This is a genomic window from Candidatus Blastococcus massiliensis AP3 (genome assembly GCF_000582785.1).
GTDB classification, from domain to species: Bacteria; Actinomycetota; Actinomycetes; order Mycobacteriales; family Geodermatophilaceae; genus Blastococcus; species Blastococcus massiliensis.
Genome location: NZ_HG931175.1, coordinates 800,027 through 857,697 on the forward strand (window position 1 = coordinate 800,027; position 57,671 = coordinate 857,697).

General features: G+C 73.0%; 41 protein-coding genes (2 of these 41 running past the window's edge). 21 read left to right on the plus strand and 20 right to left on the minus strand.

The window, feature by feature from the left end; genetic code table 11:
* The 3 genes from BN344_RS19270 to BN344_RS17950 all read right to left on the minus strand — a co-directional run.
* Positions 1-207, minus strand: the 5' end (the start) of a protein-coding gene (locus tag BN344_RS19270; RefSeq protein ID WP_155858943.1) for a GGDEF domain-containing protein. It extends 774 nt beyond the left edge of the window; 207 of the gene's 981 nt are visible here — the first part of the coding sequence; the start codon lies at positions 205-207; its stop codon lies beyond the left edge, outside the window.
* A gap of 120 nt (positions 208-327) precedes the next feature.
* Complete coding sequence (locus tag BN344_RS17945; protein ID WP_040339806.1) at positions 328-1,983, minus strand: NAD(P)/FAD-dependent oxidoreductase; 1,656 nt, start codon at positions 1,981-1,983, stop codon at positions 328-330.
* 119 nt (positions 1,984-2,102) lie between these two features.
* A complete protein-coding gene (locus tag BN344_RS17950) occupies positions 2,103-3,782 on the minus strand; it encodes a CocE/NonD family hydrolase (RefSeq protein WP_197022370.1) in 1,680 nt (559 codons plus the stop codon).
* A 131-nt stretch (positions 3,783-3,913) separates the two neighbouring features.
* On the opposite strand from BN344_RS17950, the gene BN344_RS17955 reads away from it, so the two are divergent.
* Positions 3,914-4,942 (plus strand): NAD(P)-dependent alcohol dehydrogenase, encoded by a 1,029-nt coding sequence (locus BN344_RS17955; RefSeq protein ID WP_040339807.1) that lies wholly within the window; start codon positions 3,914-3,916, stop codon positions 4,940-4,942.
* Positions 4,943-5,117: 175 nt separating this feature from the next.
* Here the strand turns inward: BN344_RS17955 and BN344_RS20000 are convergent, their stop codons facing one another.
* A complete protein-coding gene (locus BN344_RS20000; protein WP_155858944.1) occupies positions 5,118-5,258 on the minus strand; it encodes a hypothetical protein in 141 nt (46 codons plus the stop codon).
* A gap of 74 nt (positions 5,259-5,332) precedes the next feature.
* Here BN344_RS20000 and BN344_RS17960 point away from each other — a divergent pair, with 74 nt between their 5' ends.
* On the plus strand, positions 5,333-7,093 hold the full coding sequence (locus BN344_RS17960; protein WP_231487008.1) for an ADP-ribosylglycohydrolase family protein: 1,761 nt from the start codon (positions 5,333-5,335) through the stop codon (positions 7,091-7,093).
* Between the two features lie 436 nt (positions 7,094-7,529).
* On the opposite strand, the gene BN344_RS17965 is transcribed toward BN344_RS17960, so the two are convergent.
* Together BN344_RS17965 and BN344_RS17970 are read right to left on the minus strand one after the other, a co-directional pair.
* Entirely contained in the window at positions 7,530-8,486 is a 957-nt protein-coding gene (locus BN344_RS17965; RefSeq protein WP_208091996.1) for a GIY-YIG nuclease family protein, read from the minus strand.
* 71 nt (positions 8,487-8,557) lie between these two features.
* Complete coding sequence (locus tag BN344_RS17970; protein ID WP_040339809.1) at positions 8,558-13,351, minus strand: DEAD/DEAH box helicase; 4,794 nt, start codon at positions 13,349-13,351, stop codon at positions 8,558-8,560.
* 701 nt (positions 13,352-14,052) lie between these two features.
* On the opposite strand from BN344_RS17970, the gene BN344_RS17975 reads away from it, so the two are divergent.
* Complete coding sequence (locus BN344_RS17975) at positions 14,053-14,688, plus strand: hypothetical protein (protein WP_040339810.1); 636 nt, start codon at positions 14,053-14,055, stop codon at positions 14,686-14,688.
* Positions 14,689-14,720: 32 nt separating this feature from the next.
* Here BN344_RS17975 and BN344_RS17980 read toward each other — a convergent pair whose 3' ends face one another.
* Positions 14,721-15,467: an enoyl-CoA hydratase/isomerase family protein gene (locus BN344_RS17980; RefSeq protein ID WP_040339811.1), complete on the minus strand. Its 747-nt coding sequence runs from the start codon at positions 15,465-15,467 to the stop codon at positions 14,721-14,723.
* Positions 15,468-15,805: 338 nt separating this feature from the next.
* Between BN344_RS17980 and BN344_RS17985 the strand changes: the two genes are divergently transcribed.
* The 5 genes from BN344_RS17985 to BN344_RS18005 are packed head-to-tail and all read left to right on the plus strand — an operon-like array spanning position 15,806 to position 25,218.
* Entirely contained in the window at positions 15,806-17,188 is a 1,383-nt protein-coding gene (locus BN344_RS17985; protein ID WP_040339812.1) for a Fic family protein, read from the plus strand.
* The gene (locus tag BN344_RS17990; RefSeq protein WP_051516085.1) at positions 17,185-18,678 is read left to right on the plus strand and encodes a DUF2397 domain-containing protein; all 1,494 of its coding nucleotides are present in this window, start codon (positions 17,185-17,187) and stop codon (positions 18,676-18,678) included. Before BN344_RS17985 ends, BN344_RS17990 begins: the two co-directional genes overlap by 4 nt.
* Positions 18,675-19,901: a TIGR02678 family protein gene (locus BN344_RS17995; RefSeq protein ID WP_051516086.1), complete on the plus strand. Its 1,227-nt coding sequence runs from the start codon at positions 18,675-18,677 to the stop codon at positions 19,899-19,901. The genes BN344_RS17990 and BN344_RS17995 overlap by 4 nt, the downstream gene beginning before the upstream one ends.
* Positions 19,902-19,912: 11 nt before the next feature.
* Positions 19,913-23,989 carry an SbcC/MukB-like Walker B domain-containing protein gene (locus BN344_RS18000; protein WP_051516087.1) on the plus strand — a complete coding sequence of 1,359 codons (4,077 nt, stop codon included), beginning with the start codon at positions 19,913-19,915 and terminating at the stop codon, positions 23,987-23,989.
* Positions 23,986-25,218, plus strand: a complete 1,233-nt coding sequence (locus BN344_RS18005) for a TIGR02679 family protein (protein ID WP_040339813.1) — start codon at positions 23,986-23,988, stop codon at positions 25,216-25,218. Before BN344_RS18000 ends, BN344_RS18005 begins: the two co-directional genes overlap by 4 nt.
* 3 nt (positions 25,219-25,221) lie before the next feature.
* Here the strand turns inward: BN344_RS18005 and BN344_RS18010 are convergent, their stop codons facing one another.
* Together BN344_RS18010 and BN344_RS19275 are read right to left on the minus strand one after the other, a co-directional pair.
* Positions 25,222-28,506: a TM0106 family RecB-like putative nuclease gene (locus BN344_RS18010; protein ID WP_040339814.1), complete on the minus strand. Its 3,285-nt coding sequence runs from the start codon at positions 28,504-28,506 to the stop codon at positions 25,222-25,224.
* 147 nt (positions 28,507-28,653) lie between these two features.
* The gene (locus BN344_RS19275; RefSeq protein WP_051516088.1) at positions 28,654-29,349 is read right to left on the minus strand and encodes an excalibur calcium-binding domain-containing protein; all 696 of its coding nucleotides are present in this window, start codon (positions 29,347-29,349) and stop codon (positions 28,654-28,656) included.
* Positions 29,350-29,579: 230 nt separating this feature from the next.
* On the opposite strand from BN344_RS19275, the gene BN344_RS18020 reads away from it, so the two are divergent.
* The 4 genes from BN344_RS18020 to BN344_RS18035 all read left to right on the plus strand — a co-directional run bounded on the left by BN344_RS18020 (position 29,580) and on the right by BN344_RS18035 (position 38,500).
* Positions 29,580-34,100, plus strand: coding sequence for a cation-translocating P-type ATPase (locus BN344_RS18020; RefSeq protein ID WP_040339815.1), 4,521 nt, complete (start codon positions 29,580-29,582; stop codon positions 34,098-34,100).
* A gap of 116 nt (positions 34,101-34,216) precedes the next feature.
* On the plus strand, positions 34,217-35,935 hold the full coding sequence (locus BN344_RS18025) for a putative bifunctional diguanylate cyclase/phosphodiesterase (protein ID WP_051516089.1): 1,719 nt from the start codon (positions 34,217-34,219) through the stop codon (positions 35,933-35,935).
* Between the two features lie 101 nt (positions 35,936-36,036).
* Complete coding sequence (locus BN344_RS18030) at positions 36,037-36,660, plus strand: antibiotic biosynthesis monooxygenase (protein ID WP_040339816.1); 624 nt, start codon at positions 36,037-36,039, stop codon at positions 36,658-36,660.
* A 100-nt stretch (positions 36,661-36,760) separates the two neighbouring features.
* Complete coding sequence (locus BN344_RS18035) at positions 36,761-38,500, plus strand: putative bifunctional diguanylate cyclase/phosphodiesterase (protein ID WP_051516090.1); 1,740 nt, start codon at positions 36,761-36,763, stop codon at positions 38,498-38,500.
* Between the two features lie 86 nt (positions 38,501-38,586).
* Here the strand turns inward: BN344_RS18035 and BN344_RS18040 are convergent, their stop codons facing one another.
* The 4 genes from BN344_RS18040 to BN344_RS18055 all read right to left on the minus strand — a co-directional run bounded on the left by BN344_RS18040 (position 38,587) and on the right by BN344_RS18055 (position 41,918).
* Positions 38,587-39,033, minus strand: coding sequence for a hypothetical protein (locus BN344_RS18040; protein ID WP_040339817.1), 447 nt, complete (start codon positions 39,031-39,033; stop codon positions 38,587-38,589).
* Between the two features lie 103 nt (positions 39,034-39,136).
* Positions 39,137-39,373 (minus strand): hypothetical protein, encoded by a 237-nt coding sequence (locus tag BN344_RS18045; protein WP_040339818.1) that lies wholly within the window; start codon positions 39,371-39,373, stop codon positions 39,137-39,139.
* Positions 39,374-39,858: 485 nt separating this feature from the next.
* The gene (locus BN344_RS18050) at positions 39,859-41,259 is read right to left on the minus strand and encodes a DUF4407 domain-containing protein (RefSeq protein ID WP_040340154.1); all 1,401 of its coding nucleotides are present in this window, start codon (positions 41,257-41,259) and stop codon (positions 39,859-39,861) included.
* A gap of 128 nt (positions 41,260-41,387) precedes the next feature.
* A complete protein-coding gene (locus tag BN344_RS18055) occupies positions 41,388-41,918 on the minus strand; it encodes an NUDIX hydrolase family protein (protein ID WP_040339819.1) in 531 nt (176 codons plus the stop codon).
* Between the two features lie 115 nt (positions 41,919-42,033).
* On the opposite strand from BN344_RS18055, the gene BN344_RS18060 reads away from it, so the two are divergent.
* Complete coding sequence (locus BN344_RS18060) at positions 42,034-42,777, plus strand: hypothetical protein (RefSeq protein WP_040339820.1); 744 nt, start codon at positions 42,034-42,036, stop codon at positions 42,775-42,777.
* Positions 42,778-42,834: 57 nt separating this feature from the next.
* Positions 42,835-43,527, plus strand: coding sequence for a DNA alkylation repair protein (locus tag BN344_RS18065; protein ID WP_040339821.1), 693 nt, complete (start codon positions 42,835-42,837; stop codon positions 43,525-43,527).
* On the opposite strand, the gene BN344_RS18070 is transcribed toward BN344_RS18065, so the two are convergent.
* Together BN344_RS18070 and BN344_RS18075 are read right to left on the minus strand one after the other, a co-directional pair.
* Entirely contained in the window at positions 43,528-44,106 is a 579-nt protein-coding gene (locus BN344_RS18070; protein WP_040339822.1) for a TIGR03086 family metal-binding protein, read from the minus strand. It lies immediately after the preceding gene.
* Positions 44,107-44,111: 5 nt separating this feature from the next.
* Positions 44,112-46,118, minus strand: a complete 2,007-nt coding sequence (locus tag BN344_RS18075; RefSeq protein WP_155858945.1) for a hypothetical protein — start codon at positions 46,116-46,118, stop codon at positions 44,112-44,114.
* Between the two features lie 73 nt (positions 46,119-46,191).
* Between BN344_RS18075 and BN344_RS18080 the strand changes: the two genes are divergently transcribed.
* Positions 46,192-46,611, plus strand: coding sequence for a DUF1810 domain-containing protein (locus BN344_RS18080; protein ID WP_040339824.1), 420 nt, complete (start codon positions 46,192-46,194; stop codon positions 46,609-46,611).
* A 10-nt stretch (positions 46,612-46,621) separates the two neighbouring features.
* Positions 46,622-47,179 carry a hypothetical protein gene (locus BN344_RS19280; RefSeq protein ID WP_051516092.1) on the plus strand — a complete coding sequence of 186 codons (558 nt, stop codon included), beginning with the start codon at positions 46,622-46,624 and terminating at the stop codon, positions 47,177-47,179.
* On the opposite strand, the gene BN344_RS18090 is transcribed toward BN344_RS19280, so the two are convergent.
* A complete protein-coding gene (locus BN344_RS18090) occupies positions 47,180-48,691 on the minus strand; it encodes a class I adenylate-forming enzyme family protein (protein ID WP_231487011.1) in 1,512 nt (503 codons plus the stop codon).
* 143 nt (positions 48,692-48,834) lie between these two features.
* Here BN344_RS18090 and BN344_RS18095 point away from each other — a divergent pair, with 143 nt between their 5' ends.
* Positions 48,835-49,872, plus strand: a complete 1,038-nt coding sequence (locus BN344_RS18095) for a glutathione S-transferase family protein (protein ID WP_081788755.1) — start codon at positions 48,835-48,837, stop codon at positions 49,870-49,872.
* 2 nt (positions 49,873-49,874) lie between these two features.
* On the opposite strand, the gene BN344_RS18100 is transcribed toward BN344_RS18095, so the two are convergent.
* Entirely contained in the window at positions 49,875-50,729 is an 855-nt protein-coding gene (locus tag BN344_RS18100; RefSeq protein ID WP_081788756.1) for an SGNH/GDSL hydrolase family protein, read from the minus strand.
* Positions 50,730-50,902: 173 nt separating this feature from the next.
* Here BN344_RS18100 and BN344_RS18105 point away from each other — a divergent pair, with 173 nt between their 5' ends.
* The 4 genes from BN344_RS18105 to BN344_RS18120 all read left to right on the plus strand — a co-directional run bounded on the left by BN344_RS18105 (position 50,903) and on the right by BN344_RS18120 (position 54,166).
* Positions 50,903-51,640 carry an acyl-CoA thioesterase domain-containing protein gene (locus BN344_RS18105; RefSeq protein ID WP_051516095.1) on the plus strand — a complete coding sequence of 246 codons (738 nt, stop codon included), beginning with the start codon at positions 50,903-50,905 and terminating at the stop codon, positions 51,638-51,640.
* Complete coding sequence (locus BN344_RS18110) at positions 51,637-52,383, plus strand: acyl-CoA thioesterase domain-containing protein (RefSeq protein ID WP_040339825.1); 747 nt, start codon at positions 51,637-51,639, stop codon at positions 52,381-52,383. Before BN344_RS18105 ends, BN344_RS18110 begins: the two co-directional genes overlap by 4 nt.
* A gap of 99 nt (positions 52,384-52,482) precedes the next feature.
* Positions 52,483-53,103 (plus strand): hypothetical protein, encoded by a 621-nt coding sequence (locus tag BN344_RS18115; protein WP_040339826.1) that lies wholly within the window; start codon positions 52,483-52,485, stop codon positions 53,101-53,103.
* Positions 53,104-53,134: 31 nt separating this feature from the next.
* The gene (locus tag BN344_RS18120) at positions 53,135-54,166 is read left to right on the plus strand and encodes a hypothetical protein (protein ID WP_040339827.1); all 1,032 of its coding nucleotides are present in this window, start codon (positions 53,135-53,137) and stop codon (positions 54,164-54,166) included.
* Positions 54,167-54,193: 27 nt separating this feature from the next.
* Here BN344_RS18120 and BN344_RS18125 read toward each other — a convergent pair whose 3' ends face one another.
* The 3 genes from BN344_RS18125 to BN344_RS18135 all read right to left on the minus strand — a co-directional run.
* Positions 54,194-55,246, minus strand: a complete 1,053-nt coding sequence (locus BN344_RS18125) for an acyl-CoA dehydrogenase family protein (RefSeq protein WP_040339828.1) — start codon at positions 55,244-55,246, stop codon at positions 54,194-54,196.
* Positions 55,246-56,406 carry an acyl-CoA dehydrogenase family protein gene (locus tag BN344_RS18130; protein WP_040339829.1) on the minus strand — a complete coding sequence of 387 codons (1,161 nt, stop codon included), beginning with the start codon at positions 56,404-56,406 and terminating at the stop codon, positions 55,246-55,248. The genes BN344_RS18125 and BN344_RS18130 overlap by 1 nt, the downstream gene beginning before the upstream one ends.
* A gap of 136 nt (positions 56,407-56,542) precedes the next feature.
* A protein-coding gene (locus BN344_RS18135) for a SpoIIE family protein phosphatase (protein WP_040340160.1) crosses the window boundary here: on the minus strand, positions 56,543-57,671 show its 3' portion. It continues 1,130 nt past the right edge of the window; the window shows 1,129 of its 2,259 coding nt (coding positions 1,131-2,259); its start codon lies beyond the right edge, outside the window — the gene reads right to left on this strand; the stop codon is at positions 56,543-56,545.

The window sequence follows — 57,671 nt, forward strand, 5'->3', positions numbered from 1 at the left end:
GCCGACCGCAGCGTGGAAGAACCACCGCGGGCCGCGGGCCCCCCACCGGGCGACGGCGGCGGCGGTCACCAGGGCGGCGCAGCAGAAGACGGCCAGGACCGTGCGGCGACCGCCGGGTTCGATGTCGGCGACCATGAGCAGTCCGGCGGCGCCCCCGAAGGCGTAGAAGGTGGCCAGCGTGCGCGCCATGACGCGCGTCGTCGCCACCTCGGGTGCTGCCGACCTGCTCACCCCTCGGATGTCGGCTGTTCGGGCGGACAGCTTGAGTGCCTCGGCGGCGGAAGAAGTACTCGTCGGGGTGACGTGGTGGGTCGGATGAGTTGACGGTCACACGGCGAGCAGCCGGTGGACGGACTGGATCGCGATCGAGCCCTCCCCGACGGCGGACGCGACCCGCTTGATCGACCCGTGCCGGACGTCGCCGGCGGCGAGCACGCCCGCGATGCTGGTCTCCTGCACCATCGGTCGCCGGCCGAACGTCCCGACGGCGTCGTCGCCCAGTTCCGAGCCGGTGACGACGAACCCCGCGGCGTCCCGTTCGACGGTCGGTGGCAGCCACTGCGTGTGCGGCTGGGCGCCGATCATGAGGAACAGCCCGTAGGCGCCGACCTTCTCCAGCTCGCCGCTGGAGCGGTCGCGCAGCACGAGGTGGTCCAGCCAGCCGTCGCCTCCGCCGCCCACCACCTCGGTGCCGGTGCGCACCTCGATGTTCGGCGTCCCCTCGACCTGGTGGACGAGGTAGCTGGACATCCCCGCCTCGAGCGAGGCGGCCCGGATGACGACGGTGACGCGCTCGGCGTACGCGGCCAGGTGGACGGCGGCCTGCCCGGCGGAGTTGGCGCCGCCGACGATGACGACCTCCTTGCCGGCCACGAGCGGCGCCTCCGAGGCGGCGGCACCGTAGAAGACACCGGCGCCGTGCAGCGCCTCGAGGGAGTCCACGCCGAGCCGGCGGTAGCTGGCTCCCGTGGCCAGGACGACGGCGCCGGCCACCACCACTCCCCCGGTGTCCAGGCCGACGACGATGCCGTCGTCCTCGCGCGAGAGGTGGGTGACCTGCTGCATGAACGCGAAGCGGGCGCCGAACACCCAGGCCTGCTGGAAGGCGCGGCGGGCGAGCTCCGCGCCGGTGATGCCGCGCTGGAAGCCGAGGTAGTTGCGGATCGAGGAGCTCGACGTCGCCTGCCCGCCGATGCTTCCCGAGTCGATGACCACCGTGCGCAGTCCTTCGGAGGCGCCGTAGACCGCGGCGGAGAGGCCGGCGGGGCCGCAGCCGACGATGACCAGGTCGTAGCGGTCGCCGGACGGGTCGAGCTCCTTGCCGGCCGAGCGGGCGATGTCGGTGTTGCTCGGGTCCTCCATGACCGCGCCGGTGGGCATGACGATGAGCGGCAGCTTGCGGGGACCGGTGCCGGCGAGCACGGCCTGGCCCTCCTCGGACCCGGCGAGGTGGAAGCGGTGCGGCATCGCGCAGCGGCCCAGCACCTCCCGCAGCTCGTAGGCGCGGCCCGACCACGTCTCGCCGACGACCTCGATGGTGTGCGACGCGCGGCGGCGGGCCTCGGCCCAGGCGAGGAGGAAGGACGACAGCGCCTGGTGGAACTGCTCGTCCGGCGGTGGCGCGGGGCGGACGACGTAGTGGTCGATGCGGCCCTGGGCGATCGCCTCGAAGATGGCGTCCCCGGTCTCGGGCACACCGAGGTTCTCCCAGCCGATGAGCAGCGCGCGCTGGGCGTGCGGGCAGAAGCGGGCCACCTCGCCGAGGAACTCCGAGCCGGGGGCGCCGGCGAGTTCTTCCGCCGCGAGGACGAGGGCGACGTCCTCGCCGGCCTGGGTCCGCTGCTCGAGGAGGTCGAGCGCGTCGGCCGGAGTGCTCAGGCAGCAGATGCCGTAGTCGGGGGCGTACCGGGTGCGCAGCTCCCGCTCGACGGCGGCGAGCAAGGCGGGGTCGTCGTCGACGGCGAGGATCAGCGGCAGGCTCATGACGGTTCCTCCGCGTGCGCGGTCGGCCCCCGTGCGCGCGCCATCGTAGGAACGGGCGCCACGCGGGGACAGGGCCCGCTGCGCGCCGCGTTCTGCTGCGGGCGCTCCGGCGCCCGCCGTCAGGCGGTCGGCAGGGTGAGGCTCGACGGCGTTGGACCGCCGAGGCAGATCCGGTGGGCGACCGGGACGCCGCGGGTGGCCTCACCGGGCGGTTCGCCGGTGCCGAGGTTGCGGGCGTAGCGGGGGTGGGCACCGCCGGAGACCTGCAGCCGGATGCGGTGCCCGGCCCGGAAGCGGTGCGCGGTCTCGGGCATCGTCGTCTCGACCGTCCGCTGCCCCGAGTGCGGCTCCTCCCCCGGCGCCGGGTCGAGCCGGACCAGCCGGTCGGTGATGTTGATGGACTTCCCGTTCGGCTCGACGTCGCACAGCCGCACGAAGACGTCGGCGTACGGGTTGTCCGACTCGATCTGCAGACGGACGCGCACTCCGCCGTGCACCTCGACGGGCTTGCGCAGGGCTCCGGTGGTGAAGGTGCGGACGTCGTCGCGCGCCTCGAGTTCGCGGTTGTCCCGTTGCCCCGCGCTGCCGGCCAGGATGCGGCCGCCCACGGACGGGGTCGGGTCCATCGGGTCGTAGCGGAACGACGTCTCGGCGGTCTGCGCGGGTGCGTCGTCGTCGAGCCGGCCGCCGTCGGCCAGGTACCAGGTGCGGTCGGTGGTGGGTGACGGCCAGTCGGGGAGGTCGCGCCAGGTGCGGGCGCCGGTGACGTGCACCTGCACGCGGGCGGGCCGCTCCGGGGCAGGCGGGGCGCCCTTCACGGGCAGGTGGGTGTTGAGCCAGGCGAGGCTCTCCGGCGTCGTCACCGCCGGGTCGATGCCGAGATGGGCCCAGGGGCCGACGGTGAGGGCGACGTCGACGCCGCGGTCGCGCAGGACGGCGTACTGGTAGAGCGTCTGCTCGACGAACCAGTCCTGCCAGCCGCCGACGAGCAGGGTCGGGACGGTGCTCGAGTGGACTGCGGGCGTGGCGCGGTAGCGCTCCCAGTAGGGGTCGTCGAGGTCGGGGTGGGCCAGCCACTCGTCGAACCACGGGGCCGGGTTGCCGCCGAACCGTTCGCCGAGGCCCTGCAGCGGCAGCTCGCCGAGGAACGGGGTGAGCCGCCGCTCCGCCGTCATCAGCCGGACGATCCCGCGCAGGAAGCCGACCCGCTCCTGATGGGCGACCAGCTCCGTCCAGATGGAGAGGTTGGTGAGCTGGAAGGCGCCGTCGATCATCCCGGCCTCGGCCAGGTCGTGCGGGCCGATGTGCAGCACCATCGCCTGGAGCTCGGGCGGCGGGTCGAGCGCCAGCGCCCACTGCGTGTAGGCGAGGTAGCTGGGGCCGAGGGTGCCGAGCCGGCCGTCGAACCACGGCTGCTCGCGCAGCCAGGCGACGGTGTCCTGGCCGTCGTGCTCCTCGTGGACGACGGGGGTGAACTCGCCGCTGGAGCCGAAGGTGCCGCGGACGCTCTGCAGCACGACGGCGTAGCCGCGCTCGGCGTACGGGATGGCCATCGTGCCGAAGCCGGGGCCGCGGCCGTACGGGGAGCGCAGCAGCACGGTGGGGTGCGGGCCCGGCGTCGTGGGGAGGTAGACGTCCGCGCGGAGGGTGGCGCCGTCGCGCATGGGAACGGCTTCGTCGCGTCGGACCTGGACCGCGTTCAGCGGCGCGGGCAGCTTCCACCGGCGGCCGAGAGCCTTCGCGGCGAGGCGGGCCGGCCGCGGGAGCGGACGCGGAACGGTCGGGTCGGGCCGGGGCACAAGTCCTCCTTGTCGCATGGCCTCCCTGGTCGAGGCGGCGAGCGACCGCGACCCTAGCGGTGGGTTCCGACCGTCCGCCGGTCGACGGCGGGCCCTAGGGTCGGGCCAGGTCGACGTCTCGAGGAGCTGGCATGCGCGCGGTGCAGTACCGGACCATCGGAGCCGAGCCCGAGGTGGTCGAGGTCCCCACCCCCGAACCGGGGCCGGGCCAGGTGCGGCTGAAGGTGACCGCCGCGGGGCTGTGCCACTCCGACCAGTTCGTGATGAGCCTGCCGGAGGGCGCGTTCCCGCTGCCACTGACGCTGGGGCACGAGGGCGCGGGTGTGGTCGACGCGCTGGGCGACGGCGCCACCGGGGTCTCGGTCGGTGACTCGGTTCTGGTGTACGGCGCATGGGGCTGCGGGCTCTGCCACGCGTGCGCCCAGGGGGCGGAGAACTACTGCCCGCGGGCGGGTTCCCTCGGCATCCAGCCGCCGGGGCTGGGTGCGCCCGGGGCGCTGGCCGAGTACCTGATCGTCGACGACGTCCGGCACCTGGTGCCGCTGGGCGACCTGGACCCGGTGGCCTCGGTGTCGCTGACCGACGCGGGGCTCACGCCGTACCACGCGATCGTGTCGTCGCTGCCTGCTCTGCCGGCGGGTTCGACGGCGGTGGTGATCGGCGTGGGCGGGCTCGGGCACGTGGCCGTCCAGATCCTGCGGGCGATCACCGGCGCGACCGTGATCGCGCTGGACATCAGCGACGACAAGCTGAAGCTGGCCCGCGAGGTAGGGGCGCACCGGGCGCTGCATTCCGACGAGCACGCGGTGGAGTCGATCCGCTCGATCACCGGCGGGGTGGGCGCGCAGGCGGTGTTCGACATGGTCGGCTCGACGCCCACGCTGGAGATCGCCCGGCAGTCGGTCGCGATGAACGGCGTCATCCAAATCGTCGGGATCGGCGGCGCGGTGCTGCCGACCGGCTTCTTCTCGACGCCATACGGCGCGACGGTGCGGGCGCCGTACTGGGGCACGCGGTCGGAGCTGATCGAGGTGCTCGACCTGGCGCGCAGCGGCGCGATCCACGTGGAGACGGAGCGGTACACGCTCGACCAGGCGCCGGAGGCCTACCGCAAGATGCACGAGGGGACGATCCGCGGCCGCGCCGTCGTCGTCCCCTGAGTTCAGGTCGTCCGGTTCAGGCCGCCGGGTCCGTCCGGGCGCCGTAGTGCGCCCGTGCTCGTTCGCGGGCGACGACCGGTTCGTCCGGGCCGATGTGGCGGCAACCGGGTGACGGCTCCCCCGTCCTGGCGGAGACGACGAAGCAGGTGACGTTCGGCCGGCCGGCGACGGCGCATTAGGTCCCGATGTCGTCCAGGACCCGGGGGGCGGCGAGCGGAGCCAGCCCCGGCTGCAGCTGCTCCGCGAACTCGGCGTAGGTCACCTGCCGGTCGCCGGTGCGGGCGAGCTCCTGCAGCAGGCGAAGACCGTCGACCATCCGGCGCGACCGTCCGTCCGGCCAGGCCCTCTCCTCGAGGTACCGCGAGAGGACGGCGTCCGTGGTGGAGAGCGGTGCCGGTGGAGGACCGGTCAGCGGGTCCCGATTTCCCCGTTGGGCAGCGGCCGGCGCGGCTGCCAGTCGGACAGCGGCTCCATCCGCTGGGTGACCTCGAGTTCGCCGGTGTCCGGGGACGCGTGCCGCCCGAGGCGGGGCATCGTGAACTCAGCTGTCTCGTCGAGCAGGCGCTTGGCCACGATGCCATCTTTCCCTGGGATGCGCTTGCCGTACGGACAAACCGCCTTCCGGTGTTCTGCTTCCGGAGAAGTCCCACGTCGTCGGTGGCGATCGGGACTGGTCTGGCGAGAAGGGCTCCGACTCGGTGTCTCGCCGCGTCGGGGATGCTGTGGCTGGGTCCGATCCGTCAGCGAGGAGCGCTCGTGTCGCCGTCCATGCACCGCAGCCACCGCGTCGCCGGGGCACTCGTCGGCTCGGCGGTAGGCGACGCACTCGGCGCACCCTTCGAGTTCGGCCCGCCCGGGCAGTTCACTGCCCGCTTCCCCGTGCCCGCTCGGGGCGCCAAGACCGAGATGTGCGGCGGCGGATCTTTGGGCTGGGAGCCAGGCGAGTTCACCGACGACACCCAGATGGCGCTGCTGCTGGCTACGTCTCTCGTCGACAACGACGGGCTGGACCTGGCGGACGTGTTCGCGCGGTTCTCGCAGTGGGCGGCGGCCGGGCCCCCGGACATCGGCAACCAGACGCGGGCAGTGCTCGGGTCGGGTCGTCCGTGGGATGTCGCGGCTGAGGAGCACTTCGCGCGGTCGGGCCACGCGGCAGGCAACGGCTCGATGATGCGGACCACGCCGGCGGCGATCTGGTTCGCGCGGTTCGGGCCCGCCACGACGACGGAGGCGGCGCGGCGGATCTCGACACTGACGCACGGCGACCCATCGGCCGGCGAGGGCTGCGCAATCTTCCACGAGCTGATGCGGGTGGCGCTCGACGGCGGTCACCCGCTGGCAGCAGTGCCCGCGGCGCTGGACGTGGTGGCCGAGGAGCACCGGGAGCGGTGGGCGACGATGCTGGCACCGTCGTGGACACCGGCGGACGCGACCGAGTCAAACGGTGCGGTGTGGCCGACGCTTGGGCAGGCCATGTGGGCACTGCGGCACGGGCGCGACTTCGCCGAGGTGCTACGCCTGGTGATCGACCTGGGCGGGGACACCGACACGGTGGCGTGCGTCGCCGGCGGGCTCGCGGGTGCCGTGTACGGGATGGGCGGGATCCCGAGCCGGTGGGCCTCGGTGGTGCACGGCCGGGTGCCGGGCCATGGCGATCGCGTGTGGCGACTGGCGGACCTGCAGCAGCTCGCGGCAGCGCTGGACACCGGGGTGCAGCAGAGCTACGACCCGGGCGTGATCCCGAGGATCGGGCCGACGGAGGTGCTGCCGGGTATCTGGGCGGCCAACCTGGATGGCGCGCGGTACAGCGAGAAGGACTTCGCGGTGATCTCGCTGTGCCGGCTGGGCGAGCCGTTCGAGCACGAGCTGCAGCGGATGGCCTACGTCGCCGACAACGAGCACAACAGCGACCTGGGCGTCGTGCTGGCCGACGTCCTGGAGGACATGGCGGCGCTGCGCGCCGAGGGGCACCGTCTGCTGGTGCACTGCCACGGCGGTGCGTCACGGACCGGCCTGGTGCTGCGGGCCTGGCTGATGCGCACCGAGGGGATGACGGCGGACGAAGCGACGGCGCACGTCGCCGAGCACTGGCCACACCTCGGCCTCTGGAACGCCAGCTTCACCGCTGCGCTGGATTGCCTCGATCGTTGACGCCAGCGCCGCTGGCTGCGCACGGTCCGTCCGCCCTGCCGGCCGCGACGCGTCAAGCTCCGTCACGCCGGCCGGATCGGCGACCTCGGGCACCGAGCGCTCGAAGGAGGCGAGCCGATCCGTTCAAACTTCAGGCGCACCCGATCTCCGTGCTCCTGGCGCCGCAGCGCCTGGCAGGCACCCTCTTCAGCGACGGGCAGCAGCGGCAAACCTAGGTGGCGGGGCAGGCCCTCGTGGAACGACTGCGGTCGGTGTCAGCAGCGGGGACGCTCCGTTGAGCAGGCAACGAGAGTCGGCGCAAACCGCTACAGCCGATGCAACCGCCGGAAGCCGTGGGTGACGAGGTCACCCGAGTAAGCGAGCACGCGAACGGACAGCCACGACAGCGCCGCCACTCGGACAGCGCTATTGATCAGCAATGCTCGACACAGAAGAACTAGCTCTTGTTACCAATTCCAGCAAAAAGTTGCTCCTCTTGCCATTCGCCGTACTCCTGCCCCGTCGCCTCGAGGGTCCAGACTCGACGGCCATTGGCATTGCGCCCCACCGAGACGGCTGCAGCCGCGCTAGGGCTAGCGAACACATAGTCCTTGGGATACATCATCGTCTTGTTATCGGCCGATGGAACCAAGACCATTTCCAGCTCCAGCCGCTGGCGCAATCGCTTATAGCTGCCGTCGTTCCCCGTCCACGCGCGGACGGCCAACGACCCGGCGCGCACAGTGAACTCACCATCGACTTCCTGAGCGTAGGCGCGCACGCCCGACTTCTTGTGCTCCATGACGAACATGGGAGACATCTTGGCGTCGGTGTCCAAAGACGCAGGAGCACCCGTGGATGAGTCGTCCCCCACAGGACGCGTGCCGGCGGCCGGACTTGACGACGTCACTCTAAGCGTGTTGATGCCCAACACAGGCAAGATGATCTTCGCCTGGCTGATGAAGTACTCCATGTCCGACCGGTCGGCCTCGGGCAACGCAACCGGCTCCGGCGACGTGGCATTGTGCAGACGCGAGCGGCCCGCTTGCATTGCGAGTGCGATGAATCGGGACTCCAAGTAGCGCGCATGCGCTTTGGTCAAGTTCAAGTCCTTATTCGTCAGGACGACTGCTCTATCCCAGAAGCTCTTGGATTCATCCCGCGCATGCTGATACAAGCGCTTGCTGACGTCGTCGCCTTCGCCGATGTAGACGAGCTGCCGGCCGGGGGATTCCGGGTCATCCCCTAACAGCAGATAGATGCCGGTCCGCTTAACCTCCGATCGGAGCAGCAAGGAAGACAGGTCGGACCGTGGCGCCGCCACGACAAAGCCAGTCCAATTCATGATCTCGGCGGTGAGCAGCCCACCCGGGGTCCCGTCCGCGAGAAACAACCGAATCTGCTTGCCGTTCAACATCTTCCCCTTCGCCGGCCACGCCTCTCACGGCCACCCGAGCACAGGCGGTGTCCGCGGCATACCTGTGTCTAAGGGTGGGCCGGGCTCGCATGGTCGGGAGCCTCGTGAATGCTCAATGCGGGAAGGTCGTCGACGATGCGCATCGTCTCCAGCGAGACGGTGACAATGCGGGCAAGGAGGTCGAGGATGTAGCGGGGGTCGCCGACCTCACGGGACCAGCCGTTGGGGTCGTTGACGATGCCCGACGCCTTGTCGATCTTGACCCAGTAGCGGTCAATGATCCACTCGGTGGCCGATCGGCTTCCCAACGTGTACCGGTACGCCTCTTCCGGGATGCCGCGCAGGGTGATCCGCTCGTTGTAGTGGATCACCGACCGGTCGTGTCGCAGCCCGGCAGCCTTCTGCTCCGCGCTCGGCTTGCCGAAGGCCATCTTCTTGTCCCGGACGGCGAAGAACCCGTAGTCCGCGTCACCACCGGGACCGGAGACGTCAAGCCCCTCCAGCGGGTACGGCTGGACGGACTCGTACCCCAGGTGTAGCTCGGCCAGCCGCTTGCCCGCGTCGGCGAAGGCGCGGAAGTCCTTGGCGAACGGGATGCGCGGCAGCATCTTCTTCAAGTCCGCGGCATAGGTCTCCCGGTACTCCGGCGAGTGCAGCAGTCCGTAGACGTAGTCGAAGATGTCGTCCTTGCTGATCGACTCGCCCGGGTAGGCGGCGGTGAATGCGGCCAGTCCCTCGTCGGTGATGTTGTCAACCCGACGGTATCCGGCGATCACTTCCCCTTGCTCGACATCGAACATCTCCGAGCCGTCAACCCGCTCGTACCGCCATCGCGGGAGGACTGAGGAGCTGCTCAGTGTGTGGAAGTTCGGCACGTCACCCACGAGAAGCGAGCCGAAGTCTCCAGTCGTACCTGGCCCTGCGAGGAGAAGGACTCGATTCTCGCAATCGTCCGGGAAATACCGCAAGGCTCCTGGTCGCTCAATGAGCCCGTCTGTAGCGTTCAGACGAACATGACAGAACGGGCGATAGGTCGCACGCCGGATAGTCGACACTTCCGCCGCAATCTGCCTTCCCGCGCTGAGTGAAGCGCGCAGACCATCGCTCCAGCTGATCAACGTCGAGTCGGTCGGAAGGGGGGCTTCAGGGTCTCCTCTTCGCGCTGCGAGCACCTCTCGATAAGTGCGCAGCATGCGCTCCACTTGGTCCCGGGCGGTCCTCGCCGAGTACGAGTACACCCATGCATCGCGCGCGGTTGACACGCCAGGCGCTCGGCTTCCGAATATGCCTTCATCAACGGGTAAGAAGCTCTCGAAATCGTCACTCCGACTGGAAAGCCAGTCGCCGTGACGGTTGGGAGTCAGCGCAACCGACGCCAGGCCGCTCATGCTGCCGGCCTGAGAGATGCGCTGAAGCTTTTCCTCGCGGGTTAGGTAGTCCCCCACGTCAGTGTAATGAATGGTTGCGGGCCCACTCTTCCCCGGCTTCTTTACGAATAGGGTGATGGCAACGGTGGCGCGGCTGCCAGCGTCAAAGATTTTGCCGCCCTCCGCCTTCCAGTTTGAACTGCGCTGGTTGCCGCGGAGATTGAAGACGTAGATTGCACTAAACTCGTCTCCGAGCACTCGGCGCATCCCGTCCGCGTTGTTCGCATCCAGGAAGCCGCCGTTCGTCACGTAAGCAACGATTCCCTGCGACTGGACTCTCAGGGTTGCCCACTTGATGGCACGGATGTACGAGTCGTACATATTGCGCTTCAGTTTCGCGGTTGATTGCGCAACGTACGACCGGCGAATCTCGTCATCGAGGGTTGGGTACTTCTCGTTCGCGTTGTCGTCGTTGGCACTGTCCTGCCCCACGGAGTAGGGGGGGTTGCCAACGATTACCTGGATGGGCAGCTGCTTCTGGCGTTCCAGCCGATCGTTGTTCTCGGGCATGACGTCGATGTCCTGCTGGTCGTCGTCCTCCCACGACTGGAAGCTGTCGGTGAGCACGAGGCCGGGGAACGGGGTCGGCGTCCCCTCCAGCTCCTCGTACGTCGTTTCGATGTTGGCCGCGGCGATGTAGTAGGCCAGCAGCAGGATTTCGTTGGCGTGCAGTTCGTTCGCGTACTTGCGGGCCAGGTCGTGCGGCTCGATCAGCCCGCTCTGCAGCAGCCGCACCAGGAAGGTGCCGGTGCCGGTGAACGGGTCGAGCACGTGCACGCCCTCGTCGGTCAACCCCTGTCCGAACTCGGCGCGCAGCACCTCGTCGGCCGAGCGCAGGATGAAGTCGACGATCTCCACCGGCGTGTAGACGATGCCGAGCTTCGCCACCGTCTTCGGGAATGCGGTGGCGAAGAACTTGTCGTACAGCTCGACCAGCACCCGCTGCTTGCCGGCCGCGTTGTCCACCCCGGCCACCCGCTTGCGCACAGTCTCGTAGAAGCCCTCGAGCGTCTCGTTCTCCGCGCCCACAGCGTGGGCATCGAGCACCGCGAGCATGTTCTCCATCGTCCGAGCCACCGGGTTGCCGGCCAGGAAGCTGGAGTGAGCGAACAGCGCCTCGAACACCGGCCGGGTGATGAGGTGCTGGGCCAGCATGTCGATCGCGGCGTCGTCGGTGATCGAGTCGTTCAGGTTTCCGCGCAGGCCAGCGACGAAGTGCTCGAACTCGTCGGCCGCCGGTCCGGGAGTGGCGAGCAGCCCCTTGATCCGGGTGACGTGTGCGGCGGCGATGTCGGCGATGTCCTTCGCCCAGGATTCCCAATACCGGCGCTCGCCGACCTTGGCCACGATCCGCGCGTACATCGCGTCCCGGAATTCGTCGGCCGGGAACTCCATGAGCAACTGCTCGGTGGACTTCTGCGCCGGCTGATCCGGGTCGGGCACGGCCACGCCGTCGCCGTCCGTCGGACCGGTGATGGAGACGATCTCGATGGTGTCCGGCTTGCGCTTGTTCAACTCGATCTGGTTGACCATCGCGTGGAAGCGGTCATCGTGGCTGCGCAGCGCCTGCAGCACCTGCCAGACCACCTTGTACCGCTCGTTGTCCCGCAGCGCCTCCTCCGGCGCGACGCCGCTGGGCACCACCACCGGCAGCACGATGTAGCCCAGCTCCTTGCCCGGCGCCTTGCGCATCACCCGGCCGACGGACTGCACCACGTCGACCTGCGAGCCGCGGGGGGTGAGGAACAGGACGGCGTCCAGCGAGGGCACGTCCACCCCCTCGGACAGGCAGCGGGCATTGGTGAGCACGCGGCACACGCCGTCGGGGGCGGGCTCCTTGAGCCAGGCGAGATGGGTGTTGCGTTCGTGCACGCCCATCGTGCCGTCCACGTGCGCCGCCTGAACCCGCAGCCGGGGGCGGTCCTCTGGGGCGTCGATCTGCGCTCGGTCGGCCAGGTCCGGGAACGCCGCGGCCGCCGTCTTGGACGCCTTGATGTGTTGCGCGAAGGCCACCGCCGTCCGCATCGGCGCCCTGCCGACGACCGACGGCTGGCCATCGGTCGCCGACGGGCCAAAGTTCTTCGCCAGGCCGTTCCAGCAGCCGATCAGCTTCGCGGCCTGGTCGAGCTGGATCTCACCGGAGTTCGCCATGGCCTGCTGGAAGTTCTCCGCCACGTACTTCTCGTCGACGGCCAGCACCAGCACCTTGTAGTCGGTCAGCAGGTCGGCCTCGACCGCCTGCCCGAAGCCGAGCCGGTGCAGCTCCGGACCGAAAGTGTCCTGGTCGCCCATGTCGGCCAGCACCGCATCGGCGTCCGTGGCCTTGCGACGGACCTCCTCGCCGAACACCTTGGGCGTCGCGGTCATGTACAGCCGCTTGGCCGCCTTCAGGGCATCGGCGTCGTGCACCCGCACGAACGCGGACTCGTCTCCCTCGGCGAGGGTGACGCCGGTCGTCCGGTGCGCCTCGTCGCAGATGACCAGATCGAACCCGGGCAGGCCGAGCTCCTGGGCGCGGGTGACCACGTCGATCGACTGGTAGGTGGAGAACACCACCCGCATTTGGCCGTCGGCGTTCGTGTTCGCCTCGAACCGGCTCAGCAGCGTCTGCGGGTCGGTCGAGGCCGGCTCGGTCAGGTCGATCGGGAGCTGGTCGGCGTCGTCGGACGGCGTGCGCCGTCCGACCCGGACATCCGAGCAGACCGCGTACGGCGCGATGTCCACCTCAGCGTTGGCCATCCACTCCCGCAGGCTCTGGCTCAGCAGCTGGATGCTCGGCACCAGGAACAACACCGTGCCGCCGGCGCCGACCAGCTCCTCGGCGATACGCAGGCTGGTGAAAGTCTTCCCGGTGCCGCAGGCCATCACCAGCTGGCCCCGATCGTGCTCGGCGAGCCCGGCGCGGACGTCGTCCAGCGCCTTCTGCTGGTGCGGGCGCAGCGCCTTCTTGCCCGTCGGGACGACGACCTCCGGCGTCGTCCAGGAGAACTGCGTCCAGTCGATCGCGGCGTCAGCGAGGTAGCCGATGTCGACCCGCTGGGCCACACCGTCGGCGAGCGTGTCCTCTGCGTTGGCCGACCAGCCGGCGGCGGTGTCGAAGACGATCCGCCGGGTGAACTGGGAGTGCGCGGAGGCGGAGACGAACGAGTCGATGTCGGCCTTGGCGACCATGCGACCGGGTGCGTAGAACTTGCACTGGATCGCGGTCAGCCCGTCGTCGTCCGTGTTGGTGGCGACCAGATCGATCCCAGTGTCGGGCCGGCCCTGCCGCCCCGGCCACTCCGACCACAGCCACACGTCGGAGAACCGCGCCGTCCACTCCGGGTCGGTCCGCAGGTAGGCCCGGATGAGCTGCTCGAACTTGCTGCCCTTGTCCCGCTCGTCCAGTGCCTCGTCGCGCAGCCGGTCCAGAACAGCGTGAATCGTCCCCGTCACGCTCAGCAGTCTGCCTGATATCCGATCTCAGGCACCCCTGCGACGGCGTGTCTGCCGACTTAGATCCAGTGCTGCAACCAGCAACGCGGCCGACACGGTGCTCGACCTGCACAGCCCGGGCTACCCGACCTCCTGACTTCGTTGCGGTTCCGGACCGCGCTGTCGCGTTGTGACCGCACCAACATCCCGGATGCGCGGATCAATCGATGCGCGTCCGCGGCCGAGGATGGGAGACTCCCGCCTCGCCCTCGCCGCAGGGAGTCTGGCCGCGCGAGCACATCGGGCGTTCAGATGCACAGACTCGTCGCCGATCATCTGACTTCCGCCGACGTCGATGGGCCAGGAAGACCACTCTTGCGCCTACAAGACTCACCCGTCTAGGTTGCCGGCATACCCGCCCGCACCGAATGAGGCTGGGATCAAGCAAGCCCAAGGAGTTGTGCGTGAGAGTAACGCAGCACTACAGGCTTCCTAAACCTAGCCCTTTCGTGGATGTCCACCTCGAGCGCGATAACCTCCTGTTTCTTGACCCAAGTGCCATTCGAAACTCCACCTCGTCTCGAGGGAAGCGCGCCCACCGTCTCCTGCTCGACTTTTTCACTGAAGTAATTCGATGTAGGACGAGCGGTTCCGCCGGAGACCAACAGAAGGGCCGATCTCTCCTGCAGAAGCTTCACGAGCCTAAGGAGACTCGCCTCGGCATGGCGGTGGAGGGCGTGGCAGGCCATGCATTCGGTTCCGAACTGGGCGAGCGACTGTGGGAGCAACTTTCGACCAATACAGCGTGTAGAGCCGCCGCGCTTACGCGACTTGAGGATCTACGCCTCTTCATTGACGGCGTCGGATACGACTTGATCTCAGACCTAGCGACGCGAGTCGTCTTCGAGGAGCTCGCCGACTTCACTACAGAGATGATGAACCAGTTTCCACAGCTTCAAGCTTCCCCAACTGTGGTGTTAAACGTCGACGCGTGGGACCTGACGACCAGCGACTGGATGCCTCGCTCATTTACTCTTCCCGACGCTTACGGCCCGCTGCTACTAGTCCCGAAGGACTGGGTTTACTGGCGCACCTTAATGGACACTGAGCCATTTTACAATCGTCATGCCACTCGCACCGTGCAGGACGAGAGGGCCACCTTTGTTGAGCGAAAGCGTCTAGTCCCCTCCAAGAAATCCCTCCGAGAGGAGTTCCCCAACGTTCGGGAATTGAACAATCGGCAAGCGGCAAAGCGTAAGCGCGACGGCGTCGACCTTGTGGAGCAGTATCGTCAGGAAGTCGACGCCGGGTTCGTCCCACTAGACGACGACGAGCTCCACAGGCGTACGGACATCTAGACCGGCCTTCTCGGCTTGTAGAGGGCCTAGCTTCAGCCGGCCGAGCGGCGCATCGACCACATCTGCGCGGGGCGCTCGGACTGCATCGCCACGTCCCACGGGATGGCCGCGTTGACGACCTCCTTGCGGAAGTTGCCAACCGCCACCCGCGCCAACTCCGGGTCGGCCGCCACGCGCTGAGCCAGCTCGATCGCTCGGTCCTCGACCGCGGCGTCGTCCAGTGACTCCCACGCCAGGCCGAGCTCGACCGCCTTGTCGCCGTTGATCTCCTCGCCGAACAGCGCCATCGCCGCGGCCGCTTCGCGGCCGATCAGCCGGGACAGGATCACGAAGTGCCCGCCGCCCGGGTGCATGCCGCGCTTGAGGAAGCCGGCCAGCAGCCGGGCGTCCTTCGCCACGATCCGCAGGTCGGCCGCCAGCAGCATGTTCATCCCGGCGCCGACCGCCGACCCGCGCACCGCCGCGACCGTGGGCACCTTCACCTGGCCCAGCCGGTAGAAGGAGTCGTAGATCTTGCCCATGCCCTCGTAGGCGTCGGCCGATGCCGGGTCCTTGCCCGCTGAGGTCAGCGTGGCGATGTCGCCGCCCGCGCAGAACGACTTCCCCACCGCCCGCACCACCAGCGCGCCGACCTCCGGCTTCGCGTCTATCTCGTCGAAGGTCGCGATCAGCTCGTCAGCCATCCCGGGCGTGAGCGCGTTACGCCGGTCCGGGGCGTTCAGCGTCACGATCGCAACGCCGCCGTCCACCTCAAGCAGCACTTCACCGGATCCGGCCACGAGCCCACCTTCCGCACAGATCGACCAGCCCGATGCCGGCCACGAACTCTCGACTGGCATCAGACCACGCGAGGAAGCGCCCCCGCGCGCCGCGGTCGAGCGACCCCTCCAACTGGTTGCGCACCACCGAAGCGCTCAAATGGGCGATCCCGTTGCTTCGCACCTGCCAATATGGCTAATTTGTTGCCTCTCATTGCCTGGCGAGGGGATAAAAGGCCATGAACGTTGCCTCGCCAGAGGTTCCGCCCGCGGGCACCCTTACCTTCGCTGACGACCGCAACCGCGCCCATCTGTCCCGCCTCGCACGCTCGGGCAGAGCCCTCCGCCTCGCCCCGGGTGTGTACGCCCTCGACGCCACGCTGCCGCCCGCGCAGGTGGCCCGCGAGCACCGGTTCCGGCTCATCGCCCACTACTGGCCCTCCGCCGTCCTCTGCGACCAGACCGCCCTCCACGGCGGCGAAGCAGTGGAGGGGTGGCTCTTCGTCTGCCACCCCGAGCCCGTCCGCACCAGCGACGTCGTACTCCCCGAACTCACCCTGTCTGTCCGCATCGGGCCCGGCCCGCTGCCCGGGGACATGCCGGCCATGGAGGGTCTGCACTTCTCCGGTCCCGCCCGCACGCTGGTCGAAAACGTGCCCGGCCCCGGCCGCCCGCCCCGAGGACGCCCCCCGCGCGCGGCCGGTGTGACCGCGGTCGAGGACCGCATCGACGGCGAGGCACGCGTCGGTGGAGCCGGCCGCATCGCCAACCTCCTCAACCAGCTCGACGTCATCGGCCCCTCCCTGCCCGGCCCGGCGGTCGACCTCGTGCGGCGGCGCCTCGTCGCGCTCCTGGGCACAAACACGTCCGGGAGGCCTACCTCCGCCCGCCTGCGCGCGCGCCTCGACGGGCAGCCCTACGACCAGCACCGGATCGAGCTGTTCACGCAGTTCGCCGAGCTGCTCACCGACACCGCCCCCACCCCGCTGGCGGCCCCGCCGACGGAGCAATGGACCTGGCTGGCCTTCTTCGAGTCCTACTTCTCCAACTACATCGAAGGCACCCAGTTCGACGTCGAGGAAGCCCGCCGGATCGCCGTCGACGGCGAGGAATCCGCCGGCCGCCCCCAGGACTCCCACGACATCCGGGCTACCTACCGGCTGGCCACGCATCCGACCCACGGCCGGGCGGTCGCCGGCAGCGGCGCCGACCTGCTCGACCTGCTCCGCGAGCAGCACGCGATCCTGCTCGCCGCCCGGCCGGACAAGCGCCCCGGCCTGCTCAAGGAGCAGCGCAACTACGCCGGCGGTTACGCCTTCGTCGACCCGGAACTGCTTCCCGGCACGCTCGTCCGTGGCTTCGACGTCTTCGCGCCGGTCACCGACGCCTTCCAGCGCGCCCTGGCCCTCATGGTGCTGATCACCGAGTGCCACCCCTTCGACGACGGCAACGGGCGGATCGCCCGCCTCGTGGCCAACGCGACCCTGTCCGCCGCCGGGCAGGTTCGCATCGTCGTCCCAACGGTGTACCGGAACGACTACCTGGCCGGGCTGTCCAGCGTGAGCAACCGCGCCGGCCGCGGCGAGGCCCTGCTCGCCGTCCTCGGCTTCGCCCAGCGGTGGACGGCGCACGTCGACTGGCGGACCTACGTGGGAGCCGACGCGCAGATGAGCGACAGCCACGCCTACCTGGACGCCGGCGTCGCCGAGCGCTCCGGCCGACGGCTCCGGCTGCCGTCATGACGGCGCCCGACGGGACCGGCGAGGACGCCGCTCGGCTGGGGCTGTACCGCTACGTCGGGGGCGCGGAGCACACCGCCGACTACCTGGCCATCATGCGGCTGTTTAGCTCCGGCCTCCTGATCGATCTGTCCGCCACCGAGATCGCGGACCGGCTGGGCGAGCAGGCCGATCCCGCCGCGCGGCTGGACGCCGACACGGTGGAGGACCGCTGCGACCAGCTGGTCCGCTGGGGCAACCTGGTCCGCTCGGTCCGCGACGCCCGGGTGCGCACGATCGCCGACTGGCAGCGCGCCCGTACTCGCTACCAGATCTCCAAGCTGGGCGGCCGGGTGCACCGCCAGGTCGAGGAGCTCCTCGCCGCCTCCGAAGGCGCGCGCGAGGTCGCCCGCGAGTTGCTCGCCGGCACCGCGGACCGGCTCGCCCTCATCCGCGAGCTCGCCATCGCCCAGCCGCCGGACCTCGACCGGCTCGCTGCCGAGGTCACCACCCTGTTCAGCAACCAGCGCACCTTCCTCGACAGCCTGGCCGACTTCTACGCGTACCTGGCCACCGTGCTCAGCCGCTACGACCTCGCCGGCGAGGAGTACGCCGCCTTCAAGGGCGTGCTGCTGGAGTACGTCGACCTGCTCGGTTCCGACGTCGGCCGGTACGCCCCGCTCGTCGTCGAGCGCCTCGCGCAGCTGCGCCCGCACGTGCCCGCCGTCGTCCGCCGGCTCGGGACGCTGCCCGGCCTGGGCGCCGGGGACCGCGTCGAGCGGCTGCCCGGCCGCACCGAGCGGGACTGGGCGGAGTTCGCCGCCTGGTTCGTCGAGGGCGAGCGTCGCTCCGGCCCGGAGCGGCTCCGCGCCGCCGCCGAGCAGGCCCTCGGCCAGCTGCTCACCAACGCCAAGCGGATGGTGTCCGCGGCCGGCGTCGGCCTCTCCCGCCGCGACGATCTCCTCCGGCTGGCCGCCGTCTTCGACTCCTGCGCAGACGAGGACACCGCCCACCGCGTCTGGGCCGCCACCTTCGGCGCCGCGCCCGCCCGCCACCTGGCCCTCGGCCCGGAGGACGACGACGGCCGGATCGCGCCATCGACGTCCTGGTGGGACGCCCCTCCCGTCGACGTCCCGGTCTCGATCCGCGAGCAGGGCGACCGCGTCGCCCGCGGCCGATCAGCCCGCGTGCCCGACCCCGGCCTGGACCGGGCTCGGCTGCTCGCCGAGGCCGAAGCCGAGGCCGCCGCGCTGCGGGCCGCGGCCGCCGAGCTCTCCGCCGCCGGCCGGCTGCACGGTGCGCGGCTGTCCCCCGCCGCCCGAGACCTGATGCTCGACCAGCTCGCGGCGGTGCTGGCCGTCGACCAGCTGATCGAGGGGCCGGTGCGCCGGTCCGACGCCGACCTCGGGCTCACGCTGGTCGTGGAGCCGGGCGCCGGCACCGTCGTGGACTCCACCGATGGCCGGACCACCGTCCACGGCCTGTCGCTGTCGATCCTGGGGGGCGACGCATGACCGGCGCCGTCACCACCTCCGCGCACGACGCGAGCGAACGCCGGGTCGCCGCCCGGGCGCTGCTGCTCACCCCGGTCCTGACCACGGCCCAGCACCCGGAGACGATGCGGCTGGTCCGCCGTCACGGCCCGGCACTGCGCGCCATGTTCGCCGCGCAGCTGGGCTACACCCTCGTCGTCGAGACCACCTTTGCGCGGCTGCTCAAGACCCCTCCGGAGCCCGCGTTCCCCGCCCGGCCCGCGCGACGCGCGGACCGGCAGCCGTTCGGGAGGCGCAGCTACGTGCACCTGTGCCTGGTCGGTGCGGCGCTGCTGGCGCCGTCGACGGGCGAGCAGGTGCTGCTCTCCTCGCTGATCGAGCAGGTGCGCGCGGACGCCGCCGGGCTGGGGCTGGAGATCCCCGACACGCTCGCCGAGCGACGGTCCCTGGTGGCCGCGCTCGACCTGCTCGTCCGCTGGGGTGTGCTCGCCGAGACCGACGGCACCACCACGGGCTGGGCGGAGCGGCAGGACGAGGCGCTGCTCACCGTGCACCGCCCGATGCTCCCCTACCTGCTCACCGGTCCGCTCAGCCCTGGAGCAGACGGCGCCGCACTGCTGGCCGCGCCCGATGCCGGTCAGCCCCGCCGACGCCTGCGGCGGCTGCTCGTCGAGCATCCCGTCGTGCCCCGCTCGGCCCTCGACGCCGACCTCGCCGACGTCCTGTCGCGCGAGCGCCGAGCCGTCGGCGAGCAGCTCGACGAGCACTTCGGCCTGGTGCTCGAGGCCCGCGCGGAGGGAGTGCTCGCGCACGACCCCGACGCCTCGCTCAGCGACCTCACCTTCCCCGGCACCGGAACCGTGCGGCAGGCCGCGCTACTCCTGCTCGAGCAGCTGGTGCTGGACCACATGCCCGACCCCGACGTCCGCGACGCCACGGGCGCGCACCCGCCCGAGGTGCTCGTGCCGTGGGTGGCGGTCGAGGGGGCGCTGGCCGCGCTGCTGGCCCGGTACGGCCGCGGGTGGGAACGCCGGCTGCGCGAGGACCCGGCAGCCCTGCAAGCCGAGGTGCTCGACCTGCTCGCCTCGCTGTCCCTGGTCTCCATCACCGACGACGGCGTCCGGGTGCACGCCGTCGCCGCCCGGTACCGGGCCGAGGTGACCCACCACCCTGCCGCACCCCGATCCACCGGTCCGGAGCCAACCGCCGAGCCCGGGTTGTTCGACCTGGAGGAGCCGTCGTGACAGGAGAGGCCGTGACCGGAGTCGCGCGTTGGCGGCTGCACCGCGCCGGCATCCAGAACGTCTGGCACTACTGGGACACCGAGTTCCTCCTCACCGGCGGGCGGATGGTGCTGCGCGGCACCAACGGCTCCGGCAAGTCCCGGGCGCTCGAGCTGCTGCTCCCCTTCCTCCTGGACACCGACCGGCGGCGCATGGACTCCAGCGGCTCGGCCTCGGTCAGCCTCGACCGGCTCATGCGGGTGGGCGGCCCCGAGTCGGGCAACCGGGTCGGCTACCTCTGGCTCGAGCTGGCTCACGGCGACGGCGCAGCCGAGCCCACCCGCTACCTCACCCTCGGCGCCCACCTGCGCTGGTCGTCGTCCACCGGGACCGTCCGGGTGCACTGGTTCACCACCGACCTCCGGGTCGGGCACGATCTGCCCCTGCTGGACGCGCACCGCAACGCCCTCTCCCGCGAGGACCTCGGCCGGCTCGTCGGGCCCGAGCAGGTCACCGACTCACCCGACACCCACCGAGAACGGGTGCGACAGCAGGTGTTCGGACTGGTCGACGCGCGCGCCGAGGAGCGGTTCGACGGGCTGACGCGGCTGCTGCACACGCTGCGGTCCCCCGACGTCGGCAATCGGATCGACGAGGGCCGGCTGCCGGCCCTGCTCTCCGATGCCCTCCCGCCGCTCTCCCAGACGACGCTGGACGCCGCCGGCGCGAAGCTCGACGAGATCTCCGAGACCCGGGCCCTCCAGGAGCGGCTCGAACGCAGCGTGGCCGAGCTGGAGCGGTTCCTAACCGCCTACCGCCGCTACGCCCAGGGTGAGCTTGCCGCCGCCACCGGGCGTGCCCGGTCCGCCGTCCGGGACCGCCACCGGGCCGAGCGGACCGAGGCCACGGCGGCCAGGACGCTCGCCGACGCCGAGACTGCGGCCGCCGACGCGGCCTCCACCTACACCGAGGCGCAGGAGCACCTCGTGGAGGTGCGGGCCACACTGCGCGGGTTGCAGGAGTCCGCCGCGCACCGGGACCTGCTCGAACGAGCCCAGACCGTCGCCGCCCAGTGGAAGACCGCAGCAGCGGCAGCCGACAGCGCCGACGCAGGTCGGCGGGCCGAGGCCGACGTCGCTGCCCGGGTGGTCCGCGAGGCGCGAGAAGCTACTGACGTCGCGGAGCGGACGTCGGGCGGGCTGCGCACGCTCGCCGAGCACGCGGCCGCCGCCGGCATCCCGAGCACGCTGCCCGCCGAGCTCGGCGTGCGGGTCGTCGGGCTGCCGGGCACCACCGAGCCGGTGCGGACGCGTCCGGACGGCGACCCGGAGCCACTGCACCGGCCCGTACGTGCTGCCGTCGACCTGGGTGAGCACGACCTCCCGGCGCTGCGCGCGTCCGCCGACGCCGTCCGGCAGGCCGCCGCCGACCGGCGGGCCGTCGTCGGCGCCCGGCTCGACGAGCACCAGCAGCTGTCGAAGCAGGAGGACGAGGTGATCCGCGCCGAGCAGCGGCGGGACGAGGCCGGCGAGCGGGTCCGTGCTAGCGCCGATCGGCGGGACGCCGCCGTCGCGGCGGTGACCGGCACCGTGACGGACCTGGCGCTCGCCTGGCGAACCTGGGTGAGCTCGCCGGAGACGACCCGCTGGCTGGGCGAGGTCACGTGGGCGGACACCGGAGCTGCTGGCTGGCTGGCCGAGCCCGTTCCCGAGAGCGCGTTCCAGGCGGATGCGCTCGACCGGCTGGACCGGACCGCCGCCGAGGCAGCCCTTCCTGCCACCGAGCAGCTGCTCAGCGAACGCGCCGAACTCCAGCAGCGGCGCACAGCCCTGCTGGAGCGCGACGTCCAGCTCACCGCGGCCCTCGCCGAGCTGCGCGACGAACGGGATCCCGAACCCGACCGGCCGGCCTGGGCGGCGTCCCCCGCGGGCATCCCGCTGTGGCGTGCGGTCGACTTCGCGCCCGGCGCGGGCTCCGCCGACCAGGCCGGCGTCGAGGCCGCGCTGATCGCCTCCGGGTTGCTCACCGCCGTCCTCGCTCCCGACGGCGTCACTGCCCCCGGAACCGGCGAGCTCCTGGTGAGCGCCGCAGGCCAGGCTGCCTCCCGTCCGCTGTCCGAGCTGCTGATCCCCGATCCCGCATCCGGCGTCCCCGTCGAGCAGGTCACCGCCGTCCTCGAGCGGATCGGCTGGGCCGACCGTTCCGGGGAGTGCTGGCTGGACCGCGACGGCTCGTTCCGGCTCGGCGCCCTCACCGGCCGGCACACCGTGCCGCACGCCCGGCACATCGGCGCCACCGCCCGGGCCCGGCACCGCGCCGAGCGGATCGAGGAGCTCGAGGCGGAGCGCCGTTCGGTGGGCGAGGCGGTGACCGCGCTCAGCGCTGAGATCGAGGCCGTGGCGACGGCGCTGACCGACCAGGCCGAGCACGTGCGCACCGCTCCGCGCAGCGGTGCCGTCCGGGAGGCCGCGGCCGCCCGGCGGAGCGCGGAGCGCGAGCTGCAGCGGGAGACCGACACGGCCGCAGGGCTCGCGCGGGCAGCGACCGAGCTCCGCCTCCGCTGGGACGCCGCGCAGCGCCGGCACGCCGAGGCCTGCGACCGTCTCGGACTGCCCCCGGACGAGCCCACCCTCAGCGCGGCGCGGGAACGGGCCCGGCAGGCAGTCACCGCTGCCGAGACGGTCAGCTCGTCGTTCGGCGACCTGGCCCGGGCGCTGAAGCGGGTCGATGACGCTGGAGTGGCGGCCGACCGTGCCCTGGAGGCGCGCCGCTCGGCCGAGGCGTCCGCCGACCTGCACCGCGGCGAGTGGCATGAAGCCGCCACCGCACTCGCGGCTGCCGAGCTCGCCGCCGGCCTGGACGCCGACACCGCGCACCAGGAGCTGAAGGCGGCCGAGCGCGCGGTGGGTGAGGCCACCGAGACCGCAAGGACTGCGGACGAGCGGCGCTTGGAGACCCACGCCCGGCGGAGCGCGGCCGCGACGGCCGCCCAGAACGCGGCTGCGGCTGCCGGCGACGCGCGGACCGCGGCCGCCACCGCCGAGGAGGTGCTCCGCCGGGTGGCCGAGCTGCCCGGGCTGGCCGAGGCCGCCGGGCTGGACGACCTGCCCGTGGCCGGACCACTGGTCGACGTCCTGCTGGCCGGCCTGTCCGACCCGCTCCCCGAGCCCGATCCCGACGGCTACCAGAAGGCACTGCTCGCGCTGGAGAAGAACCGGGACCCGGGCGACTACGACCTGATCGCCTCCGTGGTCGACGGCGTGAACCTCGTGCACGTCGTCGAGGCAACCGGCCGGCGCACGCTGAGCGGAGCGGTGGCCGAGCTGGTCCGGCGTCGCGACGGGGGGCGGGCGGCGCTGACGGAACGCGAGCAGCGCATCTTCACCACGTTCGTCCTCGGCTCCGTCGCCGACGAGCTGCGCCAGCAGCTGCTCTGGTCGACGCGGCAGGTCGAGCTGATGAACGAACGGCTCTCCGGCATCCGCACCAGCCACGGGATCGGGGTGGAGATCCGCTGGCCGCTCGCCGAGGACGCCAGCGGCGCGGCCGCCCGCATCGAGGAACTGGTCCGGACCCGCGCCTCGGCGCGGTCCGAGGAGGCCAATGCCGAACTCAGCGAGCTGCTGCGGGCACGCGTGGAAGACCAGCTGCGCGCCGACCCTGCCCAGGGCTATGCCACCGCGCTGCGCATGGCGCTGGACCACCGGTCGTGGCACACCGTCGAGGTGTACATCCTCGGGCCGACGCCGGGTGAGCGCCGGCGGATCAGCCGCCGTGCCCGGCTCTCCCAGGGCGAGACCCGGGTGGTCAGCTACCTGGCGCTGTTCGCCGCGGCGGATGCGTTCTTCACCGGGTTGCCCGACTCCGAGGCGCTGCGGCTGATCCTGCTCGACGACGCATTCGCCAAGGTCGATGAGCGCACGATCGGCGAACTCATGGCCCAGCTGGTGCGGCTCGACCTGGACTTCGTCATGACCGGGCACGCGCTGTGGGGGTTCGGCCCGGGCGTTCCGTCCCTGGATGTCTACGAGGTGCGCCGGGCCGAGGGCACCTCGGCGATCACGACGCGGGTGCACTGGGACGGCACCAGCCGGCACGTGTTCACGTGAGCGACCTCCCGCTGTGGGCCGAGCTCCGCGATCCCGCGCTGGATCCCGTGTGGTCCGCGGTCCGGCGCCGCCTCTCGGCCACCGCGCTGCAGCCCACAGGCCGGGTCGAGGTGCCGCTGGACGACGTCGCCGCGGACCTCGTGGGCGGCCTGCTCGGCCTCACGCTCCGGCCGGGACGACGCCGGATCTCGCTGGCCGACCTCGATCATGCGCTGCGCCGCTCGCCCGTCGCCTCGTCCCTCGTCGAGGCGATGACCGAACTCGGCGGCGCGCTGCGGAACCGGCCGGCGGAGCGCTCGGCCGACGCCGATCGCCGCCGGGAGGCCGAGGACGCCTGGCACGCGCTGATCGAGGGCGCCGGCCTTCCGGGCGGCCCCTGGATCGACCGCTGGACGGCCGGACTGCGCGCCGACGGGCTGCTCGGCCCGCAGTCCCTCGACGCCTTCCCCGCCGCCGTGGCGGCGCTCGCCCGGGTGCTCGGCGATCCGATTGCCCGCACCCTGGGGGAGCTGGCCGCGGGCGTCGCCGGTGACGCGCACGCGCTCGATCCCGGTCGCCGGGCCGGCACGATCGCGCTGCGCGGCCTGGCGGCGTTCCAGGACGAAGCACCACCGACCACGGCCGCCGAGCGGAACCGCATCTGGCAGCAGGCCGGCGTGCGCACCGATGACGTGTCGGGCACCGTCCTGGTGCTCGGCTGGCGGCCGCCGGGAACCAGCAGGTGGGCGGGGATGATGCGCGAGCGGGCCGAGCTCGGGCTGGTCACGCACCTCACACTGCGGGAGCTACGGGCGGCGGGCAGGCCGTGGTCGTCGCATGGAGCCACCGTGCACGCCTGCGAGAACCCTCAGGTCCTCCAGGCCGCCGCCGACCGTCGTGCCCACCTGCCGCTGATCTGCCTGCAGGGCAACCCCTCCGCCGCGGGGGCGCTGCTGCTCGACGGGTTGCTGGGCGACGGCGTCCAGGTGCGCTACCACGGTGACCTCGACTGGCCCGGGCTCGCGATCGCCGGTCGCGTGCTGGCCCGTGGGGCCGTGCCGTGGCGGCTCACCTCCGCGGACTACCTGGCGTCCCTGCCGGACGGTGGTGGGGTCCCGCTCACCGGTTCCCCGGTGGAGACGCCATGGGACCCGGGGTTGCGAACAGCGATGGTGGAGCACGGGCGTGCCGTGCACGAGGAAGCCGTGTTGAATCGGTTGCTTGCCGACCTGACCGCCGGTGGGGGCTGACGGTCAGATCTGCGTGGCCGACTCGACCAGCCGGCACAGCGCATTCACCCGCCGCAACTGCTCCGGAGTCTGCACCGGAGCGTCCAGCAGCTCCGGACTCAGCACCACGCAAGCCAGCGCCTGCGCCCGCGACACCGCCACGTTCAGCCGGTTCAGGTCGTACAGGAACGACACCCCACGCGGCGCCTGGTCCGCATTCGTGCTGGTCATCGAGTAGATGACCACCGGCGCCTCCTGGCCCTGGAACTTGTCCACGGTCCCCACCCGCGCACCGGCCGGCAGCGCCGCCTTGATCAGCGCCACCTGGGCGTTGTACGGCGCGACCACCAGCACGTCCGACGGCCCGATCGGCGACTCCTCCCCCAGGTGGTTGCGCCACACCGAGCCCTGAACCGACTGCCACAACTTCGCGATGACGTCGGCCTCCTGCTGGCTTTTGTCGTCGCACATCCGCTCGTGCCGGACCTGCACCACGCGCAGGCCGCTGCCGGAGAGACGCCCCTCGCCCAGCACCGCCACCCGCTCGCGATCGTCCGCCGCCTCCAGCCGGCCCTCGTACGCAAGCTGCGAGACGAATGCAGTCAGGTCCGGGTGCATCCGGTACGACCGGTCGAGGAAGACCCCGCGGTCCTCGGGGATCGTCGCGTGCCCGTCGAGCAGGTGCTCCAGCGCCGAAGCCCCCGAACCTCCCGGGTGCACCGCCTGAGAGGGCTGAGCCAGCTGCTGCGGGTCGCCCAGCAGCACCATCGACCGCGCGCCCCGCGCCACGGCCGCCGCGTTGGCCAGCGAGAACTGCCCCGCCTCGTCGACGACCAGCACGTCGACGGCCTCGGCCAGGTCCGGACGGGTCCAGAACCACGCCGTACCGCCGACCAGCCGCGCACCGCCGGCAGTGAGCTGGTCGGTCACGAACGCGTTGTCGTCGGACCAGGCCACGTCATCGGAACCGCAGTGCTGGTCTTCCTTGCACTTCTGCAGCGCCGGCCGCCGGACCGCCTTGAGCAAGTTGCCGATCACCGCGTGGGAGGTGGCTGTGACGCCGACCTTCTTGCCCGCGTCCAGCAGCTCCCGGATCAGCGCGGCGGCCGCCGTCGTCTTGCCGCTCCCCGGCGGGCCCTGGATCGCCAGCACCTCGCCGTCGAGCGCCAAGCCGAGTCGCACGATCGCGTCGGTCGTCGTCTCGCCCTCGCGCAGGCGCGTTCCCGCGGGAACGCGCCGCTCGACCAGCGCCTGTCCCAGGCAGTCGCGGCCGGCCAGCACGTCGTCACCGGTCGCGGCGATCGCCGCCCGCAGCCCACCGGTGTTCAGCGGCCCGGCCGGCCCCAGCCCGCGCAGCTGAGGCGGCTCGGTCGCGGTCGTCTTGAGGACGAGTCGACATGTCGCGATGTCGAGCTCGACCACCGTGCCCGTCCGCTTCGCGGTGTCCACATCGAGTGCGTCCTCGCCCGCGGACACCTTCGTGTCCTGCGCCGGGAACGAGTACTCGTACAGGTGGCTGCGCTTCTGCGGCCCGAGGTAGCCGACGTAGGTCAGCCCGCCCAGCGCCGTCCCGTCGCGCTCGAGCTCCTCGGCGTCGAGGTCCTGCAGGCGGTAGACCTCCCACCACGCCGGCCGGTCCTCGCGGCGGTGCCAGCCGACGAGGTCGCCCAGTAGCTCGTGGCCGGCCTCCCGAAGCCGCGCGGCCAGCTCCTCCTCGGCAGCCTGCGCCTCGGTCACCTTGGCGTCCGGCGCCACCACGGTCACCGTCGGCCGCGGCAAGGCACCGTGCAGCGCCGAGAGCTCCGCCCGCTGCGTCTCCAGCCAGTCGTGCAGCTCGCGGGTCGAGTCGACGTCGTCCTTGTTGTACGACTCGATCGCCGCCAGCCGGCCGGCGTCGCCGTCGGCCAGCCACGCCTCGTACTCCAGGACGCTGCCCAGCGCGCTGGCCACCGCTCCCCCGTGCTCGCGGCCGTAGAACGCCTCGACCTTCTTGATCGAGTACGACTCCTTGCTGATCCGCATCGACTGCCGGACGACGGGATAGAGGTCGACGAACCGCTCCTCGCGCAGCAGCTGGTCGAGCTCCGCCTCGCGGACGCCGTAGCTCCCGGTCAGCCGCTTCAGCGCGGTCACCTCGTAGGCGGCGTAGTGGTAGACGTGCATCGCCGGGTCGGCCGCGGACGCCGCGACCAGCCGGTCGATCAGGTCGGTGACCATCTGCTTCTCGGCGGGGCGGTCGTGCGCCCACAGGGCCTCGAAGTCGCCCGTCCGGTCGCCGATGCCGGCGAGGTACTCGAGGCCCGCGCCGTCGTCGAACCACGGGTCGCCCTCGAAGTCGAAGTAGAGATCGCCGGGGCTGGGCTCCGGCAACCGGAGCAGCCCCATCCCGGCGACCGGCTCGAGCAGCGTCCGCGAGGGTTCCCCGGACAGCCGCTCCCGCAACTGCTCGGCGGCCTGCTGCTGCAGCCGCACCCGCGCATCCCGGCCGATGCCCGACGACGCCAGCACCTCCGGCGAGGCGGCCGCCAGCGCCGCCATCGTCGAGATGCCCACTGCCCGCAGCGCGTCTCGCTGGTCGCCGCGCATGCCGGCCACCAGGCCGAGGTCGTCGGCGCCGCGCAGTTCGTCGTTGCAGCGGGTGGCCCAGCGGCACTGCTCGCAGTAGCCGATCGGCGAGGGTCCGGTCTGCGGCGGTGCGTCGACGAAGCCCTCCAGCCGGGCCCGTGCCCGCCGGGCATACGCAGCGACGTCGATCAGTCGCCACGGCCGCTGCTCACCGTCACCGGTCACCACAATCAGGCGCTCCGGCGCCACGCCCTGCAGCTCGGTCAGCCGCTCGGCGTAGGTGGCCATCTGCAGCAGCGCCGCGACCTTCAGCTTCCGCGCGAGCTTGGTGTCGGCGATCTCGTACGACCACGCGCCGAAGGCCGGCGACGGGCGGTCCACCCGCAGGAGGAAGTCGGCCTGGCCGCCCCAGGCGCCGTCGAAGAACGTCCCCTGATAGACGACGTCGACGCCGTTGCGCATCGCCTCCAAGGTCTCCGCCTCGGCCCTGCGGCGCCCGTCGGCGTCGTACGCCGTCGGGATCTCGGTGACCGACTTGCCGTCAGCGCGGAGCGACGCCAGGTACTTCTTCTCGTGCTCCATCCCGCGGTCGAAGACGAACTGCGTCTCCGGCGTGGTGGTGTCGGCCGGTGCCGCCCACTCCCCCGCGGCCACGCCGAGGTCGAGCCGCGTGAGGTGCCGGCACTCCTGATGGGAGGTCAGGTCAGTCGGGCTGAGTACCAGCCGCCCGTCGAGTCGCTGCATCGCACGCCCTTCTACCGCCTCGTCACCGGGCGCTGGTCATCTCAGTACGAGCAGCCGCCACTGTCCACAAGGCATAGCGGACACCAGTGACAGGAGGAGGGTCCTACGGCAGCACCGCTGCTGAACGGCCTACCAGCGGCGCTGGTCCTACTTCTCGCAGCCGATGCCGTCGCCGTCGCGATCAAGATGAGTTCCGTAGCCGGCGTCCCCTCGCCGGACGGGAGCTGCGCCGGCCGCCCGTGCCGCATCGCAATTCTTGAAGTAGGCACCCGTCGCGGCTGGAGGATCGGGCACCACCGGTGCGGGCGCGGGGGCGGGCGCCGGTGCGGGGGCCGGGGCCGGAGCGCTGGGCTTCGGGGCAGTGGCCGCCGGGGGCTGCGGCTTTGGAGCCACCGGGGGTGGCGTCGGCGCCGGTGACTCCGGGATCGGGGTCGTCGGAACGGTCGGCGTGGTTGTCTCCGGCACCGGCACAGCGTCTACGGTCGGCTGCTCGCTCGGCGTGGTCTCGGCGCCGGCCTCGGAGGCTGACTCCGCCAGCGCAGGAGTGCGGCCACCCGCCTGTACGCCGAGGACGACGAAGACGGCGATGACGAGCAGGACCAGCGCGCCCGACCCGGCCAGCACACCCCGCTGCGCCTGGGGCTCCAGGCGGTTGAAGGCCGCTCGCACCCGGGAGCCGAGCGTTGCCGGCTTGACGCGACGGAAGGTCAGCTCGGTCCGGAGAAGTCCCGGGTCCCGGCGATCGACTTCCCAGCCGTCCCGCTCCCACTTCGCGGTGACCTTGGCTTCGGTGCCGCGGATGACCGTCTGGGACGTGTACTCGTACTCCGTGTCGTCGACCACGGGCGAGACCGTAGGCACGTGGACCGGCGTACCGGGGGTGCCGAATAGTCGAATCGCGCAGTCAGCGTCCCCCACGCCACGGCCGAAGCACCAGGCGCCTGAACCCCATACATGGACGGTTGTGGCAGGGGGCGCCCACCCAGCGAGCGCCGCGACCGCGCGCACCTGACCCGAGCCGAATCCGGCCGGAAGACGTACGGTCGGCAGAACGGCCGTCACCTGGGGGCGCCATGGCCTTGCTCCGCCTGATCGCTCAGGCCGGCACTGCTGCGCAGGCCGCCGCCCGCGAGGCCACGCACCTCGCCGCCGGCGCGGCCGTGCTGACCGCCGTCCCGGTCGTGGTCGGCGCCGGTCTGCTGGGCGAGACGGCCGGGCTCACCAAAGACGTCACCAAGACATTGGCACGCGGCTCGGTCACCGTCGCCAAGAAGGCCACGGTCCGCACCACTCGCGCGGTCGGCACTCTCGTCACCGGCTCCGACCCGCTCCCCGGTGGCCACCTGCACGAGCTGGTCGACTCCGTCCGCGGCATGCTCGAACCCCCGCCGGCCCGCCACACCCGCCGCGTCTGGGGCGACCGCGACCGCCTGCAGGTCGAGCTCGAAGCCCCCGCCGCCGACGACACCCCCGAGTCCCGCGCAGCGCTGCGCCGACACCTCGAACGCCTCGAGGGCGTCGAGTGGGCCACCGTCAACGACGTCCTCGGCCGGGTCCTGGTCGCCGTCGACGCCCGCCGGGTCACCGTCGAGGACGTCGTCGGCGTGGTCACCGAGGTCGAGCAGGCCCGCGGCGGCACCGGCGTCTTCCCGCAGCGCCCCGACCACCCGGCCGACCTCGAACCGCTCCTGGCCGCCGTTCTCTCCGCCGCCATCGACACCGCGGCTGTCGGCGTCGCCACCGCCGCCAAGTACCTGCCGATCCCCGCCGTCCACCGGCACGCCACCCTCGTCATGGCGGTGCTGGACACCCAGCAGTGGCTGAAGAAGGCGCTTTCCGACCGCGTCGGCCCCGTCGGCACCGACCTCGTCTTCGAGGGCGCCGGCGCGCTGCTGCACTCCCTCACCCAGAGCCCCACCATCCCGGCGATCAACGCGACCGCCGCCGTCCAGCGGGCCCTGGAGATGCGCGCCCGCCGCCAGGTCTGGCGCCGCCGCGAGCGCGAGCTCTGCCGCCCCGAGCCCGACGACGACAGAGAACCCGAGCAGCCGCCCGGCCCACGCCCCGGCGAACTGCCGAAGGGCCCCGTCGAGACCTACCGCGACCGCCTCGCCCCCACCGAGCTCGCCGGCGCCCTCGGCATCCTCGCCCTCACCCGACGGCCGGGCCGCTCCGCCGACCTGCTCAAGGCGCTCACCCCCAAGGCCGCCGTCCTCGGCCGGGAGTCCTTCGCCGCCACCCTCGACCTGCTGCTCTCCCGCCGCGGCGTCCTCCCGCTCGACGGCTCCGCCTACCGCCGGCTCGACCGCGTCGACACCGTCGTCGTCGACGGGGCCGCGCTCTGCACCGGCCCGCCGGTGGTCGTCGAGGGCACCGCCGAGGCCGACGGCTGGGACGACGCCGCCGTCTGGTCCGCCGGCAGCCGGCTGCTCACCGAGAAACAGACGACGAGCAACCTCCGGCTCGGGCCACCGCGCACGACCGACGTCCCCGGCGGCGAGGTCCGCTCCCTGCTCGAGGGACGACGACGGGTCGGCACCGTCACCGTCGCCCCCGAGCTCGACCCGCACGCCGAGGCGCTCCTCAGCACGGCCATCGACGCCGGCCTGCACCTCGTCCTCACCCGGCACGTCGGCGCCCGCGAGATCGCCGGCCTCGCCGACGACGCCCCGCCCGCCGGCGAGCTCCTGCTCGACACCGTCCGGCAGCTCCAGGCAGACGGGCGCGGCGTCCTGCTCGTCTCGGCCACCGACGGGCCGGCTCTCAGCGCCTCCGACGTCGCCGTCGCCCCCGTCCTCGACGGCCGCGCACCCGCCTGGGGCGCCGACCTCATCACCCTCCCCGGCCTGGCCGACGCCTGCCGGATCCTCGCCACCGTCCCGGTCGCGAAGGCGGTCAGCCGGCGGGTCACCGGCACCGCGATCACCGGCAACGTCCTCGGCGGGCTGCTCGCCTCGGTCGGCAGCGCCCGCTACGGCCAGCGCCGCGCGACGACGCCGGGCAAGGGCGCGACCTGGACGACGATGGCCGCCGGCACCTGGGCCGCCGTCCGCGCCGCCGGCCGTCCCGTGCCCGCCCCGACCGTGCACACGCCCTGGCACGCGCTCGAACCCGACGAGGTCGTGCGCCGGCTGGCCGACGTCCCCGTCGAGCCCGAGCACCGGCCTGGCCGCATCCCCGCCGTGGCCCGCACGGTCACCGCGACGCCGGCCGTCCGAACCCCGGCCCGCTTCGCCCGCACCGTCGCCGCCGAGCTCTCCGATCCGCTCACGCCGATCCTGGTCACCGGAGCGGCCGCCACCGCGGTGCTCGGCGACGTCACCGACGCGATCCTGGTCGGCAGCGTCACCGCCATCAACGCCGTCGTCAGCGGGCTGCAGCGGCTGCGCGCCGAGACCGTCCTCGAGCAGCTCCTCATCGAGCAGGACCACTGCGCCCGCCGGGAGACCGACCGCGGCACCGAGGAGGTCCCGGCCGGCGCCCTGCGCCTCGGCGACGTGCTGCTGGTCGACTCCGGCGACATCCTGACCGCCGACGCCCGCCTGCTCGACGCGGAGGACCTGGAGGTCGACGAGTCCGGCCTCACCGGCGAGTCCCTGTCGGTCGCCAAGTCGGTGGCCGCGACTCCCGGCGCCGACGTCGCCGACCGCACCTGCATGCTCTTCGAGGGCACCACGGTCGTGGCCGGCCGCGGCCGCGCCGTCGTCGTCGCCGTCGGGCACGCCACCCAGGCAGGACGGGCCGGCCGAGCCGCCGGACGCGCCGCACCTCCCGCCGGCGTCCAGGCCCGGCTCAGCGAGCTCACCCGCTCGGTCCTGCCGCTCACCCTCGCCGGCGGCGCCGCCGTCACCGCGCTGAGCGTGCTGTGGGGCCGCCCGCTGCGGGAGTCGGTGTCCGCGGGGCTGGCGATCGCCGTCGCCGCCGTCCCCGAGGGGCTGCCGCTGGTCGCGACGGTCGCCCAGCAGGCCGCCGCCCGGCGGCTCTCCCGGCGCGGCGCGGTGGTGCGCAGCGCCCGGGTGCTGGAGGCGCTGGGCCGGGTCGACACCGTCTGCTTCGACAAGACCGGCACCCTGACGGAGAACCGGCTGCGCGTCGTCCGCCTGGTCCCGCTGACCGACGACCTGGACGACGACGAACTGCTCGCACTCGCCGCCGCCGGGCTCCGGAACGGCGACGACCGCTCGCACGAGACCGACCGCGCCGTCCTCGAGGCCGCCACCGAGAAGGACGTGCAGCCCGACGCCGACCCCGACGCCGCCCTGCCGTTCGCCGCCAGCCGCGGCTTCTCCGCCGCGGTCCGCGACGGCCGGCTGCTGGTCAAGGGCGCGCCCGAGACGGTACTCAAGCGGTGCACCGACGCCCCCGACGTCCGCGGCCGGGTGCAGGAGCTGGCGAAGGACGGGCTGCGGGTGCTCGCCGTCGCCGACCGCGCGGTCGACGGAACACCGGACGACCTCGACGAGGCCGCCCGGGACCTCACCCTGCGCGGGCTCGTCGGGCTGGCCGACACCCTGCGGGAGTCCTCGGTCCGCGCCGTCGAGCAGCTGCGCGCAGCCGGCGTCCGCGTCGTCGTCGCCACCGGCGACCACCCCGAGACCGCCGCCGCGATCGCCGCCGAGGCCGGCGTTCCCGACGCCGACCGGGTGGTCACCGGCGCGCAGCTGGCCCGCGCCTCCGACTCCGAGCGGGCCCGGATGGTCGCCGAGACCGCCGTGTTCGCCCGCCTCTCCCCCGAGCAGAAGGTCACCCTGGTGGCCGCACTCCGCAAGGCCGGCGCCACCCTGGCGATGACCGGCGACGGCGTGAACGACGCGGCGGCGATCCGGCTGGCCGACGTCGGCGTCGGCGTCGAGGGCGCCGAGTCGCCGGCCGCCCGCACCGCCGCCGACCTGGTGCTCACCGACCTCGACCTCACCCGGCTGGTCGACGCGATCGCCGAGGGCCGGGCCATGTGGTCCCGCGTCCGCGACGCGGTCTCCATCCTCGTCGGCGGCAACGCCGGGGAGGTCGCGTTCACCGTCCTCGGCACCGCCGTCGGCGGGCGGGCGCCGCTGGGCACCCGCCAGCTCCTGCTGGTCAACCTGCTCACCGACATGTTCCCGGCGCTGGCCGTGGCGGTGGCCGCCCCGCGGTCCACCAACGGCAACGGTCACGACGACGGTCCGCTGGCCGGCCACCCGCTCGCACCCGTGCTGCTCGCCGGCCCGCACCGCGGCTTCACCGACGCCGTGCGCCGCATGGTGCTGGTCCGGGGAGCGGCGACGACGGCCGGTGCCACGGGGGCGTGGGCGGTCGGCAAGCTGACCCCGATCTACCCCGGCCGGGCCAGCACGATGGGCCTGGCCGCGCTGATCGCCACCCAGCTCGCGCAGACGGCGTGGATGGGCCGGCGCAGCCCGCTGGTGCTGGGCACCGTGGCCGGCTCGCTGGTCTTCCTCGTCGCGATCGTGCAGACCCCCGGGGTGAGCCGGTTCTTCGGCTGCACACCGCTGGACCCGGTGTCGTGGTCGGTGGTGCTGGGCTCGGCCGCCGTCGGCGCCGCAGGCGCCGAACTGGTGCCTCGGATGGCCGGCCGCGGGCGCGCCCGGACCTGACGGTCCCGAGGTCCCTCCCCCGGAAGGGGGAGGCCGGGATCAACGGGACGCGGCAAACGGACGATGCAGTTCCCATGCGATGGTCGGGCGTGCCCGAGGTGGCGACACCTCGTCTGATGTCGCGCGCCCTGGCGACCCTCTACGCCTTCGGCGGCACGGCCAGCATCCTCGCCGTCGTCGGCGCCGACGCGTCCTGGTCCGAGCGGCTGCCGCTGCTCGGCCTGGCGACGTCCGCGCTGCTCGGGGCGGGGGTCGCCTACCTGTGGGGACCGGGCTGGCCGCGGGCCGCCTTCCACCTGGCGGTCCTGCACGGGACGTGCGTCGTCGTCGCCGGCGTCGTGTCCAGCCCGGACGCCGCAACGGCGGTGGCCGTCGGCGCGCTGACCAGCTTCATCGCGATCACCGCCTGCTTCTTCTTCAGCCTGCCGCTCGCGCTGCTCCACATCGCCGTGGCCCTGACCGCCCTCACCCTCGGGTCGGTCGCGCAGGGCGACGTCGCCCTGACGACGGCGCTCTCGCTCGACACGATGATCATCGCGCTGAGCCTGGTCACCCGCGGGCTCGTGCTGCGCGCCTCCAGCGCCCACCGCGACCCGCTCACCGGGCTGGCCAACCGGCGCGGGTTCGACCAGGCACTCCACGAGCAGTTGCACCTGGCCTCTCGCACCGGGGAGCCGCTCTCGGCCGCGCTGCTCGACCTCGACCACTTCAAGGCGATCAACGACTCGCAGGGGCACGAGGCCGGCGACCGCGTGCTGCGCCAGGTCGCGAAGGTCTGGGGCAGGATGCTGCCGTCGCCGGCGATCCTCTCGCGGCACGGCGGCGACGAGTTCGCGGTGCTGCTGCCCGGCGTGACCGGCGCGGAGGGTCTCCAGCTCGTGTCCCGGATCTCCCAGCTGCACCCGGAGATCCGCATGTCCTGCGGCGTCGCCGAGCACCGGTCCGGTGACAGCGCCGCGCAGCTCATGCGCCGCGCGGACCTGGCCCTCTACACCGCCAAGGCCACCGGCCGGGGCCGCTCCGAGCTCGACGGCGGACCCACCTCCGACCTGGCCGCCGACCTCGCGCTCGCCCTCGACGCCGGCGAGGTGACGGTGCACTTCCAGCCGATCCTCGGCATGCACGAGGACGAGATGCTCGGCGTCGAGGTCCTGGCCCGCTGGACCCACCCGGCCCGCGGTCCGGTCTCGCCGGTCGAGTTCATCGCCGTCGCCGAGCAGCACGACCTGATGCCCCGCCTCGGCGAGCACGTCTTCCGGTCCGCCTGCACCCAGCTGGCCGAGCTCTACGCCACCACGGGACGGCGGCTGCGGCTCGGCGTCAACGTCTCCGGCCGCGAACTTCGCGACCCCACCTACCCCCGCCGGATCCGGGCGGTCCTCGCCGAGACCGGGTGGCTCGCGTCCGAGACCGTGCTCGAGGTGACCGAGAGCCTGGTCGACGCGGAGTCCTCGGCCGCGGTCGACGCCCTGCACGAGCTGCAGGCGATGGGGTTCAAGATCGCCATCGACGACTTCGGCACCGGCTACTCGTCGCTGAGCCGCCTGGACACCCTGCCCGTCGACATCCTCAAGCTCGACTCGTCGTTCATCGCCACGATCACGACCTCGCCCCGCCGCGCCACGATGCTGCGCAGCATCATCGGGATGGCGCACGTCCTCGGCCTCGACGTCGTCGCCGAGGGCGTCGAGACGCAAGCGCAGGACGCCCGCCTCCGCGAGCTCGGCTGCAGCTTCGGTCAGGGCTGGCTCTACGGCCGCCCGGCCCCGCTCGCCGACGTCGTCGAGCTGGTGGAGCGCTGGGACGCCCGGCGCACCCCGGCGCTGCACAGCTGACGTCCCGCGCCGGAGCCCGTTGACACCTCGCGGGAGCGGAGCAGCATGGCCGGTGCGGCGACGCCGCAGGGGCGCCGCGCCTGTCCCGGAAGGGGGGCGTCATGTACGCCCGTTCCACCACGCTCACCGCCGACCCGACCCGCATGGACGACGGCATCGCCGACGTCCGCGACAACGTCATGCCCGCCGTCCTCGACATGGAGGGCTGCACGGGCCTGTCGATGCTCTGCGACCCGCCGTCGGGCCGGTGCATCGTCACGACCGCCTGGGACTCCGAGGAGGCGATGGCCGCGACCCGCGACAGGGTCGGTCACCTGCGCGACCGCGCGGCGGAACGCTTCGGCGCCACCGCTCCCCAGGTGCAGGAGTGGGAGATCGCCGCGATGCACCGCCTGCACCCGGCTGGCGACGACGCCTGCGCCCGCGTCACGTGGTCCCGCTGCGAGCCCGGGCGGGTGGCGGACGTGCTCGACGCCTTCCGCACGGCGATGGTGCCGCGGATGGACGACGTCCCCGGGTTCTGCAGCCTCAGCCTGATGGTCGACCGGCAGACCGGCATGTCCTCGCTGACGTCGGTCTACACCGACCGCGCCGCGATGAACGGCTCCAGCGAGCTGGTCCGCAGGATGCGCGAGGACTTCATCACCCAGATGGGCATGGAGCTGGTCGACATGGCCGAGTACGACGTCGTCCTCCACCACCTGCGGGTCCCCGAACTGGTCTGACGGCAGCGTCGTCCCACCGGGTCGCGTTCCCCCGCAAGGGGGAACGCGACTCCAGCCGACCCCCGATCCGGTCGATGACAGTCCCATGAGGTGGACGGGGGTGCCGGAGGTCGCGTCGCCGCGCGCGATGACGCAGACCTCGATGGTCCTGTACTCCCTCGCCTGCACCACCGGTCTGCTGGCGATGCTCGGCTCCGGCGCGCAGGGCTCGACCCGGCTGGCCATGGTCGCGCTCTCCCTGTGCGCGCTCGCCGCCGGCCTCGCGTCGCTCCGCTGGGGAACCAGCTTCCCCCGTCCCGCCCTCCACGCCTCGGTGGTCGCCGCCACGGCGGTCGCCGTCACCGCTGTGCTGGTGAGCCCCGATCCCACGACGGCCGTGGTGGTCGGCACCCTGATCAGCTCGGTCCTGATCCACTCCTGCTACTTCTTCGCCCTCCCGGGCGTCGTCGCGCACATCGCCATGGCGCTGACGGCGGTGACGGCCGGCCTGATGGCGCGCGGCGACGTCGCCATGCTCACGGCCCTGGCCCTCGCGGCCTCGCTCGTCGGGCTGGCCGTGGTGACCCGCAGCCTGGTGATGCGGGCCTCCGACGCCAACCGCGACCCGCTCACCGAACTCGCCAACCGGCGCGGTTTCGACCAGGCGGTGCAGGCAGCGATGCGGGCGGGCGGACGCGCGGACGCACCTGTCTCGACCGCTCTGCTCGACCTCGACCACTTCAAGTCCGTCAACGACTCCCAGGGGCACGACGCCGGGGACCGGCTGCTGCGGCAGGTCGCCGACACGTGGCGGGACGCGTTGCCACCGTCGACGGTGCTGGCCCGGCACGGCGGGGACGAGTTCGCCCTGCTGCTCCCCGGGCACTCCGGGCCGGCCGCGCTCGACGTCGTCCTCGGTCTCTGCGCCCTGCTGCCCGGGGTGGGGGTCTCCGGCGGGGTGGCCGAGCACCAGGGCGGCGAGAGCGCCGCGCAGCTCATGCGCCGCGCCGACCTGGCGCTCTACACCGCCAAGGCCGGCGGCCGGGGACGCTGCGAGCTCGACGGCGGCTCGGCCGCGGGCCTCGCCGCCGACCTCGCCGTGGCGCTGGACACCGGAGCGGTGGCGGTGCACGTCCAGTCGATCATCGATCTGCGCACCGGCGAGGCGACCGGCGTCGAGGCGCTGGCCCGCTGGACCCATCCCGAGCGGGGCCCGGTGTCACCGGCGGAGTTCGTCGCCGTGGCCGAGCAGCACGACCTGATGATCCGCCTCGGCGAGCACGTGTTCCGGACCGCCTGCACCCAGCTGGCCGAGCTCTACGCCACCACGGGACGGCGGCTGCGGCTGGGCGTCAACGTCTCCGGCCGCGAGCTGTGCGACCCCACCTACTCCGAGCGGGTCCGCGCGGTGCTCGCCGAGACCGGGTGGCCGGCCACCGAGACCGTGCTCGAGGTGACCGAGAGCGTCGTGGAGGCCGAATCCTCGGCCGCGGTCGCGGCGCTGCACGAGCTGCGCGACCTGGGCTTCGTGGTCGCCATCGACGACTTCGGCACCGGCTACTCGTCGCTGAGCCGGCTGGACACCCTGCCGGTCGACATCCTGAAGCTCGACTCGTCCTTCGTCGCCACCATCACCAGCTCCCCCCGCCGGGCCACGGTGCTCCGCAGCATCGTCGGGATGGCCCGGGTGCTCGGCCTGGACGTCGTCGCCGAGGGGGTCGAGACGGCCGAGCAGGACGCCCAGCTCCGCGGAGTCGGCTGCAGCTTCGGACAGGGCTGGCTCTTCGGCCGGCCCGCACCGCTGCCGGACGTCGTCGAACTGCTGGACCGGCCGGCCCCCGCCCCCGCGCTGCGCGCCTGACCGGGCGGGCAGAGCGTTGAACCCGGACGACCCATTCCTATCGCTGGGACGGGCCGTCCGGGTTCAACGCTGTGGAAGAAACGGGCTCAGTCGCCGACGTAGGACGTGATGCCGAAGTGCTGGTCGCCGTCCTCGTCCTCCAGGACCAGGACGGTCAGCGCCTGACCGCTGACGACGGCGCTGCACGTGTCGCCGTCGCACTCGACGACCTCCACCTCGCCGCCCTGCTCCTCGACGAAGTCCACGACCGCGGCCTCGGTGTCGCGGTTCTGCTCGTCCACCGACTCCCGCCAGAAGAACACCGCGACCAGCGCCGCGACGACGGCGATCACGGCCACCGAGACGGCAATGACCGCTGCGGAGTTGCGGTCGAACCAGCCGGGCTCGCGCTCCTGGGGCTCGCCCGCGACCTCGGGCCAGGCCGCCTGCGGGGCGGCCGGCGTCGGCTGCGCCGCCGTCGGAGTGCTCGGGGTGCTCGGGGTGCCCGGAGCGCTCGGGGCGGTGCCGGCCGGCTGGTTGTCCTCGGTGCTCATCTTCGGGGGTGCCTCACGTCGTGGGTGCTGAACGCGCAACCCTGCCACGCGACGCCGCACCGTCGCCGCTCCCCCACCGGGCTCACAGCAGACGCACAGCGGCTCAGTGCGCCGGCGGCACCCAGCCCGACGCGAGCTTCGCGTGTACCGCCTTCAGCGCATCGAGCGGCGACAGACCCTGGGTGGCCTGCAGCCGGCGCACCTCGCTGAGCACGTCGTCCCACCGGTCGTCCGGAGCAGCCGCCCGCAGCCGGGCCCGCTGCTCGGCCAGTTCGGCGGTGATGCCGGTGGTCTGACGAGGGATGGACGGGGACCTGTGCGCGACCGGCTCGACCTCCATGATCGCGGAACCTAGAGGTCAGCGGCCTGCGCCGGTAGACCTTCGGGCGCGATCCCGCGATTTGGCGTCAGCCTGACGCCGCGGTGCATACCGGCGGGCACGTTCGCTGGTTCAGCAGTACCGCGCGTTCACGCATCCGTACTCGTTCCCACCTGTGGAACCGTCAAAAAAGTTCCCACTGAACAGAAGGAGCAGAGCGATGAGCCCAAGAATGCCCAGCGCCGAGAGAGCGACGCCTGCCCACAGGAACTGACCGAACTCACTCCTCGGCTCCCAACCCTCAATAAACGCAACGTAGTTAATTCCGCCACTAATGGCGAGGACCAGCCATACCCAGATGTTCACTCGCGTCTGCCCTCTTCCGGCCCACTGCAGCGAGAGCTCCCCGCCAGGTCGCTAAACCTGATATCAGCAAACGTCAGGTCAGGAGTGACAACCGTGACCGATTCACTCCCGTGCGTGACAGTCGCCGCTACGCGACAAGATCAGACGCGTTCGGCCACCCGCTCATCGGGCCGCCGGCGGATGGTCCGCACCGTCCGCGAGGCCGCGTTGCGCGCGAGGTCGAAGATCGGGCCGGTGTCCCACGGCTTGCGCCCCGGGCCCTCGGCCGCGTCGGCCGGCTCGGCCGGCAGGGAGGCCTCCGCCCGCTGCGCCACCGCGGCGGCCAGCCGTGCCCGGCGGCGCGCCAGCACCTGCTCCTTCTGCCGATCGACGCGCTCCTTCTCGGCCATGACCAGCAGCTCCTGCTGCGCCTGCTCCACCTCCACCCGCGCCGACTGCTGCAGCTGCTCGATCTCGAGGTCGCCGTCGTCGCGCAGGTCGGTGAGCCGGTCGTAGGTGCTGCGCGGACCGAAGTTCAGCAGCATCTTCATCAGCACCGGCAGCAGCTCGATGCTGATGAACAGCAGCGCCAGCAGGTAGTGCGCCGCGGCCATCGTGGCGTCGCCGTGGCTGAGCGCCGACAGAGCCTTGAGCCGGATGAGGATGCCGGTGTTGTCGGAGTTGGTCGCGTCGAAGGCCGCCTGCAGCGTCGTCTGCTGCTCGGTCAGCCGCGTCAGCTCCGCCCGGTCGGTCTCCAGGTCGGCGCTCGCCTGCTGCACGCTGCGCGATGCCCCGGTCGCGACGGCGGCGACGGCGGCGTCCAGGTCCGCCTTCATCGAGGCGACGACGTCGACCTGCGCGTCGGCCGCGCGGCGCGCCTGCGCATACGCCTCGCCGGTACCCGCGTCCCCGGTGCCACAGGTGCCGTCCAGCTCGCACTGCGCCTTGGCCGACAGCTCCCGCTGCGTGGTCAGCGCCGCGTCGTACGCAACCTGCGCGACGGTCACCTGCAGCTGCAGCGGCGTCAGCTCGGCGGCCGAGATGCCGCCACTGGCGACGACGGCCTGCCCCTCGGCGACCTTCTCGCGCAGCTCGGGCAGCCCGGCGAAGCGCGCGTCGGCGTCCAGCGACTTCTTGTAGGCGTCCGAGGCCTCGGCCTGCAGCGCCACGATCTCGGTGTCGATCTCCTTGTGGAAGATCTGCAGCGTCAGCGGCGTCGAGATGACGATCCCGAGCACCAGCGCCAGCCCGACGCGGGGCACGGCCATGAGCAGGTTCCGCTTGACCGAGCCGTCGTGCGCCATCCCGACCAGCAGCATCCGGTCCAGGTTGACGATGACCACGCCCCAGCCGAGGCCGATCAGCACGGCCAGCGGCCACCACACGCCCAGCGCCATGTGGACGGCGAACGCCGCGGACAGGACCGCCAGACCGCCGGTGGAGAGCAGCACACCGCCCAGCGCGACGAACTTCGCGCGGGCGCCCGGCGCCACCTCCAGCACGTCCGGCCGGGCACCGGCCAGCACTGCCAGCCCGTTCCCCATCCGTCTGCGTCGTGCCATCCAGCCCATCCCCCTCGGACGGCGGGATCGAGGAGCTCCGCCACCTTCTGTCCGCTATCGGCGGTCTCGACCGCCGAGCGGACCGTCGAGGGGCCGGTGGGACGTGAGGGTTCTCGCAGAACGGGAGGTCAGACGCCCAGGTGCGCGAGCGCCTGGAGCACCAGGCGGCTCTGCCCGTTGGCCAGCTCGGCGAGCACCGAGGGCTCCCGGACCTCCTCCGGGCTGAACCAGGTGAGCTCCAGGGCGTCCTGCTGCGGGGCGCAGTCGCCCTCCACCGGCACGACGTAGGCCAGCGACACCGCGTGCTGCCGCGGGTCGTGGAACGGCGTCACCCCCGGCGTCGGGAAGTACTCGGCGATCGTGAACGGCTGCGGCGCCGGCGGCACCCGCGGCAGCGCCAGCGGACCGAGGTCCTTCTCCAGGTGGCGGAGCAGCGCCGAGCGGACCCGCTCGTGGTACAGCACCCGGCCCGACACCAGTGCCCGCTTGACCTGCCCGTCCTCGCCCAGCCGCAGCAGCAGCCCGATGGCGGTGACCGTGCCGTGGTCGTCCACCCGCACCGGGACGGCGTCGATGTAGAGGATGGGCAGCCGATCGCGGGCGGCGTCCATGTCCTCGCGGGACAGCCAGCCTGCGTCGGAGTTCGTCACCTCAGTCATGTGCCCTGTCTAGTTGCTCATCGCCCTGTCCCGCTGCTCCGGGGTCGGCATGTCGACAGGAGCCGCCCCCACGCCGCCCGCGAGGGGGATGCTGGGGTGGACCGGGAGGAGCGCCGTGACCGCACCGCTGCACCTGCCCAGCGCCGGACCGGACCCGATCCCCGGGGACGTCGCGCTGGCCGCCGTCCTCGGCTACGCCCGGGGACGCCGGCCGCTGCTCTACCGCGCGCCGAACGCCCGCACCGGCCGGTGGGTCGAGGTGCCGGCGTTCGGCTTCGAGCGCTTCGACCTCCGTCCGCGCGCCGAGGGCCCGCTCGGGCAGGACGACATCCTCACCGCCGAGGGCCTGCACGGCCGGCTCGACCCGGGCGCGTGGTCGGCGATGGCGGCGGTGCTGCCCGAGGTGCAGGAGCCGGCCGACGCCGCCGTCGCCCGGGCCGCCGGCCGCCCGTTCTGGGAGCTGCCCGAGGACGAGTTCTCCGTGCTCGCCGAGCCCGGCACGGTCGGCGCGCTGCTCCGGCAGGTCGGCGACCTGTGCGACGCCCGGGGTGCCAGCTCCCTGCACGTCGCCGCCGCGCTCCACCACCGCCGGCCCGAGCTCTTCCCCGTGCTCAACCGGACCACCCGCTGGGCGCTGCTCCCCCACGTCCGCGAGGGCGACAGCGGCGTGGAGGCGGTGATCCACCGCGAGCTGCTGTCCGGCGCGGACGCCTTCGCCCGGCTCGAGGACGCCGTCCGGGCCGAGGGCGTCCAGCTGATGCGCCTCCGGCTGCACGACGTCCTGCTGTGGCTCAGCGGCACCCTGCGGCTGGCCCATGCGGCGGAGCTCGGCCGGGTCGGCGAACCCGCCCGCCGCTAATGCTGGCAGACCGTCGCACCGGCCTGGTTGGCTGACCCCATCGGAGAGGGGACGACGATGCCGACACCGAGCGGGACGACGCTGACGGGGACGACGGTGACCGAGGTGATGGCCGAGCTGGCCGCGCTCGAGGACCCGAGGATGCGCGCGGTGAACGAGCGGCACGGCGACGACCACGGGGTGAACCTCACGCAGCTGCGGGCGGTCGCGAAGCGGCTGAAGGCCCAGCACGACCTGGCGAAGGGGCTGTGGGCGACCGGCGACACCGCCGCGCGGCTGCTGGCCGTCCTGATCTGCGAGCCGAAGGCGTTCGGCCGCGACGAGCTGGACGCCATGCTCCGCGAGGCGCACGCCCCCAAGGTGCACGGCTGGCTGGTCGGCTACGTCGTGAAGAAGAGCCCGCACGCCGAGGACCTGCGCCAGGCCTGGTTCGCCGACGCCGACCCGGTGGTCGCGAGCGCCGGCTGGGCGCTCACCACCGAACGGGTGCTCAAGAAGCCCGAGGGGCTCGACCTGGCCGGGCTGCTCGACATCGTCGAGGCGGAGATGAGGGACGCTCCCGAGCGCCTGCAGTGGGCGATGAACGAGTGCCTGGCCCAGATCGGCATCCACCACCCCGAGCACCGGGCCCGGGCGCTGGCCATCGGCGAGCGGCTGCGGGTGCTCGAGGACTATCCGACCTCCCCGGGCTGCACTTCCCCCTACGCCCCGATCTGGATCACCGAGATGGTGCGTCGCCAGGAGGCCTGACTACGCCCGCCAGGCCGGATCGCGTCCGGTCCGGCCGATCAGGCGGTCGAGCAGCGGGGCGTCGTCCGGCACCGGCACGGCGGGACCGAACAGCCCCGCCCGCGCCTCCGGGTCGTCCGGCACCGACACGGCGAACTGCAGGCAGCGCCGCACCGACTCCTCGTCCGGCCGGTACTCCTGCCCGGTGGCGACGGCGAGGTCCCACCCGTGCACCACCAGCTCGTTCAGCGCGACCATTCCCATGTCCGGGGCCGGCAGCTCCACTCCCCCGGCCTCGGCCGTGCCCTCCCACGCCGACGGCGACCGCCACGCCGCCACCAGTTCGGCCAGCTGAGCCGGCAGCCGGGTCCGCCAGTCGGGCGCCAGGTGCGCCGCGTCCGCGTCCGGCCCGCCCTCGGGCACCGTCTTCTCCGCCGCCATCCGGAAGGCCAGCGTCAGCCCCACGAGGTGGTCGAGCAGGCCCGCGACCGAGACGGTGTCGCACGGTGTCGGGTCGCACAGCTGCGCGTCGCGCACCCCGGCCGCGATCCGCTCCAGCTCCGCGGCCGCGGGGGCGAGGTCGATCGTCGTCGTCTCCATGCCCCCTAGGACGGCGCGACCGCCCCGGACTCATCGGGCGCCGGGCCGGTCGCGCGCCGCGCGGGTGCCGGCGCGGGGAGCGCACCCAGGTAAGGCGGCGCGCAGAGCGCCACGACCGCGACCACCCACCCGAGGGAGAACGGGTCGACGCCCAGCATCACCGCCCCTCGCCAGACGAACGCCGCGGCCACGGCCAGGCCGGTCAGCCGGGTCGCGAGCTGCCAGGTCCGGAAGCGCACGCTGGTCGTGGACCACGCCAGCTCCGCGTAGTACGGCCTCCACACCGCACCCGCGAGGGAGATCAGGACGACGAAGGCGAGGGTCGCCGTGACCGCCGTGCCGAGGGCGACGCGCCACTCCCCGTCCAGGACGCCGGCGACGACGTCCCGCCAGCCGCCGTCCGCGGCGTTCAGCCCGCCCGACAGCCGGTCGACCCAGCCCCATGCCTCGATCTGCCGGAAGAGCACGGGAGCGGACGACACCGCCAGCAGTGCCGCCAGGACGCGCATCCAGCCGAGCTCCCGCACGGCGGTCGCCGCCCTCTTCTCCAGTCGGAGCCGCGCCACCGCCTCCGGGTCCTCGGCGGTGGCGCGGGAGTCGGCGAACGCGACACCGGGGTCGAGCAGCAGCCGGCAGAGCGGGTCCACGACCTGGACGAGGTTGCCGGCGTAGGTCGTGTGGTCGCCGATGAGGGACGACCGGTTGTGCACCGGCAGCTCCTCCGGGCCGATCGCGCCCTCGCCGACCACGTCGTCCTCGTCGTCTTCGTCGTCTTCGTCGTCGGGCTGCGGCTGTTCCGGCTCCAGCGCCCGCCCGACCGGCGAGGGGTGGTCCGCGGGGGCGGCCATCGGGACCAGCCACCCGAGCCACCAGGGAAGCGGCCGGTCGTCGTCGTCGCCCGGAGCGTCGGCCGCGGACTCCAGGAGCACGTCGCGATACCGCCCCCGGGCGAGGCACTCGTGCCACCGTGACCGCGCCGCACGCGGATCGTCCGCCACGGGACCGGAGGGCACCGGATCCCACAGCGCCCACACGTCGACCCAGCGCAGGCCCAGCTCGGGAGCCCAGCGGGCGACCGGCGCGAAGCGGTCGCCTCCCCGCCCGGCGCTCGGCCGGCCCAGCAGCGACACGGCGCCACCCACGGTGACCAGGCAGTCGACCGGCCGCCCGCCGTCCTCGAGGACCGCGCTGTAGGCGACGGCGGCGCCCTGGCTGTGTCCCATGACGACGACCGACGCGGCGGACGGCTCGACCCGCGCGATCTCGTCCCGGACGACGTCGCGCATGGCCGCCGCGCTGACCGGCCGGGTCGTCCAGACGTTGGCGTCACCGATGACCGAGGTCATGGCCACCATGAGCGGGCGCACCCTCGGTCCGAGCACGGGCAGGCGGGCCGCCACGGCGACGCCCGTCAGCGCGAGGAGCCCGACCGCGAGGGCCACCGGCAGGAGGACGACGCCGGCGGCGACGACGAGCGCGAGCATCGCCGCGGCGGCGAGTGCGGTGAGCACCAGGACCAGGGCCGGGACGAGGCCCACGCCGCGGCGCGGGGAGGCGGCGGAGAGCTCCGCCCTGGCCATCCCCACCCCCGCGTCCGTGACCGACCGCGTGGCCTCGATCGCTGCGCTCCCCACCCGGAGGAGGTGCCGGCCCGCGCGCCCCAGCGCCGTCCACGCGAAGCGGCGCACCCAGGGCAGCACCTCGGCGGCCGGCGGCGACAGGAACGACCGCGCCCACCGGGCCTCGCTGATCGACACGGTGCGGAAGCCCGCCGCCCCGGCGCTCACCCGGATCCGGACCTCGGCCGGCTTCTCCTCGGTGAGGTCGGACCGGAGGACGACGGCGCCCGTCCCCCCGCGGGAGCGGCTCAGCCGGTCCAGCCGGGCAAGGACGGGCTCGGCCCAGGTCGTGAGAGTGGCCCCGCGCAGCTGCTCCCCGATGCCGTGGACGACGACCAGCGCGACGTCCACGCGCTCGGGATCCCCCTCGGGGAGGCCACCACCAGGTGCCATCCGGGCATGCTGGCAGAAGGAGACGCCCGTGAGCGGTTGCCGGACCCGGGGGCGCCGGGCAGCGTGCGGGGACGTGAGCGACCCCTTCGGCCTGCAGCGGTTCGTCGACGCGCAGCGCGACACCTACGACCGGGCACTGGCCGAGCTGCGGGCCGGCGCCAAGCGCAGCCACTGGATGTGGTTCGTCCTCCCCCAGGTCGCCGGGCTCGGCCGCAGCGCCACCGCCCAGCACTTCGCGATCTCCGGGCTCGACGAGGCGCGCGCCTACCTGGCCCACCCGGTGCTCGGCCCCCGCCTGACCGAGTGCGCACGGGCACTGCTCGACCTGGGGACCACCGACCCGGTCGCCGTCCTCGGGTCGGTCGACGCGCAGAAGCTGCGCTCGTCCATGACCCTGTTCGCGCACGCCGACCCCGACCAGCCGGTGTTCCGCGAGGTGCTCGACCGGTACTTCGCCGGGAACGAGGACGACGCCACCCTCGCCCGCCTCTAACGTCCGGGGCGTGAGCTACGACGCCCTGGCCGAGAGCGTGCGGCTGCTCGAGGGCGCCGAGCTCCCCGCCGTCGTCCGGCTGAGCCGCCGCGTCCGGCACGTGCCGCTCGCCGTCGACCGGGACGGCGACGTCGCCGTCACCGTGTTCCTGCGCCGGGGCGTCAGCGGCCTGCCGCTGGTCGAGTCGCACACCCTGGAGCTGGCCCGCGGCGGCTGGCGGGTGCTCGGCGGTGGCGGTGGCGCCTCCGACGTGGCGGTCGCGCCGCGGCAGTCGCTCGCCGAGCTGGGTGCGCCCGCGGTCAGCCCCGGCAGCGGGGGCACCGCGCGCTCGCGCAGCGGCCTGCTCGGGCTCCGGAGCGGCTGGATCTCCTACGCGGAGCTGTGGCTGGCCCGGGAGGTCGCCGTCCTGCAGGTCGGGAACCGCCGGCTGCCGTTCGCGGCACACGGCTACGCGGTCGTCGTCTGGACGGGGCGGACGCCCGAGATCACCGCCCGGGACGCTGAGGGGAAGCCGCTGGGCGCGGTCGAGCTCCGCACGCCGAGACGGATGCCGCCGTTCTACGCCTGACTAGCGGCGCGGGACCTCGGTCCAGCCGTCCGTGCCGCGCAACGTCGTCTTCAGCACCTTGCCGCCGGCGTTGCGCGGCAGCGGCTGGTCCAGCACCCGCACGAACTGCGGCACCTTGAAGTCGGCCAGCCGCTCCCGGGCGAAGGCGATCAGCGAGGGCACCAGGTCCTCGCCCACGCCGGGCCGGGGCAGCACGACGGCTCCCACCTTCTCCCCCATCACCGGGTCGGCCACGCCCACGACCGCCACCTCGAGAACGTCCGGGTGCTCGGCGAGCGCGTACTCCACCTCGACGGAGTACACGTTCTCGCCGCCGCGGTTGATCATGTCCTTGGCGCGGTCGACGATCCGCACCATGCCGTCGGTGATCGTGGCGAGGTCGCCGGTGTGCAGCCAGCCGTCGACGAAGGTCTCCGCCGTCCGCGCCGGGTCGCCCCAGTAGCCGGCGACGACGTTCGGGCCGCGGACGAGCAGCTCGCCGACGCCGGTCTCCGGGTCGGGGTGGTCCAGCCGCAGGTCGTTCACCGGGGTGGGGAAGCCCACGGAGTCGGCGTGCTCGAGGGTGTACTCGTGCGGCAGGAACGTGGCGATCGCCGACGTCTCCGACAGCCCGAACCCGTTGCCGAGCCGCGCGGACGGGAACGCGTCCAGCAGCCGGTGCACCAGCTCGGGAGCGATCGGCGCACCGCCGTAGCTCGCCGTGCGGATCGAGGAGACGTCGGTGGTGGCGAAGTCCGGGTGCCGCAGCGTCAGCTCGTAGATGGTCGGCACCGCGGTCACCAGCGTGACCCGGTACTCCTCGATGGCGGCCAGGAACGCGGCGGGCTGGAACTGGGGCATGACCACCGACAGCCCACCCAGCGACATCTGCGTCATGAACTGCGAGCAGCAGCCGGTGACGTGGAACAGCGGCACCGAGATCAGCCCGACGTGCTCCGGCCCGCGGTCCAGCTTCCGGCAGCGGATGACGCTCTCCACCGTCGAGAGGAAGTTCTCGTGGGTGAGCATCGCGCCCTTGGGGCGGCCGGTGGTGCCGGATGTGTAGAACAGCGTGGCGACGTCGCGGTGTCCGCGCGGCGGCACCTCGCCGGGCTCGCCGTCCGGGAGCGGCCGGTCCGGCAGGACGACGTACGCGGCGCCGGAGTCGGCGAGGATGTAGTCGATCTCGGGCTCGGTGAGCCGGGTGTTCATCGGCAGGACGACGGCGCCGGCCAGGTGCCCGCCCCAGAACGCGAGCACCCAGTCCAGGCCGTTGCCCAGCCGGATCGCGACGCGGTCGCCGGGCCGGACGCCGGCGTCGCGCAGGCCGCCCGCGACCCGCGACGCGCGGTCCCACAGCTCGGCGTAGGTGATGGACCCGCCGCCGAGCTCGACGACCGCCGTCCGCCCCGGGTGCCGCCCGACCGTGGCGCGCAGCATGTCCACGACGGTGCCGGACACGGCCGAGTAGCGGCGGACGCCGTCGGCGCCCACCTCGATGCCGCTGGTGTCGAACGGACTCTGCGCGACCACGTGTTCCCTCGCTCCCGGCGCCGGACGGCCCCGCCCCCGCATTCTGCGCCGCGTCCTCCCCGGCGACCCGCGCAGGCGCTCCGAGGGCGGGCCGGTGGCCCGCCGGCCTGCGTCGGCACCGCCGGTCGGGGACAGTGGGGTGCGTGAGCGACACGAACAAGAGCGGGTCCGGGTACATCGAGCCGGAGTTCAAGCGGGACACCACCTACATCTCCGACCGGATCACCGCCGACGGCCGGGACGGCTGGCCGGTCGAGCCCGGCCGCTACCGGCTGATCGCCGCACGCGCGTGCCCCTGGGCGAACCGGGCGATCATCGTGCGCCGCCTGCTCGGCCTCGAGCCGGTGATCTCGATGGGGCTCACCGGGCCGACGCACGACAAGCGCAGCTGGACCTTCGACCTCGACCCCGGCGGGCGCGACCCGGTGCTGGGCTACGAGCGGCTGCAGGAGGCCTACTTCGCCCGCGACCCGGAGTACCCGAAGGGCATCACGGTCCCGGCGATCGTCGACGTCCCCACCAAGGCCGTCGTCACCAACGACTTCCCGCAGATCACCCTCGACTTCTCCGGCGAGTGGACGCAGTACCACCGCGACGGGGCGCCCGACCTCTACCCCGAGAAGCTGCGTGACGAGATGGACGAGGTCATGCAGCGGATCTACACCGAGGTCAACAACGGCGTGTACCGCTGCGGGTTCTCCGGCTCGCAGCGCGCCTACGACCAGGCCTACGAGCGGCTGTTCACCGCCCTGGACTGGCTCGAGGAGCGGCTGACCGGTCAGCGCTACCTCATGGGCGACACGATCACCGAGGCCGACGTCCGCCTGTTCACCACGCTGGCCCGCTTCGACCCCGTCTACCACGGCCACTTCAAGTGCAACCGGCAGAAGCTGACCGAGTTCCGCGCGCTGTGGGGCTACGCCCGCGACCTGTTCCAGACCCCGGGCTTCGGCGACACGACGGACTTCCCGCAGATCAAGGAGCACTACTACGTCGTCCACGCCGACATCAACCCGACGCAGATCATCCCGGCCGGCCCGGACACCGCGAACTGGCTGACCCCGCACGGCCGCGAGGAGCTCGGCGGCTCACCGTTCGGCGACGGCACCCCGCCCGGCCCGCCGCCGGAGGGCGAGCGGGTCCCGGACGGGCACGGCCCCGGGGGCGTGCCGCACCGCTGAGGTCAGTCGACGACGGCGAGCACGGCCTCGGCGAGCACCCGCTGCCCCTCCGCGGTGGGGTGGACGTCGTCGGGCGTCACCAGACCGGCTGCGGCGGCGCTCCCACCGGCCGCCAGCGCCCGGTTCCGGAACGCCGCGAAGCCGTCCGCGACGTCGGCCCCGTGCTCCTCCGCGACGTCGGCGAGGTCGCTGCCCAGCGGTTCACCGTCGGGGTAGTCCAGCGCGTAGTAGGTGACGACGACGATCAGCCCGTCGTAGCCGCCCTCGTCGCGCAACGTCTCGAGGATGGTGGCGACGTCGTCCCGCACCCGCTGCGCCAGGGCAGCGCGGTCGGCGGGGTCGGAGCACGCGTTCGGCAGGGTCTGCCGGCAGCGGAAGACGTCGTTGGCGCCGATCTGCAGCGTCACCAGTTCGACGTCCTCCTCCTGGAGTGTGCGCACCGCGACGTCCAGCTGCGACTGCTCGTCGGACTCGTAGGGCGCGTGCAGCGGGTACGCCGCCCGGTAGCCCGGCCCGCCCGGCCCGTCCTGGCACCCGAAGCTCGGCCCGCCGGCGTCGAGGAAGCTCTCCGTCGTCTCCCCGGGGCAGGACGCGTTGACGACCTCCAGGCCGAGTTCCTCGCCGATCAGCTCGGGATAGCCGACGAAGTTCGCGGGGTCGGCGTACTCGTCCCCCGCGTCGATCCGGTAGCCGAAGGCGACGGAGTCGCCGAGCGCCAGGTAGGTGCCACCGTCGGTCTCCGCACCGGTGGGGGTCGGTTCGGCGGACCGCTCGCGCGACGCGCCGTCGGCGGAGCACGCCGTCGCCAGGACCACCGCCGCGAGGGCGGACGCGACCCGACCCCGCCTGCTCCGCATGCGGCCACGGTAGGGGCACCGCTCCCCGCCTCCGTGCGATGCGCGTCACAGCGGGGGCGCGGACGTCACCACGACGTCGTGGGGCGGTCCCGGCCGAGGTTATGGTCGGGACGACGCAGCCGGCCGATCGCCTCGGGTGTCGGCCCGGTCCTCGAACTCCCAGGAGCCTCCTCGTGCCGCCCGCCTTCTTCACCCTGTCCGAGGGGCGCTTCGCCCCGGACGAGGACGCCCGCAGCTGGTGGACCCCGGGCATGCTCAGCGGCCCCCTGCTCGGCGGCCTGCTCGCCCGCGCGCTGGAGACCGCCCACGGCGCTCCCGAGTTCCAGTTCAGCCGGCTGACGGTCGACCTCTTCCGCAACTGCCCGTTCGAGCCGGTGCAGCTCACCACCGAGGTGATCCGCGAGGGCCGACGCATCCGCGTCACCGAGGCGAAGGTGCTCACCAGCGTCGGGGTGGTCGCCCGCGCCAGCGGCGTGCAGCTGCGCCGCGGCGAGCAGCCGCCCGGCCCCGTGCCCACCCGCACGCCGGCCTGGGACGCCCCCGACCCGGCAGGGCTCACGGAGACCTACAACGAGTTCGTCCCCGACGGGGACCACTCCCGCCGCGGCATGTGGATCCGCGCGGACCGCCCGCTGGTCGCCGGCGAGGAGCTCACCCCCTTCGTCCGGGTGGCGCTGGCCGCCGACGAGGGCAGCCCGGTCGCCCACCGCGGCGAGACCGAGCTCGAGTTCATCAACGCCGACTACACCCTCACCCTGAGCCGCGACCCGGTCGGCGAGTTCGTCGGCCTGTCCGCCGGTGGCCACGTCAGCCAGGACGGCATCGCGGTCGGGCACGCCACGGTGCACGACGAGAAGGGGCCGATCGGCTTCAGCATGTCGACCGCCGTCGCCAACGTCCGGACCGTGTGACCGGGGTGCGTCCCGCCTACTTCACCCTGACCGCCGACGGGCTCGTACCCGGCGAGAGCGCCCGCAGCTGGTGGGTGCCGGGCATGATCCACGGGCGGCTGCTGGCCGGCCTGCTCGCCCGCGAGCTGGAGAACGCCTACGGCGGACCGGAGTTCCAGTTCAGCCGGCTCACCGTGGACATGTTCCGCAACGCCCCGTTCGAGCCGGTGTCGGTCGGCAGCGTCGTCGTCCGGGAGGGGCGCCGGATCCGGGTCACCGAGGCGACGGTCACCGCGGGCGTCGGTGGGGTCGCCCGGGCGAGCGCGGTGCAGCTGCACCGCGGCGTCCAGCCGCCCGGCCCCGTGCCGACCCGCACCCCGGCGTGGGACGCCCCGGACCCGTCGACGTTCCGCCGGTCCTACTCGGAGTTCGACGCCGACGGCGATCCGTCCCGCCGCCGCGTCTGGGTGCGGGAGAAGAGCCCGCTCGTCGACGGCGAGACCCTCTCCCCCTTCGTCCGGGCCGCGCTGGCCGCCGACATGGCCAGCCCGCTGGCCCACCGCGGCGAGGACGACCTGGAGTTCATCAACGCCGACTACACGCTCACCCTCAGCCGGGACCCGGTCGGCGAGCACGTCGGACTGGAGTCCGGCGGGCACGTCAGCGAGGACGGCGTCGCGGTCGGTCACGCCACGGTGCACGACGAGCAGGGGCCGATCGGCTTCAGCATGGCCGCCGCCGTCGCCAACATCCGGAACGTCTGACCCCGGTCCCGGCTTTCCCGGAAGCCCTCGCTGCGGGACAGTGTGCCCGGCAGCGGTTGCCCTCCGGGGCTCCCGCCGGTGTCCGAGGGGGGATGCGGGATGTACGCACGCTCGACCAGCTTCCACGGTGATCCGCACCGGATCGACGACGCGATCCACTACGTCCGCGACAAGGCAATGCCGGCCCTGATGGGCATGGACGGCTACGTCGGAGTCTCGATGCTCGCGGACCGCGGCTCCGGCCGGTGCATCATCACCAGCTCCTGGGACGACGTCGCGGCCCTGCACCGCAGCGCCACCGAGATGCGCGGCATGCGTGCGCGGGCCGCCGACATCCTGCAGAGCCCGCCGGAGCTGCACGAGTGGCGGATCGCCCTGCTGCACCGGGTGCAGGCATCCCCGCCCGGTGCCCGCACCCGGGTGACCTGGGCCCGCTCCGACCCCGCCCGGCTCGACCGGACCCTCGACGCCTACGCCGAGACCGTCGTCCCCCGGCTGGCCGACCTGCCCGGCTTCTGCAGCGTCAGCGTGATGACCGACGTCGAGCAGGGCCGCAGCGCGACCGCCGTCACCTACGTGGACGGCGCCACCCTCGACGGGGCGACGACGCACCTCGCGCCGCTGCTGGAGGAGTTCTCCCGGAAGCTCGGCAGCGAGGTCACCGACGACGCGCCGTTCGACCTCGTCCTCGCCCATCTGCGGGTGCCAGAGACCGTCTGACCACGTACAGCCGAGACCTCAGGACGGACACGTGACGACCTCGGATCCGACACCCACGACGGACAATCGCGGCAAGCACGCCCGGTCGGACGAGCCGGAGGAGGTGGAGGCCGCCGAGGAGCGGCCGGCGCCGGAGAAGCGCCGCCGGCTCCGGCTCGGGGACGGTCAGCCGATCGGCCGGCACCCGGCCGGCAACTCGCTGCTGCCGAGCGCCGGCCTGCTGCTGGGTCTCTTCCTCGCCCCGGCGCTCCTCGGCAGGCTCGACTTCGACGTCTTCGAGCGCGCGGCCCGCGCCGCCCGCAGCGCCGCCACCCGCTGGCCCGGGGGCGGCGAGCCCTGGTTCTGGCCGAACTGGGTGGCCGTGCTCGCCGGGATCGTCGCCGTCCTGCTCATCGGCGTCGCGGTCGCCGGCGTCCGGCTGCCCGATCCCGTCGTCGCCGTGATCGCCGTCGTCCTGGTGGTGACCACCGCACGCGCGGCGTGGTCGACCCTGGCCGTGGTCAATGCGCGCCTGTGGGACCTGGTGCCGGTCGCCCTGATCTGCCTGCTCGCGTTCGGGCTGGCGGTCTCGGGCCTGGCCCACTGGCGCGCGCCCGAGGACGGCGGTCAGAGCTCGGGGATCGGAGCCGCCGCGAGCGCCGTCGTCGCCGGCGTCGTCGTGGCCCTGCTGCTGCTCGCCGGCGGCGCCGGCATCGCCCGCTTCCAGGAGGAGGGGAGCGGCCCGGCCGGCCCCCCGGAGAACGTCGCCGGGCTGCTGAGCATCCGGGCCGCGGACGTCGCGGAGGCCGACGACCTGGGCGGCTCCTGGGTGCCGCAGGTGGCGGCCGAGCAGATCGGCGACGACGAGGCGGCCACCCGGTTCTCCGCCCGCCATCGCGACTGGACGGCGTTCTTCCCGGTGCTCCTGCTCCGCGGCGACGACCTGACCACCGCCGACCTCGCCGACACCTGGTGGGTCACCGTGGCCGCGCAGGGCTTCGGCTCGGAGGGCGAGGTCCAGCAGTGGTGCACGGACAGCGGGCTGGCCGCCTCCGAGTGCATTCCCCAGCGCCTCCGCGACTGACCGCGCCGCACGTGCCGAGGTGGAGGGTCAGACCACCCGGGTGAGCGCGGGCCAGAGCCCGTCCGGACCGTCGGCGAGCAGGCCCTGGGCGAGCACGCGCGACCAGACCAGCTCGCTGCCGGCCTCGTCCCGCCACGACCACAGCCGCTTGGTCAGGTGGTGCAGCCTGTGCTCCTGGGTGAACCCGATGGCACCGTGCACCTGGTGCGCCAGCCGCGCGACGACCTCGACCGCCGCGCCGGCCCGCACCTTCGCGGCCGCCGCGGCCAGCCAGAAGTCCCGCTCGCCGTGGTGCAGCGACTGCACCGCTGCGTCGGTCAGCGCCGTCACCGCGGTCACCTCGCCGGCCATCTCGGCCAGCTCCATCTGGATCGCCTGGAACTTCGCGAGCGCCCGCCCGAACTGCTGCCGTTCCCCCGCGTACTGCACGGTCCAGGCCAGCACCTGCTCGAGCGCGGCGGTGATCTGCACGGCCCGGGCCAGCGCGTAGCCGGCTCGCAGCTCGCGCACCTGCGCCTCGTTCAGCGGCGCCACGAGGGCCCGCACGCCGTCCAGGGTCAGCGAACCCCGCGGCTCACCCGCCAGGTTCACGGCAGCCGACGCGGGCAGGTCCGCCGCCGGCAGCAGCGCGAGGACGGCGCCGTCCGGACCGTTCGCCAGCAGCGCCACGTGCGCGGCGACGCCGGACCACGGGACGTCGGACACCGAACCGGAGAGCGTCCAGGCGTCACCGGCGGGCGCCGCCACGACACCCTCGGCGTGGCCGAAGGTCAGCGGTTCCTCGACCGGCGGCAGCGGCAGCCCCGCCGCGATCACCGCGGGTCCGGCCACCAGCAGCTGCTCGGCCGCAGGAACCGCGCCGGCGCCGGCGGCCAGCGTGCGGACGATCGCGACGGCGTCGGCCAGCTCGCCACCCGAGCCACCGGCCGACTCCGGCAGCCCCACACCGGTCAGCCCGGCGTCGGCCAGCGCCGACCACAGCCCGGCGTCCCACCGCCGGTCCGGCGTCGGGTCGAACGGCTCGTGCGCGCCGAGGATGCCCCGGACGGTCTCGACCACCAGGTCCTGGTCGGTTGCCATCAGCGCAGTCCCAATCCGCGAGCCACGATCCCTCTGAGGATCTCGTTGGTGCCGCCGCGCAGCGTGTAGCCGGGCGCGTGCAGCTGTGCCTCGGCCAGTGCCCGGGCCAGCGGGTCGGGCGAGTCGAGCGACGGCAGCACGTCGACCACCCGCCGAATCTCGTCGATGACGTCGGCTTCGAACGTCGTCCCCACGTCCTTCACCAGCGCGGCGGGGATGTTCGGCAGCTCGCCGCGGTCCAGCGCCGCCGCGATGCGCAGCGACATCTGCCGCAGCGCCAGCACCCGGGCGGAGATCCGGCCCAGCACCGCGAGCGCGGCCGGGTCGCCCGAGTCGACGACTCGACGTCCGAACTCGGCGACAAGCGGATATGTCGACAGGAACCGCTCGGGCCCCGACCGCTCGAAGGCCAGCTCCGCGGTCACCTGGTGCCAGCCGTCGCCTTCCTTCCCGAGCAGCATGTCGCCCGGGACGACGACGTCCTCGAACACGACCTCGTTGAAGTGGTGGCCGCCGTCCAGGATGCGGATCGGGTTCACCGTGATGCCGGGCAGCGACAGGTCGATGAGCAGCTGCGACATGCCCGCGTGCCGGTTCGACGTGTCGACCGGGGCGGTGCGCACCAGCACGATCCCGTAGTGCGAGGCGTGCGCGTTCGACGTCCACACCTTGGCGCCGTTGACCACCCAGTCGCCGGCCTCGTTCCGCGTCGCCTTCGTCCGGATCGAGGCCAGGTCCGAGCCGGAGTCCGGCTCGCTCATCCCGATGACGAAGTAGCACTCGCCGCGGGCGATGCGCGGCAGGATCTCCTGCCGCTGCGCCTCGGTCCCGTAGCGGAGCAGGTTCGGGCCGGACTGCCGGTCGGCGATCCAGTGCGCGGCGACCGGGGCGCCCGCGGCGAGCAGCTCCTCGGTGACGGCGTACCGCTCCATGGCCGAGCGCTCGTGGCCGCCGTACTCCTTCGGCCAGGTCATGCCCAGCCAGCCGCGCTCGCCGAGCTTCCTCGAGAACTCCGGGTCGACGCCCGACAGCCAGGTGTCCACGTGCGTGGTGAAGGTTCCGGCGGCCAGTTCCTCGGCGAGGAAGTCGCGCACCTCGCCCCGCACCCGCTCGGCCGCCTCGGACCGGGGTGCAGGCGACAGGGTCAACGGGTTGGTCATGCGGCTCCCAGCTCGATGCGGACTCCTGCGTCGGTTCTACACGTCGTCCTCCCGCACCGCCGAGCGTCCTACCCCACCGCCCACCGTGAGGGAGGAAGCGCCACGATCAGGGAACCTGATCGTCGCCGCCCCAGCGTCAGCGGCGGGTGAGCACCAGGAGGGCGATGTCGTCGGCGCGGTGTGCCCCGGTGAGCTCGGCGAGCAGGTGGTCGCACAGGGCGTCGGGGTCGGAGGTGCCTGCCGACGACGTCGCGGCCAGCAGCCGGTCGAAGCCCTCGTCGATGTCCGCCGAGTGGCTCTCCACCAGCCCGTCGGTGAAGAGGATCAGCGTCGCGCCCACCGGCAGCACGCCGGTCCACTCCGTCGCTGCCGACGGCGGCGCACCCAGCATGGGGGCCGGCCGCACCGGCAGGAACGCCGCCCGGCCCTCGTGCAGGAGCACCGGCGGGGGGTGACCGGCCGAGGCGATCCGCAGCGCGCCCGAGGACGGGTCGAGCGAGGCGAACAGCGCCGTCGCCATGCGCTGCAGTCCCAGCAGCGGCCACCCGGTCTGCAGCCGGTCGACCACCGCGCACGGCCCGGGCCCGTCGGCGAGCAGCGCCCGGTAGACGCTGCGCAGCTGGCCCATGGTCGCGGCCGCGGTGATGTCGTGGCCGACGACGTCGCCGACGGCGAGCCCGATCTCCTCGCCCGGCAGCGGGACGACGTCGTAGAAGTCGCCACCGACGTCCACCCCACGGGTGGCGGCCAGGTAGCGCACCGCCGTCGCCAGCCCCTCGACCGCGGGCGGTGCCGGCGGGAGCAGGTTGTCCTGCAGGACGTGCGAGGTGCGGACGGCGAGGTCGAAGCGCTGCGCCTTGGCGACCACCAGGGCCAGTTGCAGGGCGAGCTGCTCGGCGACCTCCACGTCGGCCGCGGTCAGCGGTTCCCGGGAACGGTCGGCCGCGAGCGTCATGACGCCGAGCTGCCGGCCCTCCACGGTCAGCGGCACCGCCACCACCGCGGCCAGTTCCAGGGCCCGCATGACCTCCAGGTGCCGGTCGTCGACGGCGATCCGTCGCAGGAACTCGTCGTCCACCGAGGCGATCCACTCGGTGCTGCCACGGCGCATCGCCTGCACGCTGGGGTGTCCGCTGGAGCGTCGCGGCAGGTGGCGGGTGCGCAGCTCCTCGGCCAGGTGGAGGCGGGCCGGGTCACGGTGCCGCACGGCCGGCCGGGTCAGCGCCTCGTCGGTGTCCAGGTCGATGACGCACAGGTCGGCCAGC

Bases quoted from the DNA above. Each gene is read 5' to 3' on its own strand.
- BN344_RS17945 (WP_040339806.1), bottom strand. From the start codon at position 1,983: ATGAGCCTGCCGCTGATCCTCGCCGTCGACGACGACCCCGCCTTGCTC.
- BN344_RS17955 (WP_040339807.1), top strand. From the start codon at position 3,914: ATGCGCGCGGTGCAGTACCGGACCATCGGAGCCGAGCCCGAGGTGGTC.
- BN344_RS20000 (WP_155858944.1), bottom strand. From the start codon at position 5,258: ATGGTCGACGGTCTTCGCCTGCTGCAGGAGCTCGCCCGCACCGGCGAC.
- BN344_RS17975 (WP_040339810.1), top strand. From the start codon at position 14,053: ATGGCGGTGGAGGGCGTGGCAGGCCATGCATTCGGTTCCGAACTGGGC.
- BN344_RS17990 (WP_051516085.1), top strand. From the start codon at position 17,185: ATGACGGCGCCCGACGGGACCGGCGAGGACGCCGCTCGGCTGGGGCTG.
- BN344_RS17995 (WP_051516086.1), top strand. From the start codon at position 18,675: ATGACCGGCGCCGTCACCACCTCCGCGCACGACGCGAGCGAACGCCGG.
- BN344_RS18010 (WP_040339814.1), bottom strand. From the start codon at position 28,506: ATGCAGCGACTCGACGGGCGGCTGGTACTCAGCCCGACTGACCTGACC.
- BN344_RS18020 (WP_040339815.1), top strand. From the start codon at position 29,580: ATGGCCTTGCTCCGCCTGATCGCTCAGGCCGGCACTGCTGCGCAGGCC.
- BN344_RS18025 (WP_051516089.1), top strand. From the start codon at position 34,217: ATGTCGCGCGCCCTGGCGACCCTCTACGCCTTCGGCGGCACGGCCAGC.
- BN344_RS18030 (WP_040339816.1), top strand. From the start codon at position 36,037: ATGTACGCCCGTTCCACCACGCTCACCGCCGACCCGACCCGCATGGAC.
- BN344_RS18040 (WP_040339817.1), bottom strand. From the start codon at position 39,033: ATGAGCACCGAGGACAACCAGCCGGCCGGCACCGCCCCGAGCGCTCCG.
- BN344_RS18045 (WP_040339818.1), bottom strand. From the start codon at position 39,373: ATGGAGGTCGAGCCGGTCGCGCACAGGTCCCCGTCCATCCCTCGTCAG.
- BN344_RS18050 (WP_040340154.1), bottom strand. From the start codon at position 41,259: ATGGCACGACGCAGACGGATGGGGAACGGGCTGGCAGTGCTGGCCGGT.
- BN344_RS18055 (WP_040339819.1), bottom strand. From the start codon at position 41,918: ATGACTGAGGTGACGAACTCCGACGCAGGCTGGCTGTCCCGCGAGGAC.
- BN344_RS18065 (WP_040339821.1), top strand. From the start codon at position 42,835: ATGCCGACACCGAGCGGGACGACGCTGACGGGGACGACGGTGACCGAG.
- BN344_RS18070 (WP_040339822.1), bottom strand. From the start codon at position 44,106: ATGGAGACGACGACGATCGACCTCGCCCCCGCGGCCGCGGAGCTGGAG.
- BN344_RS18075 (WP_155858945.1), bottom strand. From the start codon at position 46,118: ATGGCACCTGGTGGTGGCCTCCCCGAGGGGGATCCCGAGCGCGTGGAC.
- BN344_RS18100 (WP_081788756.1), bottom strand. From the start codon at position 50,729: ATGCGGAGCAGGCGGGGTCGGGTCGCGTCCGCCCTCGCGGCGGTGGTC.
- BN344_RS18115 (WP_040339826.1), top strand. From the start codon at position 52,483: ATGTACGCACGCTCGACCAGCTTCCACGGTGATCCGCACCGGATCGAC.
- BN344_RS18125 (WP_040339828.1), bottom strand. From the start codon at position 55,246: ATGGCAACCGACCAGGACCTGGTGGTCGAGACCGTCCGGGGCATCCTC.
- BN344_RS18130 (WP_040339829.1), bottom strand. From the start codon at position 56,406: ATGACCAACCCGTTGACCCTGTCGCCTGCACCCCGGTCCGAGGCGGCC.